Origin of the sequence: Saccharothrix mutabilis subsp. mutabilis, from assembly GCF_039521145.1 — a bacterium.
In the GTDB taxonomy this organism is placed as follows: domain Bacteria; phylum Actinomycetota; class Actinomycetes; order Mycobacteriales; family Pseudonocardiaceae; genus Actinosynnema; species Actinosynnema mutabilis.
The window spans coordinates 214693-272363 of record NZ_BAAABU010000008.1; the positions used below are offsets into that span (position 1 = coordinate 214693).

Sequence of the window (57671 nt, forward strand, 5' to 3'; positions counted from 1 at the left end):
GGATGGCGCGGTCCGGATGGCGCGGTCCGGATGGCGCGGTCCGGATGGCGCGGTCCGGATGGCGCGGTCCGGATGGCGCGGTCCGGATGGCGCGGTCCGGATGGCGCGGTCGGGGCGGCGCGGTCGGGCGTGGGGGTTGCCGGGTTGCGCGGGATTACTCGGCCGGGGCGAAGAAGTCGAAGCCGCCGATCGGGGCCAGGACGCCGCCGAGGTCCAAGCCCAGGCCCAGGCCCGGCTTCGACGGCTCGGTCGAGGACGGCGGCGGGGTGGACGAGTCCGGCGTGGACGGGGACGACGTGGTCGCCGAGCTGCTGGCCGAGCTGCTGGTGGGCGGCGGCGCGGTGTCGCTGCTCGGGGGCGTCGTGGTCGTCGGCGCGGTGGTCGTGGTCGACGGCGGCTGTTCCGGGGCCGGGGCCTGTTCCGTCGTCGTGGTGGTCGTCGGGGCCGGCTGCTGGGTCGCGCGCGGCTTCTGGGTGGCGGTCTGCGCCGGGGTCGTGGTGTCCGTCGTGGACTCCGCCGTCTGCGGCGCCTGCTGCTGCGCGGCGGCAGCCGGGGCGAGATCCTTGCCGACCGTGTTGGTCGCCCGCGCGGCCGGCCGGGTGTCGTAGCGGACCTCCGCCAGCGGGCGCTCGTCGGGCGACGACAGGAGGTTGCTCGCGGTGAATGCGACCGTCCCGGCCAGCACCACGCCGCCACTGGCCATCGCCACCAGCTTCGGCACGGAGAACCCGCCGCCGCGCTCCTCCTCGCCCGCCCGGCCCTCGCGCTTGAGCAGCTCGGTGACGTGCAGCTCACGCCCGGACAGGTTGGGCGCCGCCTTGAACCGGACGGTCTGCTCGTCGGTGATCCGCGGGATCGGCTGGGTTTCGGCTTCCCGCCGGGCGATCAGATCGGCGACGCACAGCTGGGCCGTCGTCCCGTCCCGTCGACGGCGTTTGTCGTCGTTCGACACCGAAGGTCACCTTTCCCGGAGAGTGCGTTGCGCTACCGGCCGGGAACATGGATACCGAATCGTGACCGAGTTCGTAACCCCTTCGGGCGAACTTTCCTCGACAACAACCCCGCGAAGTCACTCCCCGTCAAGTCGCCGTTCAAGATCCATACCCACCGTCAACTGCGCTGGGCCGAAAGGACACGCGTTCCGGTGATCCTCGGCTGACTCGTCTCTGTGAGCCAGAACACCTGCTCGACGCGCATCCACCGACCGGTCCGCTCCTGCATCGAGACCACCGCGAGCACCGACCCGTCCGGCCGCGCCGAGGTCGACTCGATCGTGATCGACTGGATGCGGTCCCACGCCGCCACGAACTCCCGGCCGCTGCCGCCGACCAGCTCGGGCGAGAGCAGCCGGGCGGCCTCCGCGGGCTTGGCGGGCAGCAGCTCGTAGAACCGCCGCACCACGTCCACGCGCGGGTTCGGCCCGGTCGCCACGCTCGGCGGCGGCACCACGGACGGCGCCGCCGGATCGTCGGCCGCCATCGGCAGGGGCGCGACCTCGGCGGGACGGCCCGGCTCGGCGCCGTCCCCGGTCCGCGTGGACCCGCCCGGCTCGGCGGACCCGCCCAGCTCGGCGGAGAGCACGTCCGGCCGCAGCGCGGAGTGCCCGCTGATCTCCCGGGGCGCGGCGGCCCGCGGGCGCTCCGGACCGGGCGCGCGGTGCCCGGCCAGGACCGCCACCGCCGCCACGGACGTGATCAGCACGAGCGCGCCGGTGACCAGCCCGGCGATCCGCGCGCCCCGCCGGGACGGCGGCGGCGCGGACCGGTGGACCGGTTCGCCCAGCAGTTCCGTGACCAGGCCCTGTGTGGCGGCCTGTTCCGGAGAGGGGATGCGCAACGGGGTCCGCTGCTTCCTGATCAGCTCGGCCACCGAGACCGAGCCGGTGCGGTTGTGCCTGCGACCGCTCGTCGTAGGGCGCTGCACTGGCGACTCCCTAACCCTGTGTCGTCAGGCAGAACACGTACCGCGCACACAACATCGGAATCCAGACGCAACACGAGGGTTCACCCGTTCGTGGCGGCCAACGGTCCGGGCGGGCCGTTCCACCGAGCGCCCGGTGGCGTGCGCACGAAACGCTGTACGTTCGCGAACGACCGCTAAACCCCGCCGAACAGCCGCTCGGCGTTGATCAACGGGTCACCGCTCGTGGTGAAGACGAGCTGCCGCTTCTCGGTGGTGGTCGAGCCGTCTTTGTTCTTCACGTGCAGCGTGCTGATGGTGACGCCCCGGGCCGGGTCCACGCTGATCTCGGTCACCTCGATCGCCGAAACGTCCTTGAAGTGGCCGTTGAGCAGCGCCTTCGCGTCGGCTTCGAAGGTGTCGGCGACCATCTCCAGCACGGTCGCGGTGTTGGCCACGGCCTGCTCGTAGAAGCTCTCGGTCCGCTCCGCGACGGCGACCGCGTCCACCACCGGCGCGCCGGAGCTGGGGACCGTCGTGACGGTGGGCGACGCGGACGGCGCGGACGACGTGGGTGCCGCCGACGTGCCGCCGACGGCCGTGGCGGGCGTCTCCGGGGTCCGCTCGGGGGCCGCCAGCGCCTCGGGCCGCTCGCCGGGTTGGGGGCGGGGGGTCGGCGTGGCGGACGGCGTGCTGGTGCCGAACCCGGTCACGATCGGCGCGGACGTGGGGTAGCCGGGCATGCCCAGGCGGTCGGTCGGCGTGCCGGCCCCGACGAGCTTGACGGCGGCGTAGACGAGCCCGGCCAGGACACCGGCGGACGACAGCACGGCGAACCACGCGGCCCGCTTCCACGTGCGGGGCGGGGTGACGGAGGCGGGCACGAGCCCGATGTTGAAGCTGCCCAGCCCGATCGACTCGCGGTCGGGGTGGGGGTTGCGCTGAGCCGGGATCGCCGCCTTGGGGGGTGGGGGCGGCGCTGCGGCGGTGCCGGGGCGGACCCGGCTCGGGGCGGTCGGCTGGAGCGTTGAGGCGGTCGTGCTCAGCGGGAGTTGGCCGGTGGGGGCCGTGCCCGGTGGGCGGTCCGCCCGTGGTGCGGGGGCGTGGTCGAGTTCGCCGCCCAGCGGCAACCACGGTGCCGCGCCGTCCTCCAGCCGATGTCGACCCGATCGTTCCGGTTCCCCGATGTCCATGCCTGTGCAGACCCTCCCCAACCCCGGTCCTGACGCCCTCAAGGCCGCTGTTCACCTGTTCAGGGGCAGGGGATCGGGGGTGGGACGAACGAGACCCTGCGCCCACGCAGCAGCGTAGGTGCAGGGTCCCCGAGTGGCCCGACAGATCAGCCTTGTGACACCGAGGGACACTCTTCCGAGTGAGTTTCAGCCACCGCTGTTCAACCGCTTGCGACTGCTCTGCAACGCGTTGGTGGCAGCCAGACCCGCACCACCGGCGATCAGCGCGCCGATGACGTCACCGGACACGCCGGCGCCCGACGTGATCAGCAGGCCGACCAGGGCGATGACCGTGGTCACGCCGGCAACCGTCCACCTGCTCCGGACGTACTGCGCGATCGGCGCGCCCGCCGCCCGCTTCGACTTGGCGGCCGACCCCAGCATGGCCAGGTAGCCGTCGTGGGCCAGCGTCGCCAGCACACCGAGGATTGCGATGAGACCCGTGATGAGACCGATGACGCCCATGCACCCAGTGTGCCCTCGGTTTTTCCGGTTGGAACATCGGTGATCGCCCTGATATCCCCCTGGTGTGGAGTTGTACTGGCACGACGCCTGCCTGGAGCACGACACCGGCACCGGCCTGTGGGAGCTGCCCGGCGACTGGACCTGGCTCGACACCCCCGAGCCGCACCCGGAGAACGCCGCCCGGCTGCGCACCTTCCGGCACGCCCTCACCCACGGCCCGGTCGCGCCGCACCTCACGTGGCACGAAGGTCGGTTCGCCACGGAAGAGGAACTGACCCGCGTCCACGCGCCCGAGTACCTCTCGTCCATATATAAGGCGTGCAGCGGCACCGAACGGGTGCTCCTGGAGACCAACACCGTCGTCGGCCCGGGTTCCTGGGACGCCATCCGCGCCGCCGCCGGCACGGCGCTGGCCGCGTACGAGTCGGTGGCCGCCGGCCGGACCCGCCTCGCCTACGCCCTGGTCCGCCCGCCCGGCCACCACGCGCAACGGGCGCTGCCCGACGGCTACTGCATGGTCAACAACGCCGCCCTGGTGGCCGAGACCGCCCGCCGCGCCGGCCACCGGGTGGCGGTCCTCGACTGGGACGTCCACCACGGCAACGGCACCCAGGACATCTTCAAGGACACCGACGACGTCCTCACCGTGTCCATCCACATGCGCCACGGCCCGTGGGGCGCGAACCACGTGCAGACCGGTGGTCCGGAGGAGAGCGGGCCGACGAACCTCAACGTGGAGTTGTCCCTCGGCGCGGGCGACACGGCCTACCGCCGCGCGCTGGACGAGGTGGCCCTGCCGGCGGTCGAAGCCTTCGGCGCGGACTTCCTCGTCTGCGCCTCGGGCTTCGACGGCTCGGCGTTCGACCCCAACGGCCGGCACAACCTCACGGCTTCGGGTTACCGCGACATCGGCCGCCGGGCCGCGGGGCTGGGGCTGCCCACCGTGCTCACCCAGGAGGGCGGCTACCTCCGCGGGTACGCCGCCCTGTGCCTGCACGCCCTGGTCGAGGGGCTGGTGGGGGTCGGCCCGCTGGTCGACGACCCCCTCGCCTACCTGCCCGACGACACCCAGTTGATCGACACCGACCTGGCCCGCGCGGTCGGGACTAGCGGCCCAGCGGGCCCCGGCCCAGCTTGAGCAGGATCATCGCGAGGTCGCGGCCCTCGGGACCCAGTTCCTTGTAGCGGTTGAGGACGTCGATCTCGCGGTTGTGCACGATCCGGGTGCCGCCGGCCGCCATGCGGGCCGCGCCGATCGTCCGGGAGACCTCGACGCGGCGCTTGACCAGGCGCAACAGCTCCGCGTCGAGGTGGTCGATCTCCTCGCGCAGGGCGTTGATGTCGTGGGTCTCGGTGGGAGCGGTGTCCGTGCTGTTCATCGGGGTGACCTCTCGCTGGTGGGGTCCTGACCCTGGGAAGCAGCGAAGCCCCGGGGTCCGAGGACTCCGGGGCTTCGTGGTGGCTTTATGCGCGCTAGCGGTCCACGGGAGCCGGAGTCCGGATCCCGTAAAAAAACTCGAAGTGGGCCATGCGCACGCCCACATCATGCCACAGGAGCCGCCCTGTCGGGGGTACCCGGTAACGTGAAGCCACGATGAGCGCCTTGTTCGACTTGCCCTCAAGTCCCCCCGCATCCCGGCCCTCCCGCCTGCTGGACGACCTCAACCCGGCGCAGCGCCGCGCGGTCGAGCACGCCGGGTCGCCGCTGCTGGTCGTCGCGGGCGCGGGGTCGGGCAAGACCCGCGTGCTCACCCGCCGGATCGCCCACCTGCTGGCCGAGCGCAACGTGCACCCCGGCCAGGTCATGGCCATCACGTTCACCAACAAAGCAGCCGCGGAGATGAAGGAGCGCGTCGCCGACCTGGTCGGCGCCCGCGCCCGGTCGATGTGGGTGTCCACCTTCCACTCCATGTGCGTGCGGGTCATGCGCCGGGACGCGAAGACGCTGGGCCTGTCGTCCAACTTCTCGATCTACGACGCCGACGACACGCGCCGCCTGATCACCCTGGTGGCCCGCGACCTCGACCTGGACCCCAAGCGCTACCCCGCCCGCACCCTGGCCGTCCACATCTCGAACCTGAAGAACGAGCTGGTCGGCGTCGCCGAGGCCAAGGAGCAGGCGGCCAACGACCTGGAGCGCCGGGTCGCCGAGGTCTACGAGAGCTACCAGCGGCGGCTGTCCACGTCGAACTCGCTGGACTTCGACGACCTGATCATGCGCACGGTCGAGCTGCTGCAGAACCACCCGGACGTGGCCGAGCACTACCGCCGCCGCTTCCGGCACGTGCTGGTGGACGAGTACCAGGACACCAACCACGCCCAGTACACGCTGGTCCGCGAGCTGGTCGGCACGGGCGAGGACGGCGTCGAGCCGGGCGAGCTGTGCGTGGTGGGCGACGCCGACCAGTCGATCTACGCCTTCCGGGGCGCGACGATCCGCAACATCGTGGAGTTCGAGCGCGACTACCCGCAGGCCACGACGATCCTGCTGGAGCAGAACTACCGGTCCACGCAGAACATCCTGACCGCCGCCAACGCGGTCATCTCGCGCAACCCGAACCGCCGCGACAAGCGGCTGTGGAGCGACCTGGGCGAGGGCGAGAAGATCGTCGGCTACGTCGCCGACAACGAGCACGACGAGGCCGCGTTCGTGGCCCGCGAGATCGACCGGCTGGTGGACTCCGGCGAGGCGAACAACGGCGAGATCGCCGTGTTCTACCGGACCAACAACCAGTCGCGCGTGTTCGAGGAGATCTTCATCCGGCTGGGCCTGCCCTACCGGGTGGTCGGCGGCGTCCGGTTCTACGAGCGGCGCGAGGTGCGCGACGCGCTGGCGTACCTGCGCACGCTGGCCAACCCGGACGACACGGTGTCGTTGCGGCGGATCCTGAACGTGCCCAAGCGCGGCATCGGCGAGCGGGCCGAGGCGTGCGTGGCCCTGTACGCGGAGCAGGAGCGGATCAGCTTCGTGCAGGCGCTCCGGGCCGCGGTCGAGGGCCGGGTGCCGATGCTGAACCCGCGGTCCCGCAACGCGATCGCCGGGTTCGTGGAGCTGCTGGACGAGCTGGCCGTGATGGTCGACCGCGGCGACGACGTGGCCGACGTCCTGGAGGCCGTGCTGGACCGGACCGCCTACCGGGCGGAGCTGGAGGCCAGCGACGACCCGCAGGACCACACCCGCGTGGAGAACCTGAACGAGCTGGTCACCGTGGCGCGGGAGTTCACCGAGCTGGGGTCGGCCACCCAGGTGCCCGCCGAGGACGAGGGGCTGCCCGCCGAGGGGTCGCTGGCCGCGTTCCTGGAGCGGGTGTCGCTGGTGGCGGACGCGGACTCGGTGCCCGACGCGGAGTCCGACGGCGTGGTCACGCTGATGACCCTGCACACCGCCAAGGGCCTGGAGTACCCGGTCGTGTTCTGCACCGGCTGGGAGGACGGCGTGTTCCCGCACATGCGGGCGCTGGCCGACCCGGTCGAGCTGGCGGAGGAGCGGCGGCTGGCGTACGTCGGGATCACTCGGGCGCAGCAGCGGCTGTACCTGTCGCGGGCGCTGGTGCGCTCGGCGTGGGGGCAGCCGTCGGCGAACCCGGCGTCGCGGTTCCTGGACGAGATCCCGGCGGACCTCGTGGAGTGGAAGCGGGTGGAGCCGAAGCGCTCGGCCCCGTCCACCGCGACGACGTGGGGCAGCAGGCGGTCGGACGGCCCGTCGCGGCCGGCGCCGACGAACACGGCGTGGAAGGACACGCCGGCGCTCAAGCTGGACGTGGGCGACCGGGTGAGCCACGACAAGTACGGGCTCGGCAGCGTCATCGCGGTCGACGGCTCGGGCCCGCGCGCGACGGCGACGATCGACTTCGGCACGGCCGGCAAGGTCCGGCTGATGCTCATCGGCGGCGTCCCGCTCGTGAAGCTGTAGCCCGCTTCGGCGGCTGAGCGCTGTCGAGAGCGCTCCACACCATCGTGTGCACAGGATCACCCTTCCGGGTGGTCTTTTGTGCGTGGCGCGTGTGCATGCAGGCACATGCAAGCCGGGAGTGTCACTCGGTCGTGTTTGGTTGGAATTCGTGGGCAACCCGGGAACAGGTCGGGCGTCTTAAGGGTTGTCAGAAGCGGGATGGCCGGGGCATTCGGGGTGAACCGGGCAGAGGTAGCCGCTTGACGACGGGGAGGCGGCGACCGCGTCGGGGGCGGGCGTCGTGACCCAGGGGATAACCGCGGGGGCGGTCTAGGGGGAAGGCCGGGTCGCACAGCGACCCGGCCTTTCACTTGCCCGAGTTGAAGACCAGACGCCGAGGACGCCGCCGAGCGCGCTCGAAGCCCGCCGTCACGCGCCGCGAAGCCGCCGCCGCCAAGCCGCCGCCACCAAGCCGCCGCCACCAAGCCGCCGCCGAGCCCGAGCCGCCGAGCCACGGCCGCCGCGCGGAGGCATCGCCGCTGCTCGGCCGCCGCCGGGCCGCTGAGGCCGGGCCGCCGCCGAGCCAGGCCCGCCGGCGCTGCGGGGAGCCGCCCGCCGGCCGGCACTGCCCGTGCCGGCCGCGCACCTACCCCCGCTACCAGCGCGATCGCCCCACCGCGCCCGCCTCCACCAACCACCCCACCAAGCACCCAGCACGCGAAAGACCCCGGGCGCGAACGTGTCGCCGCCCGGGGTCTTCCGCCGAACCTTCGCTCAGACGCTGATGCCCTTGGAGTTCAACCAGGACAAGGGGTTGATCTTCATGCCGTCCGGGTTCCAGACCTCGAAGTGCAGGTGCGGGCCGGTGGAGAAGCCGCGGTTGCCCATGCGGGCGATCTGCTCGCCGGCCTGGACGACCTGGCCCTTGCGGACCGAGTAGGTGTCCACGTGGCCGTACACCGTGACCGTGCCGTCCGCGTGCTCGACCTTCACCCACAGGCCGAAGCCGCTGGCGGGGCCCGCCTCGATGACGACGCCGTCCGCGGCGGCCAGGATCGGGGTGCCGATCGGGCCCGCGATGTCGATGCCGTAGTGCATGCCGCCCCAGCGACCGCCGTAGCCGGACGTGAAGTCACCGCTGGCGGGACGGGCGAACTTGGGGCGCCGGGCCTCGGCCTCGGCGGCTTCGCGGTCGGCCGCGATCTGCGCGCTCTTCGCGAGCTTCTGCGCCTCGGCGGCGGGGTCGGTCGTCTTCGCGACCGGGAGGATGTGCGGGGAACCGGCGTGGCCCTGGCCACCGACACCGAACGCGGCGGCGCCGTCGGCGGCGCTCGCGAGCGGGGTGACCTCGTCGGACGGCGTGTCCGACGAACCCAGGGCGTGCAGTGTCTGACCTGCGCCCGCGGCGGCGAACGCGCCGACCGCGACAGCGGCGACCACGATCCGACCACGCAACGCCGACGGGGGCGGCGGGAGCCGGTGTGATGCCACGGCGCGCACGGCGAGGCGTTCGGTCGCCTCTTCGAGCACTGCGGAACTGCTATGGCCGCCGGGGGAGCGGTGACGAGACAAAACCAGGCCTTCCGTCTTCGGGGAGTCCGGTCGGGACGCCGGGCGGGGGATCCCGGTGAGCCGGTCGGGGTACCGGCTCGGTGTCCTTCTGTGACCAGACCGTGACAACGGACCGGGGGACAGTAACGGGGCGGAAGGCGCGAAGGCAATCCCCGTCCACGATGTCTACCGTTTAGCGGTTAACGTCAACGCCGGAAGTGTGCGCTGTGACGCTAGGTCACCCCGCCGCCGCCAAACCCCTCACTTACAGGCACGATGTCGTGCGACACGCCGTCATCCGATCGAGTGATTGCGGTCACCACCGCGTGCAAAGCGCGCCTGTCAACGGGCAGTGAGAGGTGACCTGAATCACGTATCCGGTGCTCCTCGACGAGCAACGACGGGTGCTCCAGGCGGCCGTTCCGCTGCGGGATCACGACCTGGTCCATCTCGCTCCACACCACGACGAACCGCGTCCGGCACGGCCGGCAGGGTTCGGCCAATTCGGACAACAGGTCCGAACCCGGGCGGAGTTGCCTGGTCAGGGCGGTGGGGAAGAGGTAGGCGGACAGCGTCCCGCCGTGCGGGGTGCCGAGCGTGACCAGCGTCCGGACCCGCGCGTCGCCGTTCAGGCGCTGCACGTAGTACCGGGCGATCAACCCGCCGAGCGAGTGCCCGACGACGTGGACCCGCTCCGACCCCGTCTGCTCGCAGATCCGCTCGACGTGCTCGCCCAGCAGCGCGGCCGACCGGCGGACATCCCCCGTCAACGCCGTCAGCACGCTGTAGTTCACCGCGTGCACCACCCCGAAGCCCCGCCTCCGCAGTGCCCCCGACAGCACCGCGAAGGCGGAGCGGTTGTCCCCGATCCCGTGCACCAGCACGATCGGGGTGCCCGCCGCGTCCATGGCCGAAACAACGAGCCCGCGCGTCCGGGGCGACAACTGATCGGTTCGGTAGTGCCGCAGATGCCCTTCGGGGCGCAGTTGCTCCTCGACGACACCCCACGGGTACATCGCCGCGCGGGACGCGAGCCAGGCCGCCTCGACCACGGCACCCCACGCCCCACCTGGGGAAAGAGCCGCGCGTGCCACGCCCAGCGCGCCGCCGAGCAGGTCCCGGCCGGTGGCGGCGCCGGTCTCCACCGCGCCGTTCAGCCCGGTGCCCACCCGGTCGACCAGGGACCTGGTCCACCGCTGAACTTCACCCATAGGGCTGACGGTAGGTGAGATTTCCACAGGTTCGGGAGTACCCGAAGCACCTTCTCGCCATTCCGGTCGAAGTGGCCCGCCCTGCTAGTTTCGAGCCGATGATCCGCACCGCTGATCCGGTCTCCCCCGCGTCCACCGGCCTCCGCACGGCGCTCGGGCTCGCGGTCGCGGGCGCCGTGTGCGGCGCGGTCGGCCCCGTGCTGAACGTCGTGGACGACACCGCGCCGCCCGCCTTCACCGCGTGGCCGCTGCTGGCCCTGCTCGCCCTGCTGCCCGTCGCGGTGGCCACCTGCTACTACGCGCGCGGGCGTGCGACGACCGGCGCTGCGGTGCTGGTGCCGCTGGGCGCGTTCGCGGTGTGCCGGTTCCTGGTGGACCTGGCGATCGCGCTGGACCCGGTCGGCGTCTCGCGGCCGGAGCTGCTGCGGGTCACGACGCTGGCCGCGCCCGAGCCCGCCGCGGGCCTGTGGGTGCTGCTGGCGGGGCACGTGCTCACCGCCGCCGCGGCCGTGGTCGCGGTGACCCGGCTGGAGACCGAGGGCGGCCGGGGCGGTCGGTTCGGCCTGGCCACCGCCGCCGCCGTGGTCGCCGTGACCGGTCTGCTGTCGCCGCCGTTCGCCTCGCTCGACCCGTTCCTGCGGGCCGGGAGCCTCCTGGACGCCCCCGGCCCGGCCCTGGCCGGTGGCCTGCTGCTGCTCGTGGCCGTGCCGGTGGCGACCCTGCTGGCCGCCAGCTCGGCCGACGACGACGTGCGGACCGGCGGCCTGCTCGGCGTCGCGCTCACGCTGCCCGCCTTCGTCGCGCCGGGGTTGGCCGCCGTGGCGGTCCTGGACGAGATCTTCCTCGGCGTGGGCGCGGTGACGGTCATGATCGGCGCGGCCGGCCTGGTCTTCGCCGCCCTGCTGCCCGAGCACGTCCTCAAGGAGCGCGAGGGCGCGCTGCCCGGACTGCGCAGGTTGAACCTGGTAGTGACCGTCCTCGGCCTGGCGGCCGGGGCGTTCCTGCTGGTCGGGGCGCTCACGCCGCACCTGAGCGTGCCGGCCGGCCTGAGCGCGCCCACCGACTACGCGGCCCGCCTGCTGTGGCCGGCCGCCGCGTTCACCCTGCTCGCCCTAGCCCCGAAGGCCCGCCCGGCGTTCATCGCGGCGACCGCCGCCATCCCGCTCGCGGCCGGCCTCTCCCTGGACGCGGTCTTCGCCGCCACCCAGGTCGCCACCGTCCTGCCCGGACCGGGCGTCTGGTTCACCACGGTGGGCGTGGTCCTCGCGATCGCCGCCGTGATCACGGCCGTGGTCGCCGGCGCGGCCGAACGCGACGAAGAGGACGTCACCACGACCTCCCCGTCACTGCCCCTGATCGCCGTGGCGCTGATCGCGGGCCTGGTCGCCATCGGCGCCTTCGCCATGCCGGTCCTCCGCGCCCCGGACCTCACCCCGATCACGGCCCTGGGCCTGCGCGTCGGCTCGTGGGGCCTGCTCATCGCCCTGGCGGGCGTGCTGGCCGCCATCGGGTTGGCCCTGGCCTCGCGCCCGGTCAAGGGCGCGGCGCTGCTGCTGGGCGCGGCCGGCGTGACCCTGACCCGGGCACTGGAGTACCCGCTGACGGCGTCCCGCGCGGCGGACACCTCACCCGGGCCGGGCCTGTGGCTGGCGGTGGCCGCGACGGTGGCCCTGGTGATCGCGGCGGCGGTCCGCACGTCCCGCTGACCGCGAGGCCGCCTCCTTGTCGCGTCGCGAACGCCCCTCTTGACCGCAAGGCCGCGTCGGTTTGTCGCGCCGCACGAACGCCCCTCTTGACCGCGAGGCCGCCTCGCTTGTCACGTTCGCGCGAACGCCCGTCCACCGCGAGGCCGCCGAGCCGACTCCAGGGCGGCCGAGCCGCGCGACGGAGTCGCGCCATCCAACACAGTGATCGACCTCACCACCTTTGAGACGGACCTCACGGGTGTGGGGTGCGAGGTGGTCCGCGCAGGTCGATAGTGTTCCTCGCAGCCGCGTCGAGCCGGTCCCCCCACGGCTATGCCGGCGTTCCAGGTGATGCCTGGTACGTGTGGGCACCAGGCCCCAGCCTGGAGCGCCGGACCACGAGGACCGCACCACGGACGCGGTGTCCGACACCGACGTCGCAGGAGACCCGAGTGGACCTGTACGAGTACCAGGCGAAGGACCTCTTCGCCGCCCACGATGTCCCGGTGCTGCCGGGCGACGTGGCGAGCACCCCCGCCGAGGCCAAGGCCATCGCCGAGCGCTTCGGCCAGACCGTCGTCGTCAAGGCCCAGGTCAAGACGGGTGGCCGGGGCAAGGCCGGCGGCGTGAAGCTCGCCGAGACCCCGGACGAGACCGCCACCAAGGCCGAGGCGATCCTGGGCCTGGACATCAAGGGTCACGTCGTTCACCGCGTGCTGGTGACCCCCGCGTCCGACATCGCCGAGGAGTACTACTTCTCCTTCCTGCTCGACCGGGCGAACCGGACCTTCCTCGCGATGGCCTCCGTCGAGGGCGGCATGGACATCGAAGAGGTGGCCGCCACCAAGCCCGAGGCGCTGGCCAAGGTGCCGGTGGACGCGATCAAGGGCGTGGACCGCGCCAAGGCCGACGAGATCGTCGCCGCCGCGAAGTTCCCCGCCGAGGTGGCCGACCAGGTCGCCGACGTGATCGTGAAGCTGTGGGAGACCTTCGTCGCCGAGGACGCGACGCTGGTCGAGGTCAACCCGCTGGTCCGCGACCCCGAGGGCAAGATCGTCGCCCTCGACGGCAAGGTCACCCTGGACGAGAACGCGTCGTTCCGGCACCCGCAGCACGAGGCGCTGGTCGACAAGCAGGCCGAGGACCCGCTGGAGGCCAAGGCCAAGGCCAAGGGCCTGAACTACGTCAAGCTCGACGGCCAGGTCGGCATCATCGGCAACGGCGCCGGTCTGGTCATGTCCACGCTGGACGTCGTCGCCTACGCCGGTGAGAAGCACAAGGGCGTCAAGCCCGCGAACTTCCTGGACATCGGCGGTGGCGCGTCCGCCGAGGTGATGGCCAACGGGCTGGACATCATCCTGCACGACCCGGACGTGCGCAGCGTCTTCGTGAACGTCTTCGGCGGCATCACCGCCTGCGACGCGGTGGCCAACGGCATCGTCGCGGCGCTGGGCATCCTGGGCGACGAGGCCACCAAGCCGCTGGTGGTCCGCCTGGACGGCAACAACGTGGAGGAGGGCCGGCGCATCCTCGCCGAGGCCAACCACCCGCTGGTGACCGTTGTGGACACCATGGACAACGCGGCCGACAAGGCCGCCGAACTCGCGGCTGCGGGGGTCTGACGATGGCAATCTTCATCACCAAGGACAGCAAGGTCATCGTCCAGGGCATGACCGGCGCCGAGGGCACCAAGCACACCAAGCGCATGCTGGCCTCCGGCACGAACATCGTCGGCGGCGTGAACCCGCGCAAGGCCGGCGAGAAGGTCGACTTCGACGGCAACGTGCTCCCGGTGTTCGGCTCCGTGGCCGAGGCCATGGAGGCCACCGGCGCCGACGTGACCGTGATCTTCGTGCCGCCGGCGTTCGCCAAGGCCGCCGTGATCGAGGCGATCGACGCGGGCATCGGCCTGGCCGTCGTCATCACCGAGGGCATCCCGGTGCACGACACCGCCGCGTTCTGGGCGCACGCCGTCGCCACCGGCAACAAGACCCGGATCATCGGCCCGAACTGCCCCGGCCTGATCAGCCCCGGGCAGTCCAACGCGGGCATCATCCCGGCCAACATCTCCGGCGCGGGCAAGATCGGTCTGGTGTCCAAGTCGGGCACCCTGACCTACCAGATGATGTACGAGCTGCGGGACTTCGGCTTCTCCACCGCCATCGGCATCGGCGGCGACCCGATCATCGGCACCACCCACATCGACGCGCTGGCGGCCTTCGAGGCCGACCCGGAGACCGCGGCGATCGTGATGATCGGCGAGATCGGCGGCGACGCCGAGGAGCGGGCCGCGGCCTACATCAAGGAGAACGTCACCAAGCCGGTCGTCGGCTACGTGGCGGGCTTCACCGCCCCCGAGGGCAAGACGATGGGCCACGCGGGCGCGATCGTGTCCGGCTCCGCCGGCACCGCGCAGGCGAAGAAGGAGGCCCTGGAGGCCGCGGGCGTGAAGGTCGGCAAGACGCCGTCCGAGACCGCCGCCCTCATGCGGGAGATCATGCAGTCGATCGGCTGATCGCTCACCCGTTCGTGAAGGCCATCTCCCGTGGGAGGTGGCCTTCACGGCGTTGTGGCGTGCGTCAAGCCACGCGTTCGGGGGAACCGGGGAGATCCGGTCGTCGTCGGAGAGTGTGCATCGGCTAGCGTTCTGTCGTTGCCTTTGGTCCGTCGGTGGAGGAGGAGACCTCACCATGTCCGTGCCGTACGGCGCCCCTCAACAGCAGCCGGGTCCGGCGCAGCAACCGGTGGGCGTGAACCTGAACTTCATCCTCCCGCTGGTCGGCGCGGGCCTCGGCCTGATCGCCTACCTGCTCGCGTTCGCCGACGACGTGTCCACCGCCAGCATCGACCTCCTGCTCGCGGCCGGTGTCCTGTCGGGCCTGTCGGTGCTGCCGAAGATGCCGCGCCTGCTCCCCGCCGCCGCGGTGCTCACCGCCGTGCCGACGCTGCTCTTCCTCCAGGGCATGATCAAGAGCGAGGCCGACACCAAGGGCATGCAGATCGTGCTGCTCCTGGTCGCCCTCCTGGAGACGGCCGCGGTCGTGGCGAGCCTGCTGCTCGACGCGGGTGTGCTGAAGCTGGAGCCCAAGCCCGCCAACCCCTACGGCCAGCCCGGCGGCTGGAACCCGCAGTCCGGTGGCTTCCCGCAGCCGGGGCAGCAGCCGCCGCACCAGCAGCAGCAGCCGGGCCAGTTCAACCCGCCGTCGGGCCAGTTCGGGTCGCCGGTGCAGCCCCAGCAGCAGCAGCCGGGCGCGCCGCAGCCCACCTCCTACATGCCGCAGCCGGGCCAGTTCAACCAGCCGGGCCAGCAGCCGGGCACGCCGCCGGGCGGGTTCGGCCAGCAGCCGCAGGGCTGATCGTCTTCTCCGGGAAGGGGTGGCACCGCACGCGCGGTGCCACCCCTTCCCGCGTCCGGGCCGGGGCGAATTCCGCCGACACCGGCCCCGCCTCACCTGAACGGACCACGCCGACTGGGAACCTGGGGACATGCCGGTGCAAACGCCCTCGCACGCCGCCGTGACCGAGTCCGTGCGCCCGCCCGAGTTCTCCCGGGGCGAGCGGGCCCGGGTGCTGGCCATGACGGCCGCCGGGTCCGTGGTGGTCAGCTACGCCGCCGTCGCCGCGTTGCTCGCGCTGGTGTCGTCCACCGCCGCGCACGCCGAGTTCTCCACCACCGGGGTGCTGGCGGCGTCCGCGCCGGGCTGGCTGGTCGCCCACCACGTGCCGCTGCGCTTCGACGGCGGGCAGCTCGGCGTCCTGCCGCTGCTGCCGACCGTGCTGCTCATGCTGCTGGCCTCGCGCGCGGCGGCCGGCGCGGCGGACCGGCTGGGGCTGTTCGAACCGCTCCAGGCGCGCGGCGTGGTGCTGTCCATCGCGTCCGCGCACGCCGTGACCGGCGGCGTGATCGCGTTCCTGATGGGCGACGAGGGCGTGGTGCGGGCGACGCCGGCCGTGGCGTTCTTCGGGTGCGCGGCGGTGTCCGGGGTCGCGGCGGTGGCCGGCGTGGCGCAGCGGTGCGGGCTGGTCGAGGTCGTGTTCGAGCGGATCGACCCGGTGGCCCGGCACGGCCTGCGCGCGGGCGCGATGGCGTTGTTCGCGCTGACCGCGTGCGGCGCGCTGCTGTTCGCGTTCGGGCTGGTGGTGTCGTGGCCGTTGACCAGCTCGCTGTTCGACCAGACCGGCGGGACGCTGGGCACCGGGCTGGGCATCTGGCTGATGTGCCTGGCCTACCTGCCCAACGCCGTGGTCGGCGCGCTGTCGTACGTGGTGGGGGCCGGGTTCTCGCTCGGCGCGGTCACCGTGAGCCCGCTGGTGTTCACCGGCGGGCCGGTGCCGGCGGTGCCGCTGCTCGCGGCGCTGCCGGAGCAGCAGTCCCCGCTGCTGCCCCTGGTGCTGATCCTGCCCGGCGCGACCGGGGTGCTGGTCGGCTTCGCGCTGCGCGCGGCGGCCGGGACGCCCCGGGCCCGGCTGCGGGCCGTGCTGGTCGCGGCGGTGGCGGCGGGCGTCGGGACGCTCGTGCTGGCGGCGGTCGCGGGCGGCAGCCTGGGCGGTGGCGCGTTCAACCCGGTGACCATCCCGGCCGGCCTGCTGGCCGTGCTCACGGTCGGGTGGATCGCCCTGCCCGGTGGGGTGGTCGCGTGGTTCGCCGGCCCCCGCCCGCCGCGCGTGGTCGAGGAGCCCGAGCCCGTCGCGGATGACGAGCCCGAGGACGACTACGAGGACGAGGACGACGACTTCGAGGACGAGGACTTCGAGGACGACCTCGAAGAACTCGAAGAGGAAGCCGAAGAAGAGGACGACTACGACGACGAGGACGAGCCCGTCGCGGAGGAAACCGCCGAGGAGTTCGAGGAAGACGACGAAGACCCCGGCGACGAAGATCCCGGTGACGAAGACCCCGGCGGCGAAGACCCCGACGACGAGGAAGACCCCGAGGACGACCAGCCGGAGGACCGGGAGGACCTGGCCGACAAGCGCGACTAGGCACCGCTTAGGCTGCTCCTGAGCTGCTGTGACAGTCCCCAGCAAGGAGAGCACGCTGAGCGCCGAGACCACACTCCGGCTTCCCAACCCCGCGCGGGTCGTCGTCCTCGTCTCCGGCTCCGGCACCCTGATGCAGGCGCTGCTGGACGCCGCCGCCGACCCCGGCTACCCCGTTCGGGTCGTGGCGGTGGGCGCGGACCGGGCCCGCATCGAAGGACTGGCCCGCGCCGAACGCGCCGGGGTCCCCACCTTCAGCGTGCGCCTGAAGGACCACCCGACGCGCGACGAGTGGGACACCGCCCTCGCCGACGCCGTCGCCGCGCACGAGCCCGACCTGGTGGTCTCCGCCGGGTTCATGAAGATCCTCGGACCGGCCTTCCTGGCCCGCTTCGGCGGCCGGATGGTCAACACCCACCCCGCGCTGCTGCCCGCCTTCCCGGGCGCGCACGGCGTCCGCGACGCCCTGGACTACGGCGTCAAGGTCACCGGCGCGACCGTGCACCTGGTGGACGGCGGCGTGGACACCGGGCCGATCCTGGCCCAGGAAGCCGTCGTCGTCGGTGACGGTGACGACGTCGACAGCCTGCACGAGCGCATCAAGGTGGTGGAGCGGCGGCTGCTCGTCGACGTCGTCGCCCGCCTGGCCCGCGAGGGCTGCACCGTGAACGGACGAAAGGTGAGCATCCCGTGACCACTCCTGCCGAGAGGCGACCGGTTCGTCGGGCCCTGATCGGGGTGTCCGACAAGTCGGGGCTGCTGGAACTGGCCACCGGCCTGCACGCGGCCGGAGTCGAGATCGTCTCCACCGGCGGCACGGCCAAGACCCTGGCCGACGCGGGGGTGCCGGTCACCCCGGTGGAGAGCGTGACCGGGTTCCCCGAGGTGCTCGACGGCCGGGTGAAGACGCTGCACCCGCGCGTGCACGCCGGCCTGCTCGCCGACACCCGCAAGCCCGAGCACGTCGAGAAGCTGCGCGAGCTGGACATCGCGCCGTTCGACCTGCTGGTGGTGAACCTCTACCCGTTCACCCAGACGGTGGCGTCCGGCGCGTCGCCCGAGGAGTGCGTCGAGCAGATCGACATCGGCGGCCCGGCGATGGTGCGCGCGGCGGCGAAGAACCACGCGAGCGTGGCCGTGGTCGTGGACCCGGCGCGGTACGCCTGGGTGCTCGCGCAGGTCGCCGAGGGCGGGTTCACCCTGGCCGACCGGCAGGGCCTGGCGGCGGCGGCGTTCCGGCACACCGCGTCCTACGACGTGGCCGTGGCGTCGTGGATGGGCGGCGTGCTCAGCCCCGACGACGAGGGCTCCGGCTTCCCCGGCTGGGTCGGCGCGACGTGGAACCGCAAGCAGGTGCTGCGCTACGGCGAGAACCCGCACCAGAAGGCGGCGCTCTACACGCAGGGCGACGGCCGCACCGGCCTGGCCACCGCGCAGCAGCTGCACGGCAAGGAGATGTCGTACAACAACTTCGTGGACGCGGACGCGGCGTGGCGCGCGGCGTGGGACCACACCCTGCCGTGCGTGGCGATCATCAAGCACGCCAACCCGTGCGGCATCGCGGTGTCCTCCGTGGACGGTCCGGGTGCCATCGCCGACGCCCACCGCAAGGCGCACGCGTGCGACCCGGTGTCCGCGTTCGGCGGCGTCATCGCGGCCAACCGCGAGGTGACGGTCGAGCTGGCCGAGCAGGTCGCGGAGATCTTCACCGAGGTGATCATCGCGCCGTCGTACGCCGACGGTGCCGTGGACGTGTTGGCGCGCAAGAAGAACGTGCGCATCCTGGTCGCGTCCGAGCCGTCGCGGGGCGGTGCGGAGATGCGCGCGGTGTCCGGCGGGTTGCTGGTGCAGACCGTGGACACCATCGAGGCCGAGGGCGACGACCCGGCCAAGTGGACCCTGGCCTGCGGCGAGCCGCTGGACGCGGCCGGCCTGGCGGACCTGGCCTTCGCCTGGCGCGCGTGCCGAGCGGTGAAGTCGAACGCGATCCTGCTGGCCTCCGGCGGCGCGACCGTCGGCGCGGGCATGGGCCAGGTCAACCGCGTGGACGCGGCCCGACTGGCGGTGGCCCGCGCCGGCGACCGGGCCCGCGGGTCGGTGGCGGCGTCGGACGCGTTCTTCCCGTTCCCGGACGGGTTGGAGGTGCTGCTGGAGGCGGGCGTGCGCGCGGTCGTCCAGCCGGGCGGTTCGGTGCGGGACGCCGAGGTGATCGCGGCGGCCGAGGCGGCGGGCGCGACCGTGTACCTGACGGGGACGCGCCACTTCGCCCACTGAGCTTGAACCGAAGCCGCGCGGTCTCTTCCGTTGAGACCGCGCGGCTTTCGCGTTACTTGGCGACCATCTCCTCAGCCGCCTTGCGGACCACGGCCTCCGCGTCCGCGACCGGGAACGGGCTGTCGGTGATGAAGCCCTTGTCGCGCCCGAAGTACTCGATCGAGTAAACGACCTCGCCCTTGCGGACCACGAGGCCGACGTGGGTCTTGTCGGAGGTCGCGCTCGGCTTGATGAACATCGCCTCGTCGCCCAGGCCCTCGGTGGGCTTGGCCTGGTCGCCGGACAGTTGGGTCTGGCTGCCGAACGTGCTCCGCGCCTGCTCCTCGTTCTTCGCCTTGTCCTTGTTGAACACCCGGTAGTCGTAGACGTGGATGCTCAGCTTCCGCGGGTTCTTGCCGTCCTTGCCCTTGGCCTGCTCCCACATGCAGAGGCTGTGCTTGAGCCCGGACCGGCCGTCGTCGGGCTTGATGGCCAGGCGGAAGCTGCTGGTCTTCGCCTGCTGCTTCAGGCTGTCGCTGATGGCGCACGCCTCGGTGGGCTGCTCGCCGGGGCCGTAGCCGACGTCCTCGGTGTACTCCAGGTACATCGAGCCGACGACGCCGCCGATCGCCAGGACCACGACGCCGACGATGATGCCGACGACCAGGCCGGTCCGCTTCTTCTTGGGCGGCTGGGGGCCGTAACCGCCGGGTGCGCCGAAGCCGGGGCCGGGACCGGAGCCGGGTCCGGGACCGAAGCCAGGGCCGGGGCCGAAGCCGGGACCGTGGCCGGAGCCGGGTCCGCCCTGCGGCCACGGACCGCCCTGCGGCTGGCCGGGTCCATGGCCGGGCTGTTGTGGCTGCTGGGGCCAGTTCTGAGGAGCGTTCACGGTTCCCCCCGTGTGTCGCGGAAGCGTCGGGCCGCAGTCTGCCAGTCACCCGGTCGTGGCCATTGACACCGGGTGGTCCGGAGGCGATAAGATCGTGCTGTCGTTCGAACAGGTGTTCGACGGACAGGTCGCCGGCTTCCCACGGCGATCCGCGCACAGGGGTGCGCGCGGATTCGTGGGAGGAGGGTTGGTGTCGTCCAGGTCGGCAACGGCGACGTTGGTCGCGCTCGGGGTAGGCGCGGCCGGCGAGTCGGCCACGGCATCGGCTCGGGCTCTGCCGGTTCGCGGGGAACTGGCGGAGATCCTCCCGTGGGGCGGCCTGCGGCGGGGCAGCACGGTGTCGGTGCGCGGGTCGACATCGTTGCTGCTCACGCTGGTGGCCGAGGCGACGGCGGAAGGGTGCTGGGCGGCGGTGGTCGGTCTGCCGCGCTGTGGTGCGCTCGCGGCGGCCGAGTTGGGGGTGGCCGTCCACCGTCTCGCGCTGGTCCCCCGTCCTGGTCGGGACCAGGGCGAGGTCGAGCGCACCGTGGCGGCGTTGCTGGACGGCTTCGACCTCGTGTCGGTGGCCGCTCCGGTGGCGCCCGCGGCAGCGCGCAAGCTCTCCGCGCGGGCACGGCACCGCAAAGCCGTCCTGCTGCCGTTCGGGATCGGCTGGCCCGGTGCCGACGTGGAGCTGCGCGCCGCCTTCAGCCGGTGGACCGGCCTGGGCGAGGGCCACGGCCTGCTCACCGGCCGCACCGTGACCGTCCGCGCGTCCGGCCGGGGGGCTGCCGCGCGCGAACGGACCGCGGTGCTGTCCCTGCCAGGCGTTCCCGCGCGGGGAGGGGCGTCCCTGCCCGCTCCCGACCCCGCGCGGGAACAGTCCTGGCGACCGACCGCGACCGGTGAGCGCGTGCTGCAACCGGTCTCCGCGGAAGCGGGGTGACCGCGGTGCTGCGACGTCTCCTGGCCGCCCTGTCCTGCTCCGCGCCCGGCCTCGCGCCGTGGCGGACCGGCGGGTGGACCCGTTTCGGAGGTGTGCCCCGATGACCGGCTACACGCTCGCCGTCTGGTGCCCGGACTGGCCGGTCGTCGCCGCCTCCGCCGAAGCCGCCCTGCCGCCGCACGTGCCCGCCGCCGTCATCCGCGCCAACGAGGTCGTCGCCTGCTCCGCCGTCGCCCGCGGGGAGGGCATCCGGCGTGGCCAGCGCAAGCGCACCGCCCAGAGCCAGTGCCCCGAACTGGTGATCTTCGAGCACGACGAGGTCCGCGACGCCCGCCTGTTCGAACCGGTCGCCGCCGCCGTCGAGGAGTTGGCGCCGGGCATCGAGGTGGTCCGCCCCGGGCTCGTCACGGTCGCCGCGCGCGGCCCCGTCGGCTACTGGGGTTCACCCGAACGGGCGGCGGAGCGGATCGTGGACCACGTCGCCGTGCACGCCGGCGTCGAGGCGCAGGTGGGGTTCGCCGACGGCCTGTTCGCCGCGACCCTCGCCGCGCAGCGCGGTCTGGTCGTGCCGCCCGGCGGCGCGCGCGAGTTCCTCGCCCCGCTGGGCGTCCACGAGCTGGACCCGCCCGCCGAGCACCGCCCGGACCGCGCCGACCTGGTGGACCTGTTGCGCCGCTTGGGCCTGCGCACGCTCGGGGCGTTCGCCGCGGTCCCGGAGCGGGACGTCGCGAGCCGGTTCGGCCGGGACGCCGTGCTGGCCCACCGCCTCGCCGGCGGCCTGGAGGAACGCCCGCGCGTGCGGCGCCGGCCGCCGCCGGAGCTGTCCGTCACGCAGACCCTCGACCCGCCCGTGGACCGGGTCGACGCCGCCGCGTTCGCCGCGAAGGCCCTGGCCGAACGCCTGCACCGGGCGCTCGCCGACCGCGGCCTGGCCTGCACGCGGCTGGGCATCCGGGCCACCACCGAGAACGGCGAGCAGTTGCGCCGCGTGTGGCGGTGCGCGGACCCGCTGACACCGCAGGGCATCGCGGACCGGGTGCGCTGGCAGCTCGACGGCTGGCTGACCCGCGAACGCCTCACCTCCGGCCTGCACCTGCTCCAGCTCGACCCGGAGGAGGTCGTCGACGCCGCCGCGCTCCAGCTCGGCCTGTGGCCGGGCGCGGGCCAGGACCAGGGCGAGGCCGCCGAACGCGCCGCCCGCGCGATGGTGCACGTCCAGGGCCTGCTCGGGCCGGACGCCGTGGTCACGCCGGTGCTGCAGGGCGGGCGGGGACCGGTCGACCGGGTGCGCCTGGTGCCGTGGGGTGACGAGCGCGTGCCCACGACCGACCCGGACCCGCCGTGGCCGGGCCGGCTGCCCGCGCCGTCGCCGGCGACGGTGTTCGCGTCCCCGGAGCCGGTGGTGCTGGTGGACGAGGCGGGCGGCGACGTCGTCGTCACCGGGTACGCGGAACTGGTCGGCCGACCCGCCCGGATGGTCCACAGCGGACAGAGCAGGCGGGTCGTGGCGTGGTCCGGGCCGTGGCCGGTGGACGAGCGGTGGTGGGACGAGGGCACCGCCGTGCGGGCGGCGCGCCTACAGGTCCTGGGCGCCGCGCCGGACGGGGAAGAGTTGGCCTACCTGCTGATCCGCGCGGGCGGGAAGTGGGCGGTGGAAGGGGTGTACGACTGATGTCCGCGGACTTCTTCGAGACCGGCGACTGGCTGGACGGCTACGAACCCGGCGCGGGCGGCCTGGGCGCGGCCTTCGGGAGCACGCCCGACGCCGCTGTCGAGCCCGCGCACCCCGCGCGCTTCGGGTGGGCCCCGCCGCTGATCCCCCTGCCCCGCCGCGCCCCCGACGAGCTGTTCTGACGTGGGCTTCAGCAACCCGCCGGTCCGCTGGTCGGAGCTGGAACGCGCGCTGTCCGGCAAGCCGCAGCCGCCCGACGGCGGCGACAGCCCGGCCTGGACCCGCCACCGCGAGCGGTACGAGGCGCCGGCGGAGTTCGCGGTCAAGGTGGACGAGCTGGGCGCGACGCGCGCCCGCGTCCCGTACGTCGAACTGCACTGCCACTCCAACTTCAGCTTCCTCGACGGCGCGAGCCACCCCGAGGAGCTGGTCGAGGCCGCGCAGCAGCTCGGCCTGGACGGCATCGCGATCACCGACCACGACGGCATGTACGGCGTGGTCCGGTTCGCCGAGGCCGCGAAGGAACTCGGCGTGCGCACGGTGTTCGGCACCGAGCTAAGCCTGGGCCTGTCCGCCCCGCAGAACGGGTTCGCCGACCCCGCGGGTGAGCACCTGCTGTTGCTGGCCACGAACCCGGACGGCTACCACGCGCTGTGCCGCACGATCACCACCGGCCAGTTGGCGGCGGGCAGCGAGAAGGGCCGGCCGGTGTACGAGCTGGAGCAGGTCGTCGCGGACACGCGGGACGAGTGCGTAGTGCTCACCGGGTGCCGGAAGGGCGCGGTGCGGCGGGCGTTGGCGTCCGGAGGGCCGGAGGCGGCGTTCGCGGCATTGCGGCGGCTGGTCGCCCTGTACGGGGCGGACCGCGTGCACGTCGAGCTGACCGACCACGGCTACCCGGAGGACGGTCCGCGCAACGACCTGCTCTGGGGCATGGCGGCGGAGCTGGGGCTGCCGACCGTGGCGACGAACGCCGTGCACTACGCCGTGCCGTCGCGCGGGCGGCTGGCGGCGGCGATGGCGGCCGTGCGGGCGCGGCGCAGCCTGGACGAGATGACCGGGTGGCTGCCGCCGGGGCGCACCGCGTGCCTGCGGTCGGGGGAGGAGATGGCGCGGCGGTTCGCCCGGTTCCCCGGCGCGGTGCAGCGCGCGGCCGTGCTCGGCCTGCAGTGCCAGTTCGACCTGAAGCTGATCGCGCCCGAGCTGCCGCCGTTCGACGTGCCCGAGGGCGAGGACGAGAACAGCCACCTGCGCAAGCTGACCTACGCCGGCGCGCGTCGGCGGTACGGCTCGCCCGAGGAGAACCCCAAGGCGTACCGGCAGATCGAGCACGAACTGCGGATCATCGCCGAACTGGGGTTCCCGGGGTACTTCCTGGTGGTGCACGACATCGTGGACTTCTGCCGGCGCAACGACATCCTGTGCCAGGGCCGGGGGTCGGCCGCGAACTCGGCGGTGTGCTTCGCGCTGGGCATCACCAACGTCGACGCGGTCCGGTTCGACCTGCTCTTCGAACGCTTCCTCGCGCCGGCCCGCGACGGGCCGCCGGACATCGACCTGGACATCGAGTCGGACCGGCGAGAGGAGGCCATCCAGTACGTCTACGGCAAGTACGGGCGGCGGCACGCGGCGCAGGTCGCGAACGTCATCACCTACCGCGCGCGGTCGGCGATCCGGGACGTGGCGCGGGCGTTGGGCCACTCGGTGGGGCAGCAGGACGCGTGGAGCAAGCAGATCGACCGCTGGGGACCGTTGCGGTCCACTTTGGACGCTGCCGAGATCCCGCGCCCGGTGCTGGAACTGGCCGCGCAGCTGGAAAACTCGCCGCGGCACCTCGGCATCCACTCCGGCGGCATGGTCATCTGCGACCGGCCGGTGAGCGAGGTGTGCCCGGTGGAGAACGGGCGCATGAAGGACCGGACCGTGTTGCAGTGGGACAAGGACGACTGCGCGTCCATCGGCCTGGTCAAGTTCGACCTCCTCGGGCTGGGGATGCTCTCGGCGCTGCACTACGCGATCGACCTGGTGCGCGAGCACGAGGGCGTCGAGGTGGACATGGGTCGCATCGACCTGAACGACCAGCGCGTGTACGAGATGCTGCAACGGGCCGACTCCGTGGGCGTCTTCCAGGTCGAGAGCCGGGCGCAGATGGCGACCCTGCCCCGGCTGAAGCCGCGCGAGTTCTACGACCTGGTCGTGGAGGTGGCCCTGATCCGGCCGGGCCCGATCCAGGGCGGTTCGGTGCACCCGTACATCCGCCGCCGCAACGGCCAGGAGCAGTGGACCCACGACCACCCCCTCCTGGCCGGCGCGCTGGAGAAAACCCTCGGCGTGCCGCTGTTCCAGGAGCAGTTGATGCAGATCGCCGTGGACGTGGCCGACTTCACGCCCGCGGAGGCCGACGAGCTGCGGCGGGCGATGGGCGCGAAGCGGTCGACCCACCGCATGGAACGCCTGCGCGACCGCTTCTTCCAGGGCGCGCTGGCCAACGGGCTGGACGAGGAGCTGGCGGAGCAGATCTACGCGAAGCTGTTGGCGTTCGCGAACTTCGGCTTCCCCGAGAGCCACGCGCTGAGCTTCGCGCACCTGGTGTTCGTGAGCGCGTGGTTCAAGCTCTACCACCCGGCGGCGTTCTGCGCGGCGCTGCTGAGGGCCCAGCCGATGGGCTTCTACTCACCCCAGTCCCTGGTCGCCGACGCCCGCCGGCACGGCGTGCGGGTGCTGGGCCCGGACGTCAACCGCAGCCTGCCGCACGCCACCGTCGAACGCGTGGACGGCGAGCCCGCCGTCCGCATCGGCCTGGCCGGCATCCGCGACATCGGCCAGCGCCTGGCGGAAACCCTTGTCGCGGAACGCGCTTCCGGTCCCTACCGCGACATGGCAGACCTGGGTTCCCGGGTCCGCCTGACCACCAGGCAGGCGGAATCCCTGGCCACCGCGGGCGCTTTCGCCGGTTTCGACCTGGATCGCCGCCAGGCCCTGTGGGCGGCCGGCGCGGTGGCGGGCATCCGCCCCGACCGCCTGCCCGGCACCACGGTCGGCACCACCGCCCCCACCCTGCCCGGCATGGACGGCGTCGAGCTGGCGGCGGCCGACGTGTGGGCGATGAGCCTGTCCCCGGACACGTTCCCCACGGAGTTCGTCCGCGACCGCCTGGACGCGTTGGGCGCGCTCCCGGTCGCGGCCCTGTCGACGGTGCCGGACCGCACGGTGGTCCTGATCGGCGGGGCCGTGACCCACCGCCAACGCCCGGCGACCGCGGGCGGCGTGACGTTCCTGAACATCGAGGACGAGACGGGCATGGTCAACGTCGTCTGCACCACCGGCCTCTGGACCCGCTACCGCAAGGTGGCCCGCACGAGCCCGGCCCTGCTGGTCCGCGGGGTGCTGGAGAAGGCGGAGGGCGTGATCAGCCTGAGAGCCCAACACCTGACCCGCCTGGACCTGAGAATCCCGACCCGCTCCCGAGACTTCCAGTAACCCACCACGCCACACCTGCCGCCCGCCGCCCGCCGAGCCGCCGCCGGTCGCCGGCCGAGGCGCTGCGGGTCGGTGCTGCGCATGCGCGATCGGGGTGGCGGCTAGAGCCAGGCGCACCGCTGCCAGACCCGCCTCCGCGACCCCGACCAGGTCCGCGCGGGACCGGCCAAGCCGCGCGACTGGCAAGCGCTCCCGTCCGGGCCAGCGGCATCCCGGCCGGCTGCATCCCGGCCGGCGGCATCCCGGCCAGCGGCATCCCGGCCAGCGGCATCCCGGCCGGCGGAATCCGGGCCGGCGATATCCCTGCTGGCGGCATCCCGAGCGGACTGCGGGGTTGCGGGCGGGGTTCGGGTGGGGTGGTTCGCGCGGTGTTCCATGTTTCACCGAGGGGCGGTAACGGTGTTTTCGTACAGTTTCACGTTTCTTTCACCGCAAAGAGTGATCATGACCGGCTGTACGTCGCGAAAGTCACCCCTGTCGCGAAAACCCTACTCTCCACCTTCGCGAACCGTTGAGCAGGGAACTCCCCGTCGAACAACGGCACACCCCTCCCCAGGACGATCGGGTGGACCTTCAGGATCAACCTGTCGATCTCCGGCACCAGCGCCGCCGCCAGCTTGCCCCCACCGCACAACCAGATGTCCAACCCGGACTCCGCCTTCAACGCCCGCACGGCCGACAAGGCATCCGCCACCACCGTCACGTCCTCAGGCGCGCCGGTCAAAGTGCTCGACACGACGTACTGCCGCAAGTGCGCATAAGGGCTCGGCAACCCGCCGGGCACCTCATACGTCGCCCGCCCCATCACCACCGTGTCGAACGTCCGGTTCGGCTTCTCGTCCAAGCCCAAGGCCTGTCGCGCCACGGTCGGCAAAGCGTCCGGGTACTCCTCGAACAACGCCGTCATGTGGTCGCCCTCGAACAGGAAATCGTTGTACGTCCCGTCCGGCGCGGCGATGAAGCCGTCGAGGGACATGGCGACCATGTAGGTCAGGTTTCGCAAGATCGGCTCCCCAAGCTCCGGTAACAACGACGACTGTAGTACTCTGCCTGTAGTGGTTGTCAAGCGAACGCCTCGCGGACGTGCTCGGGCCCGTCCCGGCGGAAGACCTCGCCGTCCGGCTGCTCGACCTCGACACCGGTGAACTGGCCTGGTTCGCCGACACCCGCGCCTGGAACCGCCAAGCGCGGGAACCCTTGCGCCACTACCGCTCCTGGTGGCAGGGCCGTCGCCTGATCTCGTCCCCGAAGCCGCGCCTGGCCGAACTCCAGCGCCGCCTCACCCGCCACCTGCTCGACCGGCTCGACGTCCACGACGCCGCCCACGGCTTCCGGCGCGGCCGGTCGACCGGCACGTTCGCCGCGCCCCACGCAGGCAAACCCCTGGTCGTGCGGGTGGACCTCGAAGGCTTCTTCACCTCGGTCACCGGCACCCGCGTCCGCGGCCTGCTGGAGTCCCACGGCTACCCGCCCGCGGTGGCCGCCGCGATCACCGGCCTGCTCACCACCCGCACCCCGCCGGACACCGCGCTCCGGGCCGACTGGCCGCTGCGCCGCCGCCTCGCCGCCCCGCACCTCCCGCAGGGCGCGCCCAGCTCACCGGCCACCGCGAACGTGATCGCCCGCAACCTCGACCGCCGCCTCACGGGCCTCGCGCGCAGCCTGAACGCCACCTACACCCGCTACGCCGACGACCTCGCGTTCTCCGGCCCGGCGGACCTCCCCCCGCACCGCTTGCTGCCCGGCGTGCGCAAAGCCGTCCACAGCGAGGGTTTCCGCATCAACCCGGACAAGACCCGGATCACCGCGCGGCACCAACGGCAACGGCTCGCCGGGCTGGTCGTCAACCACGCGCCGGCGGCGTCCCGCGCCGAGTACGACGACCTGAAAGCCGTCCTGCACAACTGCGCCCGGCACGGGCTGGAGTCGCAGAACCGCCACGGCCACCCGGACTTCCGGGCGCACCTGCGCGGCCGGGTGGAGTGGGTGTCCGCCGGACGCCCCGCCCGCGCCGCCGAGCTGGCGGCGCTCCTGGACGCGATCAGCGGCTGAACGGGCCGCCGATGATGGTCATCGCCACGACGATCACCGAGAACCCGAACCCCGAGTAGAGCAGCGCGTCCACGCTCCGGCTGCGGATCGCGATGAGGCCGGCCTGCTCGTCGGTCACCAGCACCCGCAGCAGCGCCGCGAGCAGCAGCGCGACGCCGATCAGCACCGCGCCCTGCCGCCAGTGGTACTGCACGATCCGCACGATGCCCAGCACGACCACCGCGACCACCAGCGCGAACGGCAGGTGCTGCCCCGCCGCGGACCGCCAGCGCTGCTCCGGCATCAGCTCCACCGCCCTCAGCCCTCCACCGAACCCGAGCCCGAACCCGAGCCAGAACCCGAACCCGACCCCGAGCCGGAACCCGAGTCGGCAGCCGCCACGCCGCGCTCGGCGGCCTCGACGGTGTTGGTCAGCAGCATCGCGATGGTCATCGGCCCGGCCCCGCCGGGGATCGGCGCGAGGAACCCCGCCACCTCGGCCACGTCCGGGTGCACGTCGCCCACCAGCCCGGCGTCGGTGCGGGTGATGCCGACGTCCACCACGGCCGCGCCCGGCTTCACCATGTCCGCGGTGATCAGGCCGGGGCTGCCCGCGCCCGCGACCACGATGTCCGCCCGCCGCACCTCGGCGGCCAGGTCCTTGGTGCCGGTGTGGCACAGGGTGACGGTCGCGTTCTCGCTGCGTCGGGTCAGCAGCAGCCCGATCGGCCGCCCGACCGTGACACCGCGCCCGACCACGGTCACGTTCGCGCCCGCGATCGGCACGTCGTAGCGGCGCAGCAGCTCGACCACGCCGCGCGGGGTGGCGGGCAGCGGGGCCTCGTCGCCGAGGACGAGCTTGCCCAGGTTGACCGGGTGCAGGCCGTCGCCGTCCTTGGCCGGGTCGATGCGCTCCAGGATCGCGTTGGCGTCCAGGTGCTTGGGCAGCGGGAGCTGCACGATGTAGGCGGTGCACGCGGGATCGGCGTTCAGCTCGTCGATGACGGCTTCGAGCTGCTCCTGCGTGGTGTCGGCGGGCAGGTCGCGGCGGATCGACGTGATGCCGACCTTCGCGCACGCGGCGTGCTTGCCCTTCACGTAGGAGTGGGAGCCGGGGTCGTCGCCGACCAGGACGGTGGCCAGGCCCGGCGTCACCCCCCGCTCGGCCAGCTTCGCGACCCGCGCCCGCAGGTCGTCGAAGATCGCGTCCCGGGTGGCCCTGCCGTTGAGGATCGTCGCCGTCACGCGCCCCATCTTCGCATCACCGGCGGCTCGGCAGCGCGGCGACCGCCACCGCCGCCAAGGTCAACACCGTGCCCACGACGGTGAGGACCGACAGCCGCGAACCCGCCGCCGGAACGACCGCGTCGACCGCCACCGCGCCCACCAGCTGGCCCGCGACCTGCGTCAACCCGACCAGCAGCACGCCGGTGTAGCGGACGGCGAGCACCGCCGACCCGATCGTGCAGACGCCCAGCGCGCCACCGGCGTAGAACCACGGCTCGCTCGGCGCGGCGGTCGGGAATCCGCGCACCGCCACGTCCACCGCGCACACCACCAGCAGCACGGCGGTGCCGGTGGCGAAGTTGACCAGGGTCGTCACGCGGGTGCTGCCCGCGGCCTCCCGGACCAGCCCGTTGACCGCCTGTTGCCAGCCCAACCCCAGCCCCGCCAACGCGGGCAGCACCGCGAGCCACAGCGCGGCCGGCGAGCCGAAGTCGTCCGCCACCGCCACGGCCACCGCGGGCACCGCCAGCACCGCGCCCACCACGCGCGGCACGGTCAACGGCTGCCGCGTCGGCCCGAGCCCCGCCCGGTCCACCACCAGGCTGCCGACCACCTGCGCCGCCACCACCGCCACGGTGAACGCGGCGACGCCCAGCGCGGCGACCGTCAGGCCCTGCGCGGACACGAAGAACGCCCCGCACGCGCCGCCGACGCACTGCCACCACCGGATCCGCCCGCCGCGCAGGGCGTCCCCCAGCCGCCGCAACCCCTTCCGCCCGCTCTCGGCCGGCAGCACGACCAGCAGCAACAGCGCCAACCCGCCGCCGAAGGACACCAGCGCGGCCAGGAACCCGTCCCGGAACACGTGCCCCAGCTCGCCGTTCAACCGGCCCTGCACCGCCAGGAACACGCCGCCGACGAACGCGACCCCCGTCCCGACGACCTTCTGCCGCGTCTCAACCAACGGGGGCGCTCTCCGGCTTGGGCGCCCGCACCCGGCTCGCCAGCACGACCCCGAGCACCGCCGCCGCCGCGCTCGCCCCGGCCGCCGCGGCCGGTCCGACCAGGTCCAGCAGCCACCCCGCCACCGGCAGGAACGCCGCCTGACCGGCGGTGGTGAACGCGCCGAGCCAGCCGAACGCCTCGGCCTTGCGCCCCTCCGGCGCGATCTCGCTGATCCGCGTGTTGTTGGCGGCGATCGCGGGCGCGATGGCCATCCCGCCCACCCCGAGCACCAACCCGATCAGCCACACCGACGACGGCTGCGTGACCGGCGGCAGCACCGGCACCAGCGCCACCACGCCCAACGCCAGCAGCACCATCCGCCGGGTGAACCGCGGCTCCCCGTGCAGCCCGCCCGCCACCAGCCCGCCGACGACCGACCCGACACCCCACACCGCCGTCAGCACACCGGCCAGGCCCGGCGACCCGAGGTCCCGCGCCCACGCGATGATCACCAGGTCGATGGTGAGCAGCGACGCCACGATGCACAACCCGGTGGACAACGCGAACACCATCGGGGGATCGGCCAGCAGCGTCCGCCCCGAGTGCCTCGCCCCCGACGGCACCGGCTCGTCCATCCCGGCCCGCCGCAGCGCCGCCCGGAACCCGAACGCGCCCAGCACGGCCAGCGCGCCGCACATCCACAGCGCCGCGTACGGGTTGAAGAACGCCACCACCATCGCCGTCAACGCCGGCCCGATGACGTAGATGACCTCCTGCATGGACGCCTCGACGGTGAACACGGCGGTGCCCGCCGACCCGGTGGCCATGCGCGGGTAGGTGGCCCGGCTGATCGGCGTGACCGGCGGCATCATCACCCCGGCGACCGCCGCCACCAGCACCGACAGCGGCCACCACGACGGCGGCAGCACCAGCGGGACGACCCCCGCGGCCAGGATCGCCGCCCCGTAGCCCAACGCCGTGACCAGCAGCAACCGGCTCGCCGGACTCCGGTCGGCGGCCCGGCCGCGCACCGGGCTCGCCACCCCCAGCCCGACCGCGAACGCGCCGCCCACCAGACCCGCCGCCGTGTACGAGCCGGTCCACCCCGCGATCATGAACGACGAGGCCAGCGGGGTCCCCGGCATGTGGATGCGGCCCAGCAGCGACCACATGAGCAACGCGGGGAGTCCTGGTACGGACGCGAGTTCGCGGTAGGGCCGGAGCACGACCCCCACTCTGCACCCCACCCCCGACAAAACCGGCCCGAATATCGACGGGAACCCGGAGGCCTCGGCTAGCGTCAGCACCTCCTGGAGGCACAAGCGAGGGGATAGCTGTGACCGATCCCACGGGACGCCGGGCCGAGCTGGAGGCTCGCAACGCCGCCATGCGCGAGCACGTCGACAGCCTCCTCACGGAGCTGCGCGCCAAGACCGCGCAACTGCACGAGACCGCCGCGCGGGCCCAGGCGGTCAGCGCCACGGCGGTGTCCCAGGACGGCAGCGTCCGCGCCTCGGTGGACTCCACCGGCGCGTTGACCTCGCTGGAGTTCTCGCCCAACGCGTTCGAGCGCACCACGCCGGAGAAGCTGGCCCGGCTCACCACGGAGACCGTGCTGCGGGCCGTCGCCCAGGCCCGCGCCGAGGTCACCGAGGTCCTCGCACCGGCCCAGGAGGGCGCGAGCGTCGACCTGTCGGAGTTCCTGCCCGGCGTGCCGACGCTGGCCGACCTGATCCCGCAGCCGCCCGCCGTGCCGACCGCGACGCCGCCGCGCCGGGCCCCCGCTCCGACCGATGACGACGACGGCGACACCATCATGGACAGGAGTGGCTGGTGAACGGCGGCTTCCAGGTAGACGTGGCCGGCATGCGGCGCGGTGGTGCGCAGTTCAGCGCGGCCGGCGACGCCCTGACCGGGGTCTTCGAGGCGTTGAACGGCGCGTTGCAGGCCGAGGGCCAGTGCTGGGGCGGTGACGAGTCGGGGCAGGCGTTCGCGCAGCAGTACGTGCCGAACTCCACGGCGACCCTGGACGCCTTCAAGAACCTGGCCAAGGCGTTGCAGGACATCCGGACCGGGGTCGACGAGTCGGCCGCCGCGTACGAGGGGTCCGACCAGGGCAACGCGACCGGGATCTCCCGGACCTACTGACGTTTTCGGCTGAGGGGCGCGAGCGGTGGGCATCGAGATCCCGAGCGAGGTCACGTGGCTGTTCCCGATCGTGGTCGGGCAGAGCTGGCCGGAGGGCGACGAGACGGCGCTGCGGCGCATGGCCGACGCCTACCGGACCGCCGCGCAGGGCGTGAAGTCCGTGATCGACGAGGCCAACGGCGCCGCGTCCACGGTGACCGCCAGCCAGACCGGCGAGGCGGTGCGGCGGTTCGAGGAGTACTGGGGCAAGTTCGCCGGCGGTGACGACTCGTACCTGCCGAAGCTGCGGGAGGTGTGCGAGCAGCTCGCGGAGAGCTGCGACAACTCGGCCCTGGAGGTCGAGTACACCAAGTTGTCGATCATCGCGTCGTTGATCGCGCTGGCGATCGAGATCGCGGCGCTGATCGCGGCGGCGTTCGGGACGTTCGGCGCTTCGACCGCCGGCATCCCCATCGCGCAGCAGGCGACGCGGTTGATCGTGCAGTTCACGTTCCGGCAGCTGGTGCTGGCGATCCTGCGCGAGGTGGCCATCTCGGTCGGGATCGACGTGGTGATCCAGGGCATCCAGGTGGCGCGCGGGGACCGTTCGCAGTGGGACTGGGGCAAGACCGGTGAGGCGGCCGTTTCCGGGGCCGTGTCGGGTGTTGTCGGCGGGTTGTCCGGTGGGTTGAAGTTCGAGGGCGGCGGCCTGGCCGGGCAGATGGCCGTGGGTGCGACGCGGGGTGCCGTCGAGGGTGCCGCCTCGACCGTCGGCACGGCCGCGGTAATGGGTCAGGACATCAGCGCGCGGGACGTGCTGCTGGGTGCGACGTCCGGTGCGGTCTCCGGTGGCATCGGGGGCGCGAAGGACGGCCTGACCGTGGAACCGCCGAGGGTGACCGCGGGAGACCCCGTCTCCCGTCCGCCGGACATCGGCCCGTCTCCCGCTCCCACCGCGCCCGCTGCCGCTGCTGCTCCCGGCGGCCCTTCCGTTCGCCGGGACGGCCTGAACCCGGTCGGCAGGGACACCACGACCACGTCGGCGGTCTCCGCTCCGCCCGCCCCGAGTCCATCCGTCGCCGCGCCGCCACCGTCGGTCGGTGGTGACTCTTCGCCGCCACCCGTGGGTTCGGGCGGGCGGGCAACCGTTCCGACGGCTCCGGTGGTTAGCGGGACGTCGTCCATCACCGGCCGTCTGGGCGCACCGAGTGCCGCGCCCAGCACGCCGGCGGGCGGCCCTGCTCCGGTCGGTCGGACGCCTACGACGTTCAGCGGGACTCCGGTCCCGGGTGGTGCTTCGCCCGGGGTGCCGCACTCGCCGACTCCGGGGGTCGGGAGTTCTGGCGGTCCGGGGGTTGGCGGGGCTCGGCCGGGTGTGCCGGTGTCCGGGCCGATGCCGACGTTCGGGGGGACGACTCCCGGTGCTCCGGCTTCCCCGGGATCCACGCCAGGCACCCCATCCACAGGCAGCCCAACCGCCGGCACCCCACCACTGTCCGCCACCACTCCCGGCAGCCCGCCGCTCGCCGGCACCACACCGGGCGGACCGCCGCCGGCCGGCACCCCGATGTCCGGCGGCCCGACCGCGACCGGCGGCCCGACTCCGACCGGCGGCCCGACCGCGACCGGCGGCCCGACCGCGACCGGCGGCCCGACTCCGACCGGCGGCCCGACTCCGACTGGTGGCCCGATTCCGACCGGTGGCCCGACTCCGACCGGTGGGCCATCGCCTACCGGTGGCTCTTCGTCGGTCGGCGGTCCGGCTGCTACCGGTGGGCCGACTCCCGGGACCGCGCCGGTCGCCGGTGGGCAGGTTCCGGGCGGCCACTCCGGGGGGAGTGCTGCCGCTCCGGGCGGTGTCTCGCCGACTCCCGGTGGTCCCGTCGGCCAAGGGCACTCCGGGCAGGGTGGTGCGCCGATGGGGGCCGGCGGGGTCGCGCCTCCTCCGATGGGGGCCGCCGGTGGTCCTGCCGCCGGCGGTGGCGGTGGTGGGCGTGGGCCTTCCGCTCCCGTGGGTGGGTTCTTCAGCGACCCGAACCCGGGTGGTCGGGACCAGGGCAACCGTCCCCACGACTCCACGGGCGCCAGTTCGGTCACCGGGATCCCGTCCCAGCCCTACGCGGACGCACCGCACATCCCGCACCAGAACTCCCCGGTCATGCCCGAACAGCGCGGCCCGTCCACGCAACAACCGGGCACGCCGCCGCCCGCCGGCTTCGGCCCCCAGCCCGGCCAACCGGGCGGGTTCGGCCCCCAGCCGGGCGGCTTCGGCCCCACCGGCCACCAGCCCGCACCCACCGCGACACCGGCACCATCCCCGCGCACCGAGCCGACGCCACCCGCCCCGCGCACCGAAACCCCGGCCGCCCGAGGCACCGAAGCCCCGGCCGCCCGAGGCACCCAGAACCCGCCCCCCGGCAACAACACCACGCCGGCACCCGACACCACCCCGACCCCGGAACCGACCGCAGGCCCCACCCCGGACGCGCCGACCGACGCCACGCCGGACACCACTCCGGACACGCCGACCGACCCCACCCCCGACCCGACCTCGAACACGCCGGCCGACACCACCCCCGACCCCACCCCGGACACGCCGGCCGACACCACCCCCGACACCACTCCCGACACCACCGGCGAGCCGGGCGACGAGCACACCCCGGCCGACAGCCACGAGTGGCCCGAGGACACCCAGCCCACCCCACCCCCGGCGACCGACCCCTTCCCCCACAAGGGCGTCTGGGGCAACCCCGCCGGCGTGGTCCCGGGCTTCTCCCACGACGGCCCCTACCACTCCTTCCACGACAGCACCGGCCCCACGGACCGCGAAGTCGGCACCTACGACCAGCGCGCCGCCGCCATCGTCGAACCGACCTACCAGCCCTACGGCCCCCACGGCAGCTACGAGCCGTTCATCCAGGCCCACTCCAAGCCCGACGGCTCGATCAACTGGCCCCCGAACCAGGGCGCCGACGGCCCCCGCGTCGTGGTCGAACTGCCCGCCGGCACCGTCCTCGACCGGTTCGGCAGCCCCCAGGGCGACTTCCTCTCACCGCTCGACACGGACGGCAACGCCTACGGCTTCGGCGAGCGCGCGATCCTCCCGGACAGCCTCGGCAAGGGCTACCACGTCTACGTCCTCGACGCCCCGCTCACCGTCGAGCTCGCCCCGGTCGCCCCGGCCTTCGACCAACCCGGCGGCGCGCGCCAGCTCCAGCCCGTCGCGCACCCCGACCTGGTGGACCCGAACACCGGCCAGATGAGCGTCCAGCGCCTGATCGACCTGGGCCTGATGCGCGAGGTGGACGTCCCGCCCGCCGACGGCAAGGTGCTGCCGCCCGACTTCGGCACCTTCGACGAGAACGGCGACGTCCGCACCCCCGACCCCGTCACGGTGGACGAAGCCCGCAACGGCGCGTTCGACGACTACGCGCCGCACGAGCCCGCCCGCGACCTCGGCCCGGTCGCCCACCAGGGCCCGATCCCGCTCGGCGAGGTCTCGCAACGCGTCGACCAGGCGATCCGCAACAGCCACGTCACCGACGCCGGCGTCGCCCTCCACACCGAACCGCACCTCAACGACCTGGCCCGCCGCATCCCGCCCACCGACGGCCACGCGGTCCTGGACATCCACACCGACGGCGACGGCGTCCGCATCGGCGACCGGCACTACACCCGCGCCGAACTGGTCGAGCTGATCACCAACCACCCGGGCCTCGCGGACCGGCCGCTGGTGTTCGTCGGCTGCGACGCGGCGGCCGGCGGGGAGAACAGCCTCGCCGCGCACGTCGCCCGCGAGACCGGCCAACCCGTCATCGCGCCGGACCGCCTCGCCTGGTCCGACCAGCACGGCAACCTCTACTCCAGCTCCCCGGCCGAGTCCGGCGGCCCGCGGATCCCACCGGACGGCGGCTGGCACCGGTTCGAGCCGGACGGCACGAGCACCCCGGTCGGCGAGCACGGCATGCCGCCCGGCCACGAGCCCAAGGGCGACCTCGCCACCGGCGAGCACCGCGGCCGGCTCGACATCGAGCCCCAGGTCCAAACGCCCTGGCAGGAACCGCGGACAACGCACCGGCAGACCGTCCAGACCACCGAGTCGCTGTTCCGCCAGGGCGACCTGCCGCGCGACACCCGCATCGAGGTGCGGAACCCGAACGGCGAGGTCCGCACGGTCGTCCACGTGGACGCCGACGGCAACGTCTTCGTCGACGCCATCGCCCCCAACACCCGGCACGGCGACAACCCGGAGGTCCTGCACCCCGCGCCGAACGCCCACTACCGCGTCGAGACCGGCCACCGGCACGACGTGTTCGTGGCCAACCCGGACGGCACCCGCCAGACCACCACCGACACCATCAAGATCGGCGGCCAGGACGTCCAGGTCCAGCGCACGGTCTTGATCGACCCGCCGCCGCCCGCCGCGAACGGCCGCGTCACCATCGACCGCGACCACCCGATGGCCCCGAAGCCCGGCGAGGCGTTCACCGCGCGCACGGACCTCCCGCCGGACACCCGGATGGACGTCTACGACACCGAAGGCAACCACCGCGGCACCGTCCAGACCGACGGCGACGGCCGTCCGAAGTGGATCGCCGCGCCGGACTTCCTCGGCGACACCCGCAACCCCGAGGTCACCCACCCGGTCCCCGGCGCGAACTACAACGTCGACCGCGGCCCGCTGCACCAGGAGTTCACCACCGACGCCGACGGGCACCCGCAGAACGCCGTCGACCGCGTCGAACCGCCCACCGCGCAGCAGAAGTCGGTGGACGACCTCAAGCAGGGCCAGCCGTTCAGCCGGCCCGGCCAGGTGCACGATGCGAACACCGAGTACGTCGTCACCGACGAGCACGGCCAGCGCCGCGGCCGGTTCCTCACCGACGACGCCGGGCACGTCGTGTTCGAGGAGACCCACTCCGGCCAGCGCAGCCGGGTCAACGCCGAGATCGCCCAGGCCCCGTCCCACGCCCAGGTCACCTCGGACGGCTTCTACGGCCTCGGCCGCGCCGAACAACCCACCCGGACCTGGCCCGCGCCCGCCAACGAGGTCAAGCTCACCCTCGAACGGACCAAAGTGGACGGTGAGTACGCCTACTCCGTGAAGGTCACCGGCGACACCTCGACGTGGACGCCGCAGCAGCACGCCGCGGTCACCCGGCCCTTCGGCAACAGCGACCCGTTCGCGGGCCGCGCCGACCTGCCGCCGGGCACCCGGTTCGTGCTGGACGACCACAAGGAGCAGGGCTACGGCACGTTCCAGACCGGCGACGACGGCTCGGTGGGCTTCGTGCACACGTTCCGCCCGTTCAGCCCGGACCTGAACCTGCCGCTGCCCAACGCGGTCCTGGTCGCCGACAACGACATGTGGCGGGGCCGCACCAACCGCGACGGCGAGACGGTCGCCACGACCGGCCGGCCCGACCTGTCCTCCGGCGGCGCGATCCGCCGCGACGGGGCCGCCCAGGTCGAGGTCGGCACGCACGGCGAGGTCGACGGCAGCGGCAAGAAGCTGTCCGACGGCGGCCACCACCAGGGCAACGAGCTGGGCTTCCCGGGCGAGGCGGCCAACCAGTCCAGCCAGCAGCGCGACCAGAACCAGGGCAACGGCCGGCCCGCGTTCGCCACCGACGAGACGTGGCACCGGATGGAGCGGGACCGGTCGAAGTTCATCAAGGCCGGCGGTACGGTCGAGATCATCGACACCTTCGCCCTGCGCGACCCGCTGACCCGGCACCCGCACACGTACCAGACCCGCTGGCGCGTGACCCGCGCGGACGGCACGACCGAGATCTACGTCAGGAGCTACCCCAATGAGCACAACGCAGCCCTCTGGCCAGTCGGCTTCTGAGCGGCACGACGAGCTGCTCCAGGTCATCGGCGGCCTGCTGCTGGACGCCGCTCCCGACGGGTTCCGCCGCATCGACCTCCTGGTGCGGATGACGGTCGCCGTGCAGGACCTCGCGCTGACCGTCTACCTGCCGGACGGCTCGACGCCCGAGGTGCTGCCGCCGGAAGGGTTGGCGGAGGCGTTCGCGCAGCTGCGCCAGGCCAACTACCAGCCGGGCCGGGGCGCGTGGTTCTCGTGCCGGTGCGTGGTGAACGCGCCGCTGCGCATCGACATCACCTACAACTTCGACCACGACCCGCAGTTCGACCCGCCGGTGCCGGCCGCGGACTTCGCCCGCGACCTGGCGGCGTTCCCCCGGGACGAGGCGTTCGTGCCGGACTGGCTGCGGGCCAAGCTCGCCGAAGCCGCGACCGAGGAGCAGAACGCATGACCGCGCCGCAGTTGGACACCGAGGACCAGAACGCGATCCTCGGCTCCGTGACGACGCTGCTGGTGCAGCGGCTGCGCGGCGACTGGGAGCAGCTGTTCGTGGACTTCCGGATGGTCGGCCGGTACCTGGAGGCCGAGGTGTCCGGCCTGACCATCTACGGGTCGTCGTTCCAGTGGCGGCTGCCCGACGAGGCGCTGCCGTTCTTCGTGCAGCTGCGCGAGGGGATGGCGCGGCCGGGCGGCGGCACGTGGCTGTCGATGAAGTTCCACCTGGTGCACCCGGACACGTACTCGGCGGAGTTCAACCGCGACACCGACCCGGACTGGGTCTCGCCGCCGGACGCCGAGCACTACGCGCGCGAACTGGAACTGCACCCGCGGGACGCGGTCCCGGCCTGGCTGGCGCGGAAGGCCGGCCTCCCCGAGCCGCCGCCGACCCCGACCGCCGAGCCGCCCGCCCCCGCCGCCGAGCCGCCCGCCGCTCCCGCCGCCGAGCCGCCCGCCCCCGCCGCCGAGCCGCCCGCCGCCGAGCCGCCCGCCGCTGCCGCCACCTCGGAGCCGCCGACCGCGCAGATCCCGGTGCAGTCCCCGGCGGAGGGGGTCGCCGACCTCATCGCCGCGCCGCTGTTCGACGGCCTCGACGCGCAGGGCGTGCCGACCTTCGCCGACCGCCCCCGCCCCCACCCGCAGGAACTGGACGACCTCCTCGCCTACCTGGACGCAGCGCCGGTCGTGCTGGCCGCCCGCTCCTACGGCAAGGACGTGTTCACCCCGGACGCCAGCCCCGGCGTGCCGCTGTCCTTCCACACCGACGGCACCTGGGTGTGGCCCGGCGGCGTGGCCTACTACCTGCGCCACCACCACGTCCCACCGGTGCCGCAGCTCGTCCAGCACATCCGCGACAACGGCTACGCCGTCCCGCCGGTGTCGCCGCAGGCCGAGGCCGCCGCCACCGCCGTCGCCACCGGCCAGGCCGAGAGCGCGCCGCTGCCCCCGCACACCCCGCGCGTGATCACCGACGCGGACCGCCGCGCGCTGGACCGGCTCAAGGCCCGCCTCGACCACTACGGGGTCGCCGAGCACGAGTACGGCCTGGTCGAGCCCCGCCCGGACGCCCTGGTGCTGGAGCCCGCGCCCGGACCGTCCGGCTGGCAGGTCCAGTTCTGGGACGCCGACCGCGGCCCGCACGGTCGCCCGAAGGTGTACGAGCACGCCGTGGACGCGGCGAAGGTGCTGCTCGCCGAGCTGCTGTGGCGCGACGACCGGGACGCCGAGCGCGCCGGCGGCCGGGCACGGGCCGAGCAGCCGGTGGTGCAGCCCGTGGCGGACATCCAGCCGCTGCCCGACGAGCCGCCGCTGTCGCTGTTCAGCGACCGGGAGGCCGTCGTGCTGCCCGCCGGGACCGAGCTGGACCGGTTCGGGGCCGAGAGCGGCAACCTCGTCTACGCGGCGGGCACCACGTTCGGCCGGCGGTCGCTGCCACCGGATTGGCTGAACCGCCGCTACCACGTGTATCGCGTCCAGCAACCGGTGCCGGCGGTGAAGGGCGTCGCCGTGCCGTGGTTCGGGCAGGCCGGCGGGGGCACCGGGTACTTCCTCGTGGCGTCCGTGCGCGACCTGCTGGCCGACGGCCGGCTGCAAGAGATCGACAAGGCCACGACGCCGCCACCCGCGGTCTAGGGACGGTCGCACCCCGTGGTTCGTCCGTTCGGCGCAACGGGGTCCCGTGCGCGCACGGTGAGTCGCGGGGGAAGATGGTGGGCGTGTCCGAGCCGAAGCCGTTGAACCCGACCGAGCAGGACGCGCTGGTCAAGCAGATCGGCCTCACGCTGATGCGGGCCGCTCCGGAGGACTGGCGCCACGTCACTGCCGAGTACCGGGCCACCGGCCGGTACTTCGAGCTGGCCGCCGAGGTGCGGGGGGCGGACGGCGCGCCGCGCGCCTGGCAGCCGCCGCAGGAGGTGGCCGGCCTGTTCGCGCGGCTGCGCGCGGGCATGTACCGGGAGGGCCGGGGGAGCTGGTCGAACGCCCGCTACCAGCTCGACCACCCGTCCAGCTACAACCTCGACTTCGACCGCGCCGAGCCCGCGTGGCAGACGCCACCGCCGCCGCAGGCGTACGTGGACGAGATCCGCTTCTTCCCGCGCACCGAGGAGAACGTGCCGGACTGGCTGCGCCGCCGCCTGGCCGCCCAGCAACCGGCACCGCAGCAACCGGCACCGCAGACCCCGCCGGGCCCGGCCCTGCCCGCCCAACCCGGCCCACCGACGCCCCCCGGCGGCCAACCGCTCCAGCCCACCCCGGGCCACGAGCCCCACTCCTTCGACGCGGCCCACGAGCCTCACCCCTTCGGGGCACCGCACGACGCCGGCCACGACCCCTTCGGCGCACCGCACGACCCGGCTCACGACCCGCACGCGTTCGACCCGGCCCACGAGCCGCACCCGTTCGGGGCACCGCACGACGAGCCGCACCCGTTCGGCGCGCCCCACGACGCCGGCCACGACCCGCACGGCTTCGACGCGGCCCAGGAGACGCAGCTCTTCCCGCCGCCCCCGCACGAGGTCGCGCCCGCCGGCCACGAGCCGCACGACTTCGGCCCGCCCACCCCGGCGGACCACGGCCACGACGCGCACCTCCCCGGCCACGACGCGCACGTCCCCGGCCCGCCGACCCCGCCCGCCGGCCCGCCGACCCCCGCCGGCGGCCTGCCCGGCCCGTCGACACCCGGCGGCCTGCCCGGTCCCTCGACACCCGGGGCCGGTCTGCCCGGCCCGTCCACCCCCGGCTCCGGCCTGCCCGCCCCCGTCCCCCCGCGCGGCTTCCGGACCGCCCGCGTGTTCGACGGGGCGGGCCCCGGCGGCCGGCCGTCGGTGAACCGCCCGCCCGTGCCCGAGGGCGAGCGCGAGCTGCTGCGCAGCTACCTCGACCGCGCGCCCGTCGCGGTGATCGGGCGCGGCTTCGACGCCGACGTCCTCAACCCCGACGCCCCGGCCGTCGTGCCGGTCGCCTTCCAGACCGACGGCCACTGGATCTGGCCCGCCGCGGTCGGCTACTACCTGCGCGCCTACGGCGTGCCGCCCGAGCCCGAGCTGGTCGAGCGGGCCAAGGCGAACGACTACGTGCTGCCCGAGGTCCCCGAGGACGCCCGGGTCGCCGCCGCCGCGAACCTCGGCGCGCCCGCCGCGCCCCGCGACACCGTGCTGCCCGTCGCGGACGTCCCCGAGCCGTTCGAGGCGTTCGCCGAGCAGCCGCACGACGAGCCGACGGAGGCCCGGACGGTCGCCGCCCCGCTGCCGGAGCTGCCGGCCGAGCCCGTCGAGCAGCCCCAGCGCGCGGACGTCGAGGAGACCGCCAACCTCACCGAGCTGCGCTCCGACCGAGTCGAGTTCGCCGACAGCGGCCCGCCCTACCGGGTCCGGTTCGAGGAGGACGGCCCGGTCATCGACGACCGGTACCGCCGCGAGTCCTACGTGGACGGCATGGACCTCTTCGCGCCCGCCCAGTACGACCGGGACGCCGAGGACGTCGAGACCACCCAGGCGTGGAACCCGTTCACCGAGGAGGAGCCGCGGCCCGCCGAGGAGACCGCGGAGGTCGGCGTCGTCACCGACGAGCCCGCCGCCGAGGAGCCGGTGGAGGAGGAGCCGGAGTACGCCGACGAGCCGGTGGCCGAGGCCGAGGACCGGCCGGAAGCCGTCGAGCAGACCACCGAGTTCGACCAGTTCCACGAGGGCGACCGGTACGAGCAGGACCACTTCGACGAGGGTTTCACCGAGGAGCAGCCCCGCTTCGAGGACCCGGAGTCGCAGCACTTCGAGACGGCGGAGCAGCCCCGCTTCGAGGCCGCCGAACCGGAGCACTTCGAGGCGCCTGAGCACTTCGAGGCGGCCGAGCACTTCGAGACGCGCGAACCCGAGCACTTCGAGGCGCCCGAGCACTTCGAGACGCGCGAGCCGGAGCGCTTCGAGGAGCCGGAACCGCCCGCGCCGGTGGAGCCGCGCCAGGTCACGCCGGAGGAGGAGCAGCAGCTGTCCGGGGTGCGCCGCGCGCTGGACGAGCTGGACGTGCCGCCCGCCGCGTACCGGTTCGGCGAACCGGCCGACCGCACGTGGGTGCTGCGCACCGAGGGCCGCGACTGGGAGGTCTCCTGGTTCGACCACGGCCCGACCAACCCGGTCCGCTTCGACCGCGTCGAGGACGCCGCCGCCTACCTGGTCGGCAAGCTCGTCCTGACCGGCCGCCGCACCCCGCGCCCCCTGCCGCCCCCGCCACCGCGCCCCCAACCCCCGCGCCCGCCGCTCAACGGCGAACCGTTCCGCGAGGAACCCCACCGCCCGCCCCTGAACGGCGAGGGCTTCCGCGACGAGCCGCACCGCCCGCCGGTGGACGGCTTCCGTGACGAGCCGCACCGCCCGCCGGTGGACGGCTTCCGCGAGGAACCCCTCCGCGCACCCGGTGAGGGCTTCCGCGAGGACCGCCCGCCGCTGACCAACGGTTTCCGCGAGGAACCGCAGCGCCGCCCGACCCCGCCACCCCCGCCGCCGCAGCAGCAGGAGGCCCCCAAGCCCGCCTCCCGCCAGTGGCCGATCACCCCGCTCAACGGCGAACCCCCGCTCACCCTCTTCCGCCACAAGAAGATGGTCGAGCTGCCCTCCGGCATGGAGATCGACCGCTTCGGCGACGGCTCCGGCAACCTGGTCTACGTCGCCGGCACCCCGTTCGAGGAGCGTTCACTGGTCCCGTCGTGGATCAACCGCCCGTACCGCGTCTACCGCCTGCGCCGCCCGGTCGAGGTGCTGACCGGCATCGCCGTGCCGTGGTTCGAGCAGCCCGGCGGCGGCACCGCGTACCTGCTCCCCAAGTCGGTGGACGACATGATCGCCGACGGGGTCCTGGTCGAGGTCGCCAACCAGGAGGCCCCGGTTCACTGAACGCGGACGCCGTGGGCGGCGGCGAAGGCGACCGCCAGGTCGACGTCGACCACGGCGCCCCGCAGGGACGCGGCGACCAGCCCGTTCGCGTCCACGCGCGCCCCGCGCAGGTCCGCGCCCTCGAACACGCACCCGCGCAGCCGGGCGCCGGTGAGGTCGGCGTCCCGGAGGTCGGCGTCGCGCAGGTCGGCCTCCTCCAGGTTGGCCTCGCGCAGCCGCACCCCGCGCAACGACACCTCCCGCAACCGCGCCCGCGACAACCCGGCCAACGTGAGATCGGTCTCGACCAGCTCCACCGGCCGCAGCACGCAGTCCACGAACACCGACCCGAGCCACGTGCACGAGGTGAACGTCGCGGACGCCAGCGTCGCGCCCCGGAACGCGCACGACCGGAACGCCGTCGCCGAGTGCTCGGACGCCCCGAGGTCGGTGCGGTCGAACGTGCACTCGGTGAAGGTGCAGCCCGACGTCACCAGGCGGCGCAGGTCGGCGTCGGTGAAGTCGCACCGCTCGAACGCGCGCCCCTCCCACCGCTGCCCCACCAGGTCGGCGTCGCTGAAGTCGTCCCCCACGATGATGTCCACTGTCACACCTTGTCATCGTTCGCCGGTTGGTAACCTCACCGCGTCGGGCAAACCGCCCGATGCGCCGGTCCCGGAGTAGAGACCGCCGCTGACAGGTGCTGCCTGCCTAGTGGTCGTGCCCGAGGACTGAAGCCGTTGGATCGTCATTCGGGAAGGCTCATGACCCGCACGCCCGTGAACGTCACCGTCACCGGTGCGGCCGGCCAGATCGGCTACGCACTGCTGTTCCGCATCGCCTCCGGCCACCTGCTGGGCCCCGATGTCCCGGTCCGCCTGCGCCTGCTGGAGATCCCGCAGGCCGTCAAGGCCGCCGAGGGCACCGCGATGGAGCTGGACGACTGCGCCTTCCCGCTGCTGTCCGGCATCGACATCACCGACGACGCCAAGACGGCGTTCGACGGCGTGAACATCGCCCTGCTCGTCGGCGCCCGCCCGCGCACCAAGGGCATGGAGCGGGGTGACCTGCTGGAGGCCAACGGCGGCATCTTCAAGCCGCAGGGCGAGGCCATCAACGCGGGCGCGGCGGACGACGTCCGCGTGCTGGTCGTCGGCAACCCGGCCAACACCAACGCCCTCATCGCCCAGCAGCACGCGCCGGACGTCCCGGCCGAGCGCTTCACCGCGATGACCCGCCTGGACCACAACCGCGCCCTCTCGCAGCTCGCGAAGAAGCTCGGCGTCACGGTCAGCGACATCAAGAAGCTCACCATCTGGGGCAACCACTCGGCCACCCAGTACCCGGACCTGTTCCACGCCGAGGTCAACGGTCAGGTCGCGGCGCAGGCCGTGAACGACCAGGACTGGCTGGAGAACACCTTCATCCCGACCGTGGCCAAGCGCGGCGCGGCGATCATCGAGGCGCGCGGCGCGTCGTCGGCGGCGTCGGCGGCGAACGCGGCGATCGACCACGTGTACTCGTGGGTCAACGGCACCCCCGAGGGCGACTGGACGTCGGCGGCGGTCGTGTCGGACGGCTCCTACGGCGTGCCGGAGGGCCTGATCTCGTCGTTCCCGGTGGTCGCCAAGGACGGCCGCTACGAGATCGTGCAGGGCCTGGAGATCGACGACTTCTCCCGCGCCCGCATCGACGCCTCCGTGGCCGAGCTGGTCGAGGAGCGCGACGCGGTGAAGGCCCTGGGCCTGATCTGAGAGTCCTGAAACGAGAGCCCCCGCGTCCCGGACGCGGGGGCTTTCTTCGTGGAAGGCTGGTCGGCGTGACCAAGAACCCGTGGCCCGTCCCGCAGCCCGAGCTGTCGCCCGACGTCCACCCCACCCTGGCCGCCACGGCCCGCGCGGCGTCCCGCGCCCACCAGCAGGCCCGCGCCGCGCACACCCGTGCCGAGCTGCGGGAAGAGGTCGCGGGCGGTGCGGACGGCACGCCCACCATGCGGGTGGACGCGATCGTGGAGGCGGCGATCCTGGAAGCGGCCACGGCGGCGGGCGCGAACCTGCTGTCCGAGGAGGCCGGGTTCGTGGACAACGGGTCCGCCGCGACCCTGGTCGTCGACCCCGTGGACGGGTCGGCCAACGCGGCGCTCGGCGTCCCCCTGTCGTGCTTCGCGGGGGCCTTGGTGCTGGACGAGGAGCCGGTGGAGGCCCTGACCGTCTGGTTCGACACCGGCCGGGCGTGGTCGGCGAAGGCGGGGGAGCAGACGCCGTTCCGCACGTCGGGTCGGACGGTCCTCAAGGGCGCGTCGGTGTGCCTGATGCGACCCAAGCGCGGCACCGAAGAGGCTTGGATGCGCCTGGCCGACGCCGCCGACCGCATCCGCGTGCTGTGCACGACGTGCCTGGAGACGATGTTGGTGGCGGAGGGCTCGGTGGACGCCTTCGCCGACCCCGGCTCGGACACCCACCGCCTGATGGACCTGATCGCCGCCCTGGTCACGGTCCCGGCGGCCGGCGGCGCGCTGCTCGACCTCCACGGCCGCCCGCTCACCTTCGACCTCGACCTGACCCGCCGCTGGTCCGGCATCGCCGCAGCGACCCCGGCCCTGGCCGACGAGCTGATCACCACGATCCTGGGCTGACCGCTCAGCGGGTGCGGTACCACTCGACGGTCTTGGCGATGGCCTCCTCGTGCGGCGTCACCGGCAGCGGGTCGAAGGTCCCCTCGTACGCCGAGTGGTCCACGACCCACGGCTTGGTGCGCTGGTGGGCAAGTTCGCCCACGCCGCGCACCCGCTTGTCGAACAACGCCATGACCTGCACGGCCGCGTTCGGCAGCGCGATCGGCTTGGCCGGCTTGCCGACGACCCGCCCGGCCAGGGCGATGAACTCCCGCACGGTCAGGGTCTGGGCCGCGGGGGTGTGCCAGACGCCGCCGTCGGCCCTCGGGTCGTCGCCGAGCACGATCTGGGCGCGGGCGGTGTCGGCGAGGTAGGCGAAGGTGTGCCGCACGTCGAGCGGGCCGAACCAGAACGGCCGCCGGCCCGCCGCCAGCGGCTTCAGCACCAGCTCGCCGGGCAGGGAACCGTGGCCGCCCGGGCCGTAGTAGTCGCTGGAGCGGGCCAGCACCACCGGCACGGACGCGGTCAGCAGGCGCTTGCCCAGCGCGCTGCGCAGCTTCTCCTTCGGGCCGACCGGGCGTTCCGGCGTGGTCTCGTCGAACGGCTCCGGCACCGGGCCGTACGAGTACAGGTTGTCCGCGAGCACCAGCTTCGCCCCGGCTGACTCGGCGGCGGCGACCGCGTTGTCGAACATCGTGGGCAGCATGTCCGCCCAGCTGGTGTACGGGACGTTGGCCGCCAGGTGGACCACCGACGCGCCGGCCGCCGCCTTGACCGCCGACTCGCGGTCCATCAGGTCGGCCCGCACGTCCTCCGCGCCCTTCGGCACGCCGCCGGAGCGCGTCACGGCCCGAACCTCGCGACCGTCCGCCACCAACTGCCGCGCGACCTCGAACCCGATGCCCCGCCCCGCGCCCAACACCACGACCGTCATGCCCGCTCCCCTGAGATGCTCTAACTTCTGTTAGAAGTTCTAACACAAGTTAGAGTCCTTCTCAAGGAGGTGGGGTGCGGGTGGTCAACGACCGGCGCGTGAAGTACCGCGAGGAGACGAAGGAAGAGGCCAAGCGCATCGCGCTGGAGCAACTGGCGGAGCAGGGCGTCGGCGGCATCTCGGTCAACGCCATCGCCAAGCGCATGGGCGTGACGGGACCGGCGCTCTACCGGTACTTCAAGAACCGCGACGAACTGCTCAATGACCTGGTCCGGGACGCGTGGAGCGACCTCGCGGACCAGGTGGAGACGGCGGTGGCGGGCACGGTGGGCAGGCCGCACCGCTACCGCGTGCACAGCTTCGCGGACGCGTTCCGCGCGTGGGCGCTGGCGCAACCGCACCGCTATCTGCTGCTGTTCGGCACACCCTTGCCGGGCTACCACGCGCCACACGACACGATCGCCCTCGCACACCGCACGATGAGCGCGTTCCTGAGCGTGCTCGACCAGGCGTCAGCCGACCTGCCCCCGGTGGACCGGTCGTGGCAGGCGGCGGACTCCCCGCTCGCGCGGCAGTTGCGGGAGTGGGCGGCGGCGCGGGGCGAGGGCGGGCTGCACCCGACCGTGCTGCTGACCGGGCTGCGGGCGTTCACCAGGCTGCACGGCGTGCTGAGCCTGGAGGTGGCGGGCCAGTTCGGGCCGATGGGCTTCGACCCGGCGCTGCTGTACCGCGCCGAGGTCGAGTCCCTGCTGTCGGACTGACCGCGGAACGTGCCGCCCACGCGAACCCGGCGCGGCGAACCCGGCGCGGACCCGGCCGGCTCGGTGCCGAACCGGCGCACGCCCGGCCGGCGCGGCGCGGGATCGGCGCAGGCCCGGCGGGCGCGGTGCGAACCTGGTCGGCGCGCGGCGAACCCGGCGCAGGCTCGGCGCGAACCCCGCCCGGCTCGGCGCGGACCCGGCCGGCTCGGCGCAAAATCCGGCGGGCTCGCGCGAACCCCGTCGGTTCGGTTGGGCTAGTCGCCGGTCCGGGGCTCCACCAGGCAGTCGGGGCCGGGGTAGACCAGCCCCTCGTGGCCGTCGGAGAAGCGGACCAGGTACGGGGGCGCACCCTCCTCGCCGCGCACCTCCAGGATCTCGCCCACCTGCTCGTCGAGACCCACAGCGCGGCTGTGGACGTGCAACCGGTCGCCTACTGTCGCGTGCATCTGCAACACCTCCGGTGCGTCACAGCGTAGGACGCCTCCGAAGGTACCGACAGCCTGACGTTTCCGCTCAGCCGCAAGCCTGGGACAGCTTGTTCACCGTCTCCAGCTTCTTGGAGGTCCACTCGGCGAGCTTGGCCGGGTCGAGGTCGTTGACGGTCAGCTGGCCCATGGTGTCGGACACGCCGTTGATGGCGTCCTTGAGCGTGGCGTCACCGGCCTGCGCGGCCAGCTTCTCCAGCTCCTCCGCCTTCGCCTGGGTCTCCTGGACCGCCTTCTGCGGGTCGGCGGTGTTCGGGGTGAAGCCGGCGAGGGCGAGCGCGTCCAGGCACAGCTTCGCCTTGTCGGTCGCCTGGCCGACGGAGTTCGCGGTGTCCTGCGCCTGCTGCACGGCCTCGCACCCGGACACCGCGCCGACGAGTCCCAGTGCCAGCAGGATGGTGGCGACCGGACGACCTGCGCGCATGGTGACTCCCGTGAGTAGGTGGTGCGTGACCGTTTCGCCCGACTCTACCGACGCGCGTACAGCCGGCGCACCACATCGTCGATCTCGGGTTCCTCGACCACCAGGTCGTGCACGTCCGCGCGGGCCGCGACGGCGGAGATGACGGCCGCGGCGGTCGTCTCGCCCTTGCGGAACGTGAGGTGCTGTCGCAATCCGCCCAGGTCGGTGCGCACGTCCACCACGCCCGCGATGCCCGTGAGCGGTTCCGCCGGCTTCTCCAAGTCCACGACGAGGACGCGCTCGGGCACGACCTCCGCCCGCAGCGCCTCCAGCGGTCCGTCGGCGAGCACCGTGCCGCGATCGATCACCACCAGCCGCGGGCACAGCCGTTCGATGTCGTCCAGGTCGTGCGTGGTGAGCAGGAGCGTGGTGCCGCGCTGGGTGTTCAGGTCGGCCAGGAACTCCCGCAACCGCTCCTTGGACTCCAGGTCCAGCCCGATCGTCGGCTCGTCCAGGACCAGCAGTTCCGGGCCGTGCAGCAGGGCCGCGGTGACCTCGCCGCGCATCCGCTGGCCCAGTGACAGCTGCCGCACCGGCCGGTCCAGGAAGTCCGCCAGGTCCAGCAGTTCGACGCACTCGGCCAGGCGGCGGGCGTGGTCGCGGGCGTCCACCCGGTAGATCGAGCGCAGCAGGTCGAAGCTGTCCCGCAGCGGCAGGTCCCACCACAGCTGGCTGCGCTGCCCGAACACCACGCCGATCCGGCGCGCGAGGTCCCGCCGGGCCCGCGCGGGGTCCACGCCCGCGACCCGGACGTGCCCGGAGGTCGGCACGAGGATGCCGGTGAGCATCTTGATCGTCGTGGACTTGCCCGCGCCGTTGGGCCCGACGTACCCGACGGCCTCGCCCGCGGCGACGTCGAAGCTGACCGAGTCCACCGCGCGCACCCGGTGGCGTCGTCGCCGGAACCGCCCGGCCTTGGTGGTGACGGTGAACTCGCGGCACAGCTCGCGGACTTCGATCATGACCCGGTCCCTCGGTAGTGGCGGACGGCGAACCGCCACACCAGCCCCGCGCCGACGGCGGCGACCAGTGCGACCAGCGGTGAGATCCACCCCAGGACCGCGGGGCCGCCCAGCGGGTCGGCCCGGTCGAGCAGGGCGAGCCCGGGGTAGTAGGCGACGAACGCGCCGGGCACGACGAACGCCATGAACCGGCGCAGCCAGCCGGAGTAGACGGTGACGGGGTAGGAGGTGAACGCGTTGCTGCCGTAGGTGACGGTGTTGGCCAGCTCCTGCCCCTCGACCAGCCAGAAGCACACCGCGCACGCCACCACCCACACCGACCCGAAGATCACCGCGCCGGCGAGCGGTGCGACGGCGGCGAGCACGGCTTTCGCCGGTGACCACGCGATGTCGTTGTGGCTGAGGGCGTAGGCCATCGCGGCGAGCCCGAACAGCGTGCGGCCGATGCGCTTGAGGCGGATGTCCGCGACCATGACCTGGGGCAGGGTTCCCAAGGGGCGCAACAGGAGCACGTCGAACGAGCCGGTGCGGATGTAGTTCGGCAGCTCGTTGAGCTGGCCGGCGGTGAGGTCGGCGAGCCCGAACGCGGTCGCGGCGATCGCGTACATGAGGACCACCTCGTGCACGTCGAACCCGCCGAGCGCCTTGACGTGGCTGAAGACGATCGTGATGGCGGCGAGTTCGATCGCCTGCACCAGGGCCTGCGCGAAGACTTCGAGGGCGAACGAGGTCCGGTAGGCGAACTGCCCGCGCAGGCGTGCGACCAGCAGCCGGACGTAGGTCTCAACCACCCTGCACCACGACCTTCCGCACGGCCCGCGACAACACGAAGTGCCCCGCCACGAGCACGACGACGGCCCAGAACGCTTGCAGCGCAATGACCGTCCACTGTGGACCGCGTTCGAGGAAGACGTCGATCGGCGCCTGGATGAGGTAGGGGAACGGCGTGGCCCAGAGGGCGTCCCGCGCCCACTCCGGCATGAAGGCGAGCGGCACGATCAACCCGCACACCAGCCCGCTGGCCACCTCGTACACGTTGCGCACGCCCCGGCTGTCGAGCAGCCAGAAGGTGGTGCAGTTGAGGATGAACCGCAGGCCGAAGCTGATGACCAGCGCGAGCACGGCGCTGACCGCGAACAGCGGCCAGGTGTGCGGCGCGGGCCAGCGGAAGGGGAAGAGCAGCGCGCCGATGGCGACCGGCGGGACGAGCCGGACGACGACGGCGTACGCGGCCCGCCCGACGTCCTCGGCGAGCAGCGCGGCCTGAAGGTGCCACGGGCGGTACAGGTCGACGACGACGTCACCGGTGCGGATGCGTTCGGACAGTTGGGATTCGCCCCAGAGGACGACGAAGGCGAGCAGTCCTTGACCGAGCCACACGTAGGTGACGACGGAGGCGGCGTCGTACCCGGCGACCGGCGCGGCGCCCACGGTGGCGACGAGGACGGCGGTGCGGAGCAGGCCGAAGACGACGTTCGCGGCGAGACCGGCGAGCATCGCTTGGCGGTAGGTGGAGTAGCGGCGGAATCCGGCGAGCGCGAGATGGGCGTAGGCGCGCACGTCTTTCGACCCTAGGTCCGCCGGCAAATGGATTTCCCACCCGAGCCGGCCGGCCCGCGCATCGCCGGCTTCCCGCCCCCGACGCCCCGCCCGCCGGCCCGGGGAGCTAGCGGGGCGCGGCGAGGATGCCGTTGAGCAGGCCCGGGTAGAGGGTGTCGAGGTCCTCGCGGCGCAGGGTGCTGATCCGGGCCGTTCCCCGCGGCTGCACGCGGACCACGCCGGCCTCGCGCAGCGTGCGCACGTGGTGGGTCAGGGTGGACGCGCTGATCCCCAGGTCCAGCTGCACCCCGCAGGACAGCCCCTCCTCCGTGCGCGCCAGTTCGCGCACGATGTGCAGCCGCACCGGGTCCGCCAGGGCGTGGAGCACCGCCTCGATCCGGATCTCGTCGCGCTCGGGGTGCGGCAGCACTGCGGTCATGCGGCCCATCCTACGACGGCCATCGTATTTCGATGAATCTCGTAGTACGGTCACCGTCGAAACATCAAGCGACTGGGGGAACTCCGACTCATGTCTGCCCGCACCTACCTGCTCACCGCCGGTGCGTTCACCATCGGCACGAGCGGGTACATCGTGTCCGGCGTCCTGCCGGCCGTGAGCCACGAGCTGGGCGTCTCGCACGCCACCGCCGGCCAGCTGCTCACCGCGTTCGCCATCGCCTACGCGCTCTCGTCACCGCTGCTCGCCGCGCTGACCGGCCGGTGGGAGCGGCGCACGCTGCTGGTCGTCGCCCTGGCGGTGTCCGCCGTGGGCAACCTGCTCGCCGCGTTCGCCCCGAACTACCCGTTGCTGCTGGTCGCCCGCGTGGTCAGCGCCCTCGGCGCGGCCGTGTTCACGCCCGCCGCCACGCTGGTCGCCACCGTCCTGTCCCCGCCCGACCGCCGGGGCCGCGCGGTGGCGCTGGTGTTCGGCGGTCTGACGTTCTCGCTGGTCCTGGGCGTGCCGGCGGGCAACCTCCTCGGCGAACCGCTCGGCTACCAGGGCGTCTTCGGGCTCATCGCGGCCGTGACGGCGGTGGCCGCGGTCGCCGTGCGGGTCGGGTTGCCGCGCGTCGAGGCGCCGCCGGCCGTCGCGCTGCGCGAGCGCTTCGCCCCGGCCGCGGACCGGCGCGTGATCACCGTCCTGGTGCTGACCGTGCTGGCGTGCCTCGCGGTGTTCAGCGTCTTCAACTACATCGCGCCCCTGCTCACCGCGACCGCCCACGTCGACGGCCTCGCGATCAGCCTGCTGCTCGTCGCGTACGGCGTCGGCGGCGTGTTCGGCAACTGGGCGGGCGGCCGGCTCACCGACCGGTTCGAGACGCGGCCGGTGCTGATCGTGCTGTTCAGCGCCTTCACGGTGGTGCTGGCGACCCTGCCGCTGACCATGACGACCGTGCCCGGCGCGGCGATCGCGCTGTTCCTGTGGGGCGCGCTGACGTGGTCGGCGAACCCGCCGATCCAGGCGTGGCTGATCGCGCTGGCCCCGCAGAACAGCGGCTTGTTGTTGTCCCTCAACGCTTCCGCGATCTACCTGGGGGTCGGGCTGTCGGGCGTGGTCGGCGGGTTGGTGATCAGCCTGGTGGGCCTGCTGCCGCTGGCCCCGATCGCGTCCGTGCTGTCCGTGGTGGCGCTCGGGTTGGTGGTCTTCGTGCTCAAGCCTCAGGAACCGAAGGCGCTGGTGGTCGTCTCGCCGAGTTCGGGGTCCTTGGCGAAGCAGTGGAAGTAGCTGCGGTCGCCCTCGCTGAAGGCGATCGCCGTGATCTCCCAGGTGGACGTGTCCACGGTCGGCCGCGTGTTGGCCTTCATGGCGGCGGCCGTGCACACGTCCTTCACCTCGGGCGCTTTGACCAACTCGTCGTCGTTGACCTGCGGGACCGCGCCGGACAGCCAACCGCCCGCGTAGGCCTCCCAGAAGTGGGGGATCGAGCAGTCGGCGGCCCGGCGCGCGGTCGAGGCCTTGCCGCCGACCGAGTTGATGCCGTGGTAGCAGGTGGGTTCGGCGACGCAGAACCCGGTGGCGCAGGCCTTCAACCGCGGCGGCGGCTCTTCCTCGGCCACTCTGGCCCCGCCGGGTTCGACCCCGGCGGCGGTCCTGGTGTCTTCCCGGGAAACCCACCACCAGGTCCCGAACGCGACGACGATCGCCAACACCGCCGCCCCGACCACCACGGTCCACGGCTTCCTGCGCGGCAACGGCCCCGACTGCGCCGACACCCACTGCGCCGCCGGCCCCGACACCGCCCGCGGCACCGGCGCCCCCGCCATCCCGGCCGGCGGCATCCCTCCCTGCGCCATCCCGGCCGACGGCATCGCCGGATCCGGCACCCGCGGAGCACTAACCGCACCCCGCAGCCCGTCCCGCCACTCGTCCCGCAGCTCGCCCCTCTGCTCGCCCCTCAACTCATCCCTGAACCGGGCGGCGGAAGGCGTGCGGTAGGCGATGTCCGGCGTCAGCGCCCGCACGAGGGTTTCGTGCAGGTCCCGCGGCACTCCCGGCACCACCGGCACCGGTGACCGCAGCACCTCACCCAGGTGGTCGAACGACTCGATCGGCCACGGCACCGGCCGGGGCGGCTTCCCCGCCAGCAGGTCGTACAGCGTCGCGGCCAGGGCGTAGACGTCCCCGACGGGCGTCGGCTGGGCCATCGCGAACGCCTCGGGCGGCGCATAACTGGGGCTCAGCGCGTCCCGCGTGACCGTGGACCCGCCCTCGGCGTCCACCAGCGCCGCCAGCCCGAAATCGGCCAACTTCGCCGTGCCGTACCGGTCCACGAGGATGTTGCCGGGCTTGATGTCCCGGTGCAGCACGCCTTCCGCGTGCGCCGCCGCCAGGGCGTCGGCCAACTGCACGCCCAACTGCCGGACCCGTTCAGCCGGCAACGGCCCCTCGCGCCGCACGACGTCGGCCAACGACCCGCCCGTGCACAGCTCCATGACCAGGTAAGGCGTGCCCTGCGGCGTGATGTCGGCGGCGTGCACGGCCACGACGTGCGGGTGCCCGGACAACCGCGCCGCGGCGTGCGCCTCGCGCAGGAACCGCCGCCGGTCGCGGTCGGTCTGCAACACCCGGTTGTCGATCTTGACGGCGACGTCCCGGTTCAACCGCACCTGGCGGGCGCGGTACACGGTGGCGAACCCGCCCTGTCCCAACGGCGTGAGATCGGCCAACCCCGGCAACTGCACGCCGGGACTCTAATTCACCCCTTGGCCGCTGCCTTGGCCGCCTTCTTGAACTCCCGGACCTGTCCGAGCGACACGGAATCCACGACATCGGCCACGCTCCGCCGACTCCCGGCCTCGCCGTAAGCCCCGGCCGCCTCCCGCCACCCGTCCGGCTCGACCCCGAACTGCTTGCCCAACAGGGCGAGGAAGATCCGCGCCTTCTGGTCCCCGAACCCGGGCAACGCCTTCAACCGCTTGAGCACGACCTTCCCGTCCCCGTCGGCCCAGATCCGCGAAACGTCCCCGTCGTACTCCTCGACCACGGCCCGAGCCAACGCCTGCACCCGCTTGCCCATCGACCCGGGGAACCGGTGCACGGCGGGAGGCGTGGCCATGAACCCGGCGAACTCCTCCTCACCCGCCTCAGCCACGAGCCGCGGCGACCACCCACCCATCCGATCAGCCAACACCCTGGGCCCGCTGAACGCCTTCTCCATGGGGATCTGCTGGTCCAGCATCATGCCGACGAGCAGGGCGAACATGTCCTTGGCCAGGAGTTCGTCCGCCTCGGGGTTCTGGGCCAGGCACACCTTGCGGGTCATGGGCGAAGCATCCCACGGTGGCGCCGGGGGCGCTGGTGGGTTCCGGTCGGGCCTGGCCGACGAAGACGGCCTTGTCCGCGCCGAACGTCGGTTGGAGGGGGATCCGGAGTTCGCCGGGGTGTCGCAGCCGCCGCACAGCACGGTGCCGATCGCCGCGAGCACCGTGCGAAGACGCCCGACGCCCACCACGACGACCGTGATGTCGTTGAGGAAGATGACCGGCGAGCCGACGACACCGACGAACCTTGGGGACAACGACCTCGGTTCTTGCCACCCGATCGAGCGGTTTCCGGTAACACGGGTCAGCGGTCGAACTCGGGGATCAGGTCGCCGATCAGGCGGAGGCTCGTCATGACCGACTCGTGGGTCAGGCCGCCTACCTGGTGGAACGCCATCAGGCGGTCGATGCCCAGGTCCGCGTAGGTGCGCAGCTTCTTGCGGCAGGTTTCCGGGCTGCCCACGATCAGCGAGTCCTGCTCGTTCAGGGCCTCGAAGATCTCCTCGTCCGGGACCTGTTCGCCCTGCAGGACCCGGCCGATCACCAGTTGGGCGCGGTTCGGGCCGGTGAAGGCCGCTGCTTCCGCTCGCAGGAAATCGCCGGTCAGGCCGCCGCCGGACGGGTCTTCCATGAGGCGTTTCTGGTGTTCCACCGTTTCCACGAAAGCGGCTGCCGCTTCGAAGAACGTCAGGGCCTGAACGGTGTACCAAGCGGCGGCTGCCACCGCGCCGTTGCGGATCGCCTGTTCGTCGGTTTCCGCGCAGTGGACGAAGGTGAAGAAGGCGACCTGGTTGTTGACGTACGCCCCGACCGGATCGGTGCACGCCTCCGCCGCCGCCCGGTACAGGGCGACCATGCGGCGGACGCGCTCCACCGACTCCCAGATCGTGGTGCCCAGGACGCCGACGCCCCGGCGGCCCGCCTCCTCGAAGGACGCGGGGGAGGCGGCGGCCTGCCACAGCGGCGGGTGGGGCTGTTGCAGCGGCTTCGGCACGATAGGCACGTCGTGGATCTCGAAGTCCTCGCTGGAGTGCGAGAAGCGTTCGGACGTCCACATCTTCGGCACCATCTCGAACGCCTGCTGCGTCTGGCGGCGCACGTCGGCCGGGTCGATGCCGAACAAGCGCCACTCGGGCGTGGTCGAGCGGGTCAGGCCCAGTTCCAGCCGGCCGCCGCTGAGGACGTCGAGCATGGCGGCGCGCTCCGCCACCCGGATCGGGTGGTTGAACCGCGCGGGCGCCAGGACGGCCGCGTGGCCCAGGCGGATGCGGGACGTCTGTTGCGAGAGGGCCGCCAGCACCAGCTCCGGGGCCGACGACAGGCTGAACTCCTCGGCGCCGTGGTGCTCCACCTGCCACCAACAGCCGTAACCCAGCTCGTCGGCCAGCTTCGCCTGTTCCAGCGCCTCACCGATGCGGGCCGCCTGGTGGCCGGTCTGCCACGGTCTGGGGTCCTGGATCTCGTTGAAGACGTCGATCTTCATCGGCGGGGCTCCTCGGGACCGGGGCGGCGGCGTGGTCCGCGCGACGGTAGCCCGCGCGCACCCCCGGTAGGCAGCGGCCAAACGGCTGATCAGCGCACGATCGGCACGACCCGGCCGAGCAGCACCCGGTAGGCCTCCCGGTCCACCGTGGCGGGCTCCTCGGCCAGCCAGTCGCCGATCTCCTCCACGAACTGCGCGGGCGTCATCGGCGGCACGGGCACGTCCACGTCGTCCGCCGTCACCTCGCCCGCCCGGCTCGGGTACACCAGCAGCACGGTGCGGATGTCCAGCCACGGCAACAACTTCCGGTACAGCGCGAGGCTGCGTGCCAGCCGCGTCCCGCCACCGCGGAACGGGTGGCCGTTGCGCCACAGCGTCCCGTCGTCCTCGGCGGTGTAGTGGCCGGGCAGCCACGCCTTGGACTCGATCAGCACCAGCCGCCGCCCGCACAGCACGGCGTGGTCCACGTCGGCGAACACCGAGTCCGGCCACGCCAGGCCGTGGAAGATCCGCGCGCCCGGCAGGCGGGTCAGGTACCGGCTGAGCAGGTCGGCGGTGATCCGCTCGCACGGCCGGTCGTCGGTGGTGCCGTGGACGACGTCCGTGTCCACCGCCGCGGCGAAGTCGCGATCCGCCCGCACCGCCGCGATGTACCGCTTGACCAGCCGGAACGCCGCCACCGCCGCCGCCGCGACGACCAGCAGCCACAGGCCCAGCGTCAACGGCGAGAAGTCCAGGGAGAAGACCGGCAGCAGCAGGAAGAACCACCCGCACAGCGCGGCCAGCGCGGGCGCGTGCCCCGGCCCGGCGACCGGCGCGTACCGGACCCGCTGGGTCGTGTCGACCAGGTGCCACCACGCGACGCCGCCCAGGTCCACGGCGGGCTTCGGGGGTACGAAGTCGGGATCCTCCCCGAAGTTGCGCAACCGCCCGACCCGACCGGTGCGCGGCGGCCGGGTCGCCGTGGGGCGCGTGCCGGGCCGGGCGAACGTCCAGCCGCGGTCGTAGTCG

Annotated in this window: 48 protein-coding genes and 1 pseudogene (1 of these 49 running past the window's edge); 24 read left to right on the plus strand and 25 right to left on the minus strand. The window is 73.2% G+C overall.

What is annotated here, in order from left to right:
* Nucleotides 1-154 precede the first annotated feature (154 nt).
* The 4 genes from ABD126_RS20300 to ABD126_RS20315 all read right to left on the minus strand — a co-directional run bounded on the left by ABD126_RS20300 (nucleotide 155) and on the right by ABD126_RS20315 (nucleotide 3596).
* Nucleotides 155-952 carry a hypothetical protein gene (locus ABD126_RS20300; RefSeq protein ID WP_343935424.1) on the minus strand — a complete coding sequence of 266 codons (798 nt, stop codon included), beginning with the start codon at nucleotides 950-952 and terminating at the stop codon, nucleotides 155-157.
* Nucleotides 953-1110: 158 nt separating this feature from the next.
* Complete coding sequence (locus tag ABD126_RS20305; RefSeq protein ID WP_343935425.1) at nucleotides 1111-1923, minus strand: hypothetical protein; 813 nt, start codon at nucleotides 1921-1923, stop codon at nucleotides 1111-1113.
* 173 nt (nucleotides 1924-2096) lie between these two features.
* Nucleotides 2097-3092, minus strand: coding sequence for a hypothetical protein (locus tag ABD126_RS20310; RefSeq protein ID WP_343935426.1), 996 nt, complete (start codon nucleotides 3090-3092; stop codon nucleotides 2097-2099).
* Between the two features lie 186 nt (nucleotides 3093-3278).
* A complete protein-coding gene (locus ABD126_RS20315; RefSeq protein WP_343935427.1) occupies nucleotides 3279-3596 on the minus strand; it encodes a hypothetical protein in 318 nt (105 codons plus the stop codon).
* A 64-nt stretch (nucleotides 3597-3660) separates the two neighbouring features.
* On the opposite strand from ABD126_RS20315, the gene ABD126_RS20320 reads away from it, so the two are divergent.
* Nucleotides 3661-4734 (plus strand): arginase family protein, encoded by a 1074-nt coding sequence (locus tag ABD126_RS20320; protein ID WP_343935428.1) that lies wholly within the window; start codon nucleotides 3661-3663, stop codon nucleotides 4732-4734.
* On the opposite strand, the gene ABD126_RS20325 is transcribed toward ABD126_RS20320, so the two are convergent.
* A complete protein-coding gene (locus tag ABD126_RS20325) occupies nucleotides 4703-4975 on the minus strand; it encodes a chorismate mutase (RefSeq protein WP_343935429.1) in 273 nt (90 codons plus the stop codon). The two genes, ABD126_RS20320 and ABD126_RS20325, sit on opposite strands and share 32 nt — an antisense overlap.
* A gap of 215 nt (nucleotides 4976-5190) precedes the next feature.
* Here ABD126_RS20325 and pcrA point away from each other — a divergent pair, with 215 nt between their 5' ends.
* Entirely contained in the window at nucleotides 5191-7509 is a 2319-nt protein-coding gene (gene pcrA, locus ABD126_RS20330) for a DNA helicase PcrA (protein WP_343935430.1), read from the plus strand.
* 753 nt (nucleotides 7510-8262) lie between these two features.
* On the opposite strand, the gene ABD126_RS20335 is transcribed toward pcrA, so the two are convergent.
* Entirely contained in the window at nucleotides 8263-9018 is a 756-nt protein-coding gene (locus tag ABD126_RS20335) for a M23 family metallopeptidase (protein WP_343935431.1), read from the minus strand.
* Nucleotides 9019-9272: 254 nt separating this feature from the next.
* Nucleotides 9273-10250, minus strand: coding sequence for an esterase/lipase family protein (locus ABD126_RS20340; RefSeq protein ID WP_343935432.1), 978 nt, complete (start codon nucleotides 10248-10250; stop codon nucleotides 9273-9275).
* Nucleotides 10251-10348: 98 nt separating this feature from the next.
* Here ABD126_RS20340 and ABD126_RS20345 point away from each other — a divergent pair, with 98 nt between their 5' ends.
* From ABD126_RS20345 to purH, 7 genes are all read left to right on the plus strand, one after another.
* Complete coding sequence (locus tag ABD126_RS20345; protein ID WP_343935433.1) at nucleotides 10349-11956, plus strand: hypothetical protein; 1608 nt, start codon at nucleotides 10349-10351, stop codon at nucleotides 11954-11956.
* A 431-nt stretch (nucleotides 11957-12387) separates the two neighbouring features.
* Nucleotides 12388-13557: an ADP-forming succinate--CoA ligase subunit beta gene (gene sucC / locus ABD126_RS20350; protein WP_343935434.1), complete on the plus strand. Its 1170-nt coding sequence runs from the start codon at nucleotides 12388-12390 to the stop codon at nucleotides 13555-13557.
* 2 nt (nucleotides 13558-13559) lie between these two features.
* On the plus strand, nucleotides 13560-14450 hold the full coding sequence (gene sucD, locus ABD126_RS20355; RefSeq protein ID WP_343935435.1) for a succinate--CoA ligase subunit alpha: 891 nt from the start codon (nucleotides 13560-13562) through the stop codon (nucleotides 14448-14450).
* A gap of 175 nt (nucleotides 14451-14625) precedes the next feature.
* Entirely contained in the window at nucleotides 14626-15291 is a 666-nt protein-coding gene (locus ABD126_RS20360; protein WP_343935436.1) for a DUF5336 domain-containing protein, read from the plus strand.
* A gap of 130 nt (nucleotides 15292-15421) precedes the next feature.
* Entirely contained in the window at nucleotides 15422-16918 is a 1497-nt protein-coding gene (locus tag ABD126_RS20365; protein ID WP_343935437.1) for a cell division protein PerM, read from the plus strand.
* A gap of 28 nt (nucleotides 16919-16946) precedes the next feature.
* Complete coding sequence (gene purN / locus ABD126_RS20370) at nucleotides 16947-17609, plus strand: phosphoribosylglycinamide formyltransferase (RefSeq protein WP_343935438.1); 663 nt, start codon at nucleotides 16947-16949, stop codon at nucleotides 17607-17609.
* On the plus strand, nucleotides 17606-19189 hold the full coding sequence (purH, locus tag ABD126_RS20375) for a bifunctional phosphoribosylaminoimidazolecarboxamide formyltransferase/IMP cyclohydrolase (protein ID WP_343935439.1): 1584 nt from the start codon (nucleotides 17606-17608) through the stop codon (nucleotides 19187-19189). The genes purN and purH overlap by 4 nt, the downstream gene beginning before the upstream one ends.
* Before the next feature lie 52 nt (nucleotides 19190-19241).
* Here the strand turns inward: purH and ABD126_RS20380 are convergent, their stop codons facing one another.
* Entirely contained in the window at nucleotides 19242-20057 is an 816-nt protein-coding gene (locus tag ABD126_RS20380; RefSeq protein ID WP_343935440.1) for a hypothetical protein, read from the minus strand.
* 190 nt (nucleotides 20058-20247) lie between these two features.
* On the opposite strand from ABD126_RS20380, the gene ABD126_RS20385 reads away from it, so the two are divergent.
* The 4 genes from ABD126_RS20385 (at nucleotide 20248) to ABD126_RS20400 (ending at nucleotide 26134) form a co-directional block, all read left to right on the plus strand.
* On the plus strand, nucleotides 20248-20982 hold the full coding sequence (locus ABD126_RS20385; RefSeq protein ID WP_343935441.1) for a hypothetical protein: 735 nt from the start codon (nucleotides 20248-20250) through the stop codon (nucleotides 20980-20982).
* Between the two features lie 100 nt (nucleotides 20983-21082).
* Complete coding sequence (locus tag ABD126_RS20390; protein WP_343935442.1) at nucleotides 21083-22654, plus strand: DNA polymerase Y family protein; 1572 nt, start codon at nucleotides 21083-21085, stop codon at nucleotides 22652-22654.
* Nucleotides 22654-22836, plus strand: a complete 183-nt coding sequence (locus ABD126_RS20395) for a hypothetical protein (protein WP_343935443.1) — start codon at nucleotides 22654-22656, stop codon at nucleotides 22834-22836. Before ABD126_RS20390 ends, ABD126_RS20395 begins: the two co-directional genes overlap by 1 nt.
* A 1-nt stretch (nucleotide 22837) precedes the next feature.
* The gene (locus ABD126_RS20400; RefSeq protein ID WP_343935444.1) at nucleotides 22838-26134 is read left to right on the plus strand and encodes an error-prone DNA polymerase; all 3297 of its coding nucleotides are present in this window, start codon (nucleotides 22838-22840) and stop codon (nucleotides 26132-26134) included.
* Between the two features lie 442 nt (nucleotides 26135-26576).
* On the opposite strand, the gene ABD126_RS20405 is transcribed toward ABD126_RS20400, so the two are convergent.
* On the minus strand, nucleotides 26577-27137 hold the full coding sequence (locus tag ABD126_RS20405; RefSeq protein ID WP_343935445.1) for a dihydrofolate reductase family protein: 561 nt from the start codon (nucleotides 27135-27137) through the stop codon (nucleotides 26577-26579).
* A 56-nt stretch (nucleotides 27138-27193) separates the two neighbouring features.
* Here ABD126_RS20405 and ABD126_RS20410 point away from each other — a divergent pair, with 56 nt between their 5' ends.
* Nucleotides 27194-28186, plus strand: a complete 993-nt coding sequence (locus ABD126_RS20410) for a reverse transcriptase family protein (RefSeq protein ID WP_343935446.1) — start codon at nucleotides 27194-27196, stop codon at nucleotides 28184-28186.
* Here the strand turns inward: ABD126_RS20410 and ABD126_RS20415 are convergent.
* From ABD126_RS20415 to ABD126_RS20430, 4 genes and pseudogenes are all read right to left on the minus strand, one after another.
* Complete coding sequence (locus ABD126_RS20415) at nucleotides 28176-28469, minus strand: DUF3017 domain-containing protein (RefSeq protein ID WP_343935504.1); 294 nt, start codon at nucleotides 28467-28469, stop codon at nucleotides 28176-28178. The genes ABD126_RS20410 and ABD126_RS20415 overlap by 11 nt on opposite strands.
* 92 nt (nucleotides 28470-28561) lie before the next feature.
* A pseudogene (locus tag ABD126_RS20420) lies at nucleotides 28562-29410 on the minus strand (bifunctional methylenetetrahydrofolate dehydrogenase/methenyltetrahydrofolate cyclohydrolase); the annotation flags it as partial.
* 16 nt (nucleotides 29411-29426) lie between these two features.
* A complete protein-coding gene (locus ABD126_RS20425; RefSeq protein WP_343935447.1) occupies nucleotides 29427-30356 on the minus strand; it encodes a DMT family transporter in 930 nt (309 codons plus the stop codon).
* A complete protein-coding gene (locus ABD126_RS20430) occupies nucleotides 30349-31572 on the minus strand; it encodes an MFS transporter (protein WP_343935448.1) in 1224 nt (407 codons plus the stop codon). Before ABD126_RS20430 ends, ABD126_RS20425 begins: the two co-directional genes overlap by 8 nt.
* 101 nt (nucleotides 31573-31673) lie before the next feature.
* Between ABD126_RS20430 and ABD126_RS20435 the strand changes: the two genes are divergently transcribed.
* From ABD126_RS20435 to ABD126_RS20460, 6 genes are all read left to right on the plus strand, one after another.
* Entirely contained in the window at nucleotides 31674-32174 is a 501-nt protein-coding gene (locus tag ABD126_RS20435; protein WP_343935449.1) for a YbaB/EbfC family nucleoid-associated protein, read from the plus strand.
* Complete coding sequence (locus ABD126_RS20440; protein WP_343935450.1) at nucleotides 32171-32485, plus strand: WXG100 family type VII secretion target; 315 nt, start codon at nucleotides 32171-32173, stop codon at nucleotides 32483-32485. Before ABD126_RS20435 ends, ABD126_RS20440 begins: the two co-directional genes overlap by 4 nt.
* A gap of 25 nt (nucleotides 32486-32510) precedes the next feature.
* Entirely contained in the window at nucleotides 32511-38315 is a 5805-nt protein-coding gene (locus ABD126_RS20445) for a WXG100-like domain-containing protein (protein WP_343935451.1), read from the plus strand.
* Nucleotides 38278-38745, plus strand: a complete 468-nt coding sequence (locus ABD126_RS20450) for a hypothetical protein (protein ID WP_343935452.1) — start codon at nucleotides 38278-38280, stop codon at nucleotides 38743-38745. The genes ABD126_RS20445 and ABD126_RS20450 overlap by 38 nt, the downstream gene beginning before the upstream one ends.
* Nucleotides 38742-40424, plus strand: coding sequence for a glycohydrolase toxin TNT-related protein (locus ABD126_RS20455; protein ID WP_343935453.1), 1683 nt, complete (start codon nucleotides 38742-38744; stop codon nucleotides 40422-40424). Before ABD126_RS20450 ends, ABD126_RS20455 begins: the two co-directional genes overlap by 4 nt.
* Nucleotides 40425-40498: 74 nt before the next feature.
* Nucleotides 40499-43678, plus strand: a complete 3180-nt coding sequence (locus tag ABD126_RS20460) for a TNT domain-containing protein (protein WP_343935454.1) — start codon at nucleotides 40499-40501, stop codon at nucleotides 43676-43678.
* Here the strand turns inward: ABD126_RS20460 and ABD126_RS20465 are convergent.
* A complete protein-coding gene (locus ABD126_RS20465) occupies nucleotides 43672-44262 on the minus strand; it encodes a pentapeptide repeat-containing protein (RefSeq protein WP_343935455.1) in 591 nt (196 codons plus the stop codon). The genes ABD126_RS20460 and ABD126_RS20465 overlap by 7 nt on opposite strands.
* Before the next feature lie 159 nt (nucleotides 44263-44421).
* Between ABD126_RS20465 and ABD126_RS20470 the strand changes: the two genes are divergently transcribed.
* Nucleotides 44422-45411 carry a malate dehydrogenase gene (locus ABD126_RS20470; RefSeq protein WP_343935456.1) on the plus strand — a complete coding sequence of 330 codons (990 nt, stop codon included), beginning with the start codon at nucleotides 44422-44424 and terminating at the stop codon, nucleotides 45409-45411.
* Nucleotides 45412-45476: 65 nt separating this feature from the next.
* Nucleotides 45477-46292, plus strand: a complete 816-nt coding sequence (locus tag ABD126_RS20475) for an inositol monophosphatase family protein (protein ID WP_343935457.1) — start codon at nucleotides 45477-45479, stop codon at nucleotides 46290-46292.
* A 4-nt stretch (nucleotides 46293-46296) separates the two neighbouring features.
* On the opposite strand, the gene ABD126_RS20480 is transcribed toward ABD126_RS20475, so the two are convergent.
* Complete coding sequence (locus ABD126_RS20480; RefSeq protein ID WP_343935458.1) at nucleotides 46297-47205, minus strand: NAD-dependent epimerase/dehydratase family protein; 909 nt, start codon at nucleotides 47203-47205, stop codon at nucleotides 46297-46299.
* Between the two features lie 74 nt (nucleotides 47206-47279).
* On the opposite strand from ABD126_RS20480, the gene ABD126_RS20485 reads away from it, so the two are divergent.
* A complete protein-coding gene (locus ABD126_RS20485) occupies nucleotides 47280-47966 on the plus strand; it encodes a TetR/AcrR family transcriptional regulator (protein ID WP_343935459.1) in 687 nt (228 codons plus the stop codon).
* A gap of 254 nt (nucleotides 47967-48220) precedes the next feature.
* Here ABD126_RS20485 and ABD126_RS20490 read toward each other — a convergent pair whose 3' ends face one another.
* From ABD126_RS20490 to ABD126_RS20515, 6 genes are all read right to left on the minus strand, one after another.
* Nucleotides 48221-48412: a DUF1918 domain-containing protein gene (locus tag ABD126_RS20490; protein WP_343935460.1), complete on the minus strand. Its 192-nt coding sequence runs from the start codon at nucleotides 48410-48412 to the stop codon at nucleotides 48221-48223.
* 67 nt (nucleotides 48413-48479) lie between these two features.
* Nucleotides 48480-48875, minus strand: coding sequence for a bacteriophage spanin2 family protein (locus tag ABD126_RS20495; RefSeq protein WP_343935461.1), 396 nt, complete (start codon nucleotides 48873-48875; stop codon nucleotides 48480-48482).
* A 44-nt stretch (nucleotides 48876-48919) separates the two neighbouring features.
* On the minus strand, nucleotides 48920-49876 hold the full coding sequence (locus ABD126_RS20500) for an ABC transporter ATP-binding protein (RefSeq protein ID WP_343935463.1): 957 nt from the start codon (nucleotides 49874-49876) through the stop codon (nucleotides 48920-48922).
* The gene (locus ABD126_RS20505; RefSeq protein ID WP_343935464.1) at nucleotides 49873-50667 is read right to left on the minus strand and encodes an ABC transporter permease; all 795 of its coding nucleotides are present in this window, start codon (nucleotides 50665-50667) and stop codon (nucleotides 49873-49875) included. The genes ABD126_RS20500 and ABD126_RS20505 overlap by 4 nt, the downstream gene beginning before the upstream one ends.
* Nucleotides 50660-51436 carry an ABC transporter permease gene (locus tag ABD126_RS20510; protein ID WP_343935465.1) on the minus strand — a complete coding sequence of 259 codons (777 nt, stop codon included), beginning with the start codon at nucleotides 51434-51436 and terminating at the stop codon, nucleotides 50660-50662. The genes ABD126_RS20505 and ABD126_RS20510 overlap by 8 nt, the downstream gene beginning before the upstream one ends.
* 106 nt (nucleotides 51437-51542) lie before the next feature.
* Complete coding sequence (locus ABD126_RS20515; protein WP_425542850.1) at nucleotides 51543-51863, minus strand: ArsR/SmtB family transcription factor; 321 nt, start codon at nucleotides 51861-51863, stop codon at nucleotides 51543-51545.
* 81 nt (nucleotides 51864-51944) lie between these two features.
* Between ABD126_RS20515 and ABD126_RS20520 the strand changes: the two genes are divergently transcribed.
* Nucleotides 51945-53141, plus strand: coding sequence for an MFS transporter (locus ABD126_RS20520; RefSeq protein WP_343935467.1), 1197 nt, complete (start codon nucleotides 51945-51947; stop codon nucleotides 53139-53141).
* Here ABD126_RS20520 and ABD126_RS20525 read toward each other — a convergent pair.
* From ABD126_RS20525 to ABD126_RS20540, 4 genes are all read right to left on the minus strand, one after another.
* Complete coding sequence (locus ABD126_RS20525; protein ID WP_343935468.1) at nucleotides 53075-54598, minus strand: serine/threonine-protein kinase; 1524 nt, start codon at nucleotides 54596-54598, stop codon at nucleotides 53075-53077. The two genes, ABD126_RS20520 and ABD126_RS20525, sit on opposite strands and share 67 nt — an antisense overlap.
* Before the next feature lie 14 nt (nucleotides 54599-54612).
* Nucleotides 54613-55179, minus strand: a complete 567-nt coding sequence (locus tag ABD126_RS20530) for an HhH-GPD-type base excision DNA repair protein (protein ID WP_343935469.1) — start codon at nucleotides 55177-55179, stop codon at nucleotides 54613-54615.
* 302 nt (nucleotides 55180-55481) lie between these two features.
* Complete coding sequence (locus ABD126_RS20535) at nucleotides 55482-56660, minus strand: LLM class flavin-dependent oxidoreductase (protein WP_343935470.1); 1179 nt, start codon at nucleotides 56658-56660, stop codon at nucleotides 55482-55484.
* Nucleotides 56661-56749: 89 nt separating this feature from the next.
* Nucleotides 56750-57671 carry the 3' portion of a J domain-containing protein gene (locus tag ABD126_RS20540; protein ID WP_343935471.1) on the minus strand. The gene runs 179 nt beyond the window's last position, so the window shows 922 of its 1101 coding nt (coding positions 180-1101); its start codon lies beyond the right edge, outside the window; its stop codon occupies nucleotides 56750-56752.

Bases quoted from the DNA above. Each gene is read 5' to 3' on its own strand.
- ABD126_RS20360 (WP_343935436.1), top strand. From the start codon at position 14,626: ATGTCCGTGCCGTACGGCGCCCCTCAACAGCAGCCGGGTCCGGCGCAG.
- ABD126_RS20325 (WP_343935429.1), bottom strand. From the start codon at position 4,975: ATGAACAGCACGGACACCGCTCCCACCGAGACCCACGACATCAACGCC.
- sucD (WP_343935435.1), top strand. From the start codon at position 13,560: ATGGCAATCTTCATCACCAAGGACAGCAAGGTCATCGTCCAGGGCATG.
- ABD126_RS20500 (WP_343935463.1), bottom strand. From the start codon at position 49,876: ATGATCGAAGTCCGCGAGCTGTGCCGCGAGTTCACCGTCACCACCAAG.
- ABD126_RS20470 (WP_343935456.1), top strand. From the start codon at position 44,422: ATGACCCGCACGCCCGTGAACGTCACCGTCACCGGTGCGGCCGGCCAG.
- ABD126_RS20530 (WP_343935469.1), bottom strand. From the start codon at position 55,179: ATGACCCGCAAGGTGTGCCTGGCCCAGAACCCCGAGGCGGACGAACTC.
- ABD126_RS20415 (WP_343935504.1), bottom strand. From the start codon at position 28,469: ATGCCGGAGCAGCGCTGGCGGTCCGCGGCGGGGCAGCACCTGCCGTTC.
- ABD126_RS20515 (WP_425542850.1), bottom strand. From the start codon at position 51,863: ATGGGCCGCATGACCGCAGTGCTGCCGCACCCCGAGCGCGACGAGATC.
- ABD126_RS20390 (WP_343935442.1), top strand. From the start codon at position 21,083: ATGACCGGCTACACGCTCGCCGTCTGGTGCCCGGACTGGCCGGTCGTC.
- ABD126_RS20480 (WP_343935458.1), bottom strand. From the start codon at position 47,205: ATGACGGTCGTGGTGTTGGGCGCGGGGCGGGGCATCGGGTTCGAGGTC.
- ABD126_RS20315 (WP_343935427.1), bottom strand. From the start codon at position 3,596: ATGGGCGTCATCGGTCTCATCACGGGTCTCATCGCAATCCTCGGTGTG.
- ABD126_RS20365 (WP_343935437.1), top strand. From the start codon at position 15,422: ATGCCGGTGCAAACGCCCTCGCACGCCGCCGTGACCGAGTCCGTGCGC.
- ABD126_RS20345 (WP_343935433.1), top strand. From the start codon at position 10,349: ATGATCCGCACCGCTGATCCGGTCTCCCCCGCGTCCACCGGCCTCCGC.
- ABD126_RS20310 (WP_343935426.1), bottom strand. From the start codon at position 3,092: ATGGACATCGGGGAACCGGAACGATCGGGTCGACATCGGCTGGAGGAC.
- ABD126_RS20455 (WP_343935453.1), top strand. From the start codon at position 38,742: ATGACCGCGCCGCAGTTGGACACCGAGGACCAGAACGCGATCCTCGGC.
- ABD126_RS20495 (WP_343935461.1), bottom strand. From the start codon at position 48,875: ATGCGCGCAGGTCGTCCGGTCGCCACCATCCTGCTGGCACTGGGACTC.
- ABD126_RS20340 (WP_343935432.1), bottom strand. From the start codon at position 10,250: ATGGGTGAAGTTCAGCGGTGGACCAGGTCCCTGGTCGACCGGGTGGGC.
- ABD126_RS20395 (WP_343935443.1), top strand. From the start codon at position 22,654: ATGTCCGCGGACTTCTTCGAGACCGGCGACTGGCTGGACGGCTACGAA.
- ABD126_RS20460 (WP_343935454.1), top strand. From the start codon at position 40,499: ATGGTGGGCGTGTCCGAGCCGAAGCCGTTGAACCCGACCGAGCAGGAC.
- ABD126_RS20535 (WP_343935470.1), bottom strand. From the start codon at position 56,660: ATGAAGATCGACGTCTTCAACGAGATCCAGGACCCCAGACCGTGGCAG.
- ABD126_RS20520 (WP_343935467.1), top strand. From the start codon at position 51,945: ATGTCTGCCCGCACCTACCTGCTCACCGCCGGTGCGTTCACCATCGGC.
- pcrA (WP_343935430.1), top strand. From the start codon at position 5,191: ATGAGCGCCTTGTTCGACTTGCCCTCAAGTCCCCCCGCATCCCGGCCC.
- ABD126_RS20490 (WP_343935460.1), bottom strand. From the start codon at position 48,412: ATGCACGCGACAGTAGGCGACCGGTTGCACGTCCACAGCCGCGCTGTG.
- ABD126_RS20450 (WP_343935452.1), top strand. From the start codon at position 38,278: ATGAGCACAACGCAGCCCTCTGGCCAGTCGGCTTCTGAGCGGCACGAC.